General features: G+C 75.0%; 57 protein-coding genes and 2 pseudogenes (2 of these 59 only partly in view). 26 read left to right on the top strand and 33 right to left on the bottom strand.

Annotation, left to right across the window (positions count from 1 at the left end; translation table 11 throughout):
• Together EDD39_RS38650 and EDD39_RS38645 are read right to left on the bottom strand one after the other, a co-directional pair.
• Positions 1 to 1,008: the beginning of a SpoIIE family protein phosphatase gene (locus EDD39_RS38650; RefSeq protein WP_123564285.1), read on the bottom strand. Its footprint begins 1,101 nt before the window's first position; only the first 1,008 of its 2,109 coding nucleotides appear in the window; the start codon lies at positions 1,006 to 1,008; its stop codon lies off the left edge, out of view.
• Positions 1,009 to 1,153: 145 nt separating this feature from the next.
• Entirely contained in the window at positions 1,154 to 1,558 is a 405-nt protein-coding gene (locus EDD39_RS38645; RefSeq protein WP_123564284.1) for an SHOCT domain-containing protein, read from the bottom strand.
• A gap of 111 nt (positions 1,559 to 1,669) precedes the next feature.
• On the opposite strand from EDD39_RS38645, the gene EDD39_RS42480 reads away from it, so the two are divergent.
• A complete protein-coding gene (locus EDD39_RS42480; RefSeq protein ID WP_279638476.1) occupies positions 1,670 to 3,007 on the top strand; it encodes a threonine/serine exporter family protein in 1,338 nt (445 codons plus the stop codon).
• On the opposite strand, the gene EDD39_RS38635 is transcribed toward EDD39_RS42480, so the two are convergent.
• The 6 genes from EDD39_RS38635 to EDD39_RS38610 form a co-directional block, all read right to left on the bottom strand.
• Positions 2,977 to 3,852: a hypothetical protein gene (locus EDD39_RS38635; protein WP_123564283.1), complete on the bottom strand. Its 876-nt coding sequence runs from the start codon at positions 3,850 to 3,852 to the stop codon at positions 2,977 to 2,979. The genes EDD39_RS42480 and EDD39_RS38635 overlap by 31 nt on opposite strands.
• Positions 3,853 to 4,041: 189 nt before the next feature.
• The gene (locus EDD39_RS38630; RefSeq protein WP_123564282.1) at positions 4,042 to 4,410 is read right to left on the bottom strand and encodes a hypothetical protein; all 369 of its coding nucleotides are present in this window, start codon (positions 4,408 to 4,410) and stop codon (positions 4,042 to 4,044) included.
• A 54-nt stretch (positions 4,411 to 4,464) separates the two neighbouring features.
• Positions 4,465 to 5,103 carry a QcrA and Rieske domain-containing protein gene (locus tag EDD39_RS38625; protein ID WP_123564281.1) on the bottom strand — a complete coding sequence of 213 codons (639 nt, stop codon included), beginning with the start codon at positions 5,101 to 5,103 and terminating at the stop codon, positions 4,465 to 4,467.
• On the bottom strand, positions 5,100 to 5,717 hold the full coding sequence (locus tag EDD39_RS38620) for a 4Fe-4S dicluster domain-containing protein (protein WP_123564280.1): 618 nt from the start codon (positions 5,715 to 5,717) through the stop codon (positions 5,100 to 5,102). Before EDD39_RS38620 ends, EDD39_RS38625 begins: the two co-directional genes overlap by 4 nt.
• 6 nt (positions 5,718 to 5,723) lie before the next feature.
• Positions 5,724 to 8,024, bottom strand: coding sequence for a molybdopterin oxidoreductase family protein (locus EDD39_RS38615; RefSeq protein ID WP_123564279.1), 2,301 nt, complete (start codon positions 8,022 to 8,024; stop codon positions 5,724 to 5,726).
• Positions 8,021 to 9,160 carry an MFS transporter gene (locus EDD39_RS38610; RefSeq protein WP_425269819.1) on the bottom strand — a complete coding sequence of 380 codons (1,140 nt, stop codon included), beginning with the start codon at positions 9,158 to 9,160 and terminating at the stop codon, positions 8,021 to 8,023. The genes EDD39_RS38615 and EDD39_RS38610 overlap by 4 nt, the downstream gene beginning before the upstream one ends.
• A gap of 239 nt (positions 9,161 to 9,399) precedes the next feature.
• Here EDD39_RS38610 and EDD39_RS38605 point away from each other — a divergent pair, with 239 nt between their 5' ends.
• Positions 9,400 to 9,960, top strand: a complete 561-nt coding sequence (locus EDD39_RS38605; protein WP_123564277.1) for a MarR family winged helix-turn-helix transcriptional regulator — start codon at positions 9,400 to 9,402, stop codon at positions 9,958 to 9,960.
• Positions 9,961 to 9,969: 9 nt separating this feature from the next.
• Here the strand turns inward: EDD39_RS38605 and EDD39_RS38600 are convergent, their stop codons facing one another.
• From EDD39_RS38600 to mptB, 3 genes are all read right to left on the bottom strand, one after another.
• Entirely contained in the window at positions 9,970 to 11,100 is a 1,131-nt protein-coding gene (locus tag EDD39_RS38600; protein WP_123564276.1) for a DUF4037 domain-containing protein, read from the bottom strand.
• Between the two features lie 71 nt (positions 11,101 to 11,171).
• Positions 11,172 to 12,440 carry a glycosyltransferase 87 family protein gene (locus EDD39_RS38595; RefSeq protein WP_123564275.1) on the bottom strand — a complete coding sequence of 423 codons (1,269 nt, stop codon included), beginning with the start codon at positions 12,438 to 12,440 and terminating at the stop codon, positions 11,172 to 11,174.
• Positions 12,434 to 13,978 (bottom strand): polyprenol phosphomannose-dependent alpha 1,6 mannosyltransferase MptB, encoded by a 1,545-nt coding sequence (gene mptB, locus EDD39_RS40120; protein WP_162870367.1) that lies wholly within the window; start codon positions 13,976 to 13,978, stop codon positions 12,434 to 12,436. Before mptB ends, EDD39_RS38595 begins: the two co-directional genes overlap by 7 nt.
• Positions 13,979 to 14,311: 333 nt before the next feature.
• Between mptB and EDD39_RS38585 the strand changes: the two genes are divergently transcribed.
• The 3 genes from EDD39_RS38585 (at position 14,312) to EDD39_RS38575 (ending at position 16,639) form a co-directional block, all read left to right on the top strand.
• Positions 14,312 to 15,238 carry a GNAT family N-acetyltransferase gene (locus tag EDD39_RS38585; RefSeq protein WP_244257542.1) on the top strand — a complete coding sequence of 309 codons (927 nt, stop codon included), beginning with the start codon at positions 14,312 to 14,314 and terminating at the stop codon, positions 15,236 to 15,238.
• A 67-nt stretch (positions 15,239 to 15,305) separates the two neighbouring features.
• Positions 15,306 to 16,238 carry a lysophospholipid acyltransferase family protein gene (locus EDD39_RS38580; protein WP_244257541.1) on the top strand — a complete coding sequence of 311 codons (933 nt, stop codon included), beginning with the start codon at positions 15,306 to 15,308 and terminating at the stop codon, positions 16,236 to 16,238.
• A gap of 134 nt (positions 16,239 to 16,372) precedes the next feature.
• Entirely contained in the window at positions 16,373 to 16,639 is a 267-nt protein-coding gene (locus EDD39_RS38575; RefSeq protein ID WP_030461630.1) for a metal-sensitive transcriptional regulator, read from the top strand.
• Between the two features lie 182 nt (positions 16,640 to 16,821).
• Here the strand turns inward: EDD39_RS38575 and EDD39_RS38570 are convergent, their stop codons facing one another.
• Entirely contained in the window at positions 16,822 to 17,088 is a 267-nt protein-coding gene (locus tag EDD39_RS38570) for a metal-sensitive transcriptional regulator (RefSeq protein WP_030461631.1), read from the bottom strand.
• Between the two features lie 200 nt (positions 17,089 to 17,288).
• Positions 17,289 to 18,658: pseudogene (locus tag EDD39_RS38565) on the bottom strand (rhodanese-like domain-containing protein).
• 236 nt (positions 18,659 to 18,894) lie between these two features.
• Here EDD39_RS38565 and EDD39_RS38560 point away from each other — a divergent pair.
• The 3 genes from EDD39_RS38560 (at position 18,895) to EDD39_RS38550 (ending at position 21,169) form a co-directional block, all read left to right on the top strand.
• On the top strand, positions 18,895 to 19,368 hold the full coding sequence (locus tag EDD39_RS38560) for a rhodanese-like domain-containing protein (protein ID WP_244257540.1): 474 nt from the start codon (positions 18,895 to 18,897) through the stop codon (positions 19,366 to 19,368).
• A complete protein-coding gene (locus EDD39_RS38555; protein WP_123564273.1) occupies positions 19,365 to 20,450 on the top strand; it encodes a sulfite exporter TauE/SafE family protein in 1,086 nt (361 codons plus the stop codon). Before EDD39_RS38560 ends, EDD39_RS38555 begins: the two co-directional genes overlap by 4 nt.
• Before the next feature lie 143 nt (positions 20,451 to 20,593).
• Positions 20,594 to 21,169, top strand: a complete 576-nt coding sequence (locus EDD39_RS38550; protein WP_123564272.1) for a rhodanese-like domain-containing protein — start codon at positions 20,594 to 20,596, stop codon at positions 21,167 to 21,169.
• Positions 21,170 to 21,365: 196 nt separating this feature from the next.
• On the opposite strand, the gene EDD39_RS38545 is transcribed toward EDD39_RS38550, so the two are convergent.
• Both EDD39_RS38545 and EDD39_RS38540 read right to left on the bottom strand, forming a co-directional pair.
• Entirely contained in the window at positions 21,366 to 21,611 is a 246-nt protein-coding gene (locus EDD39_RS38545; RefSeq protein WP_123820881.1) for a hypothetical protein, read from the bottom strand.
• A gap of 134 nt (positions 21,612 to 21,745) precedes the next feature.
• Positions 21,746 to 22,576 (bottom strand): pentapeptide repeat-containing protein, encoded by an 831-nt coding sequence (locus EDD39_RS38540; protein ID WP_123564332.1) that lies wholly within the window; start codon positions 22,574 to 22,576, stop codon positions 21,746 to 21,748.
• A gap of 378 nt (positions 22,577 to 22,954) precedes the next feature.
• Between EDD39_RS38540 and EDD39_RS38535 the strand changes: the two genes are divergently transcribed.
• Positions 22,955 to 24,694 (top strand): SpoIIE family protein phosphatase, encoded by a 1,740-nt coding sequence (locus EDD39_RS38535; protein ID WP_244257539.1) that lies wholly within the window; start codon positions 22,955 to 22,957, stop codon positions 24,692 to 24,694.
• Between the two features lie 168 nt (positions 24,695 to 24,862).
• Here EDD39_RS38535 and EDD39_RS38530 read toward each other — a convergent pair whose 3' ends face one another.
• Entirely contained in the window at positions 24,863 to 25,681 is an 819-nt protein-coding gene (locus EDD39_RS38530) for an SCO6745 family protein (RefSeq protein WP_123564330.1), read from the bottom strand.
• 278 nt (positions 25,682 to 25,959) lie between these two features.
• Between EDD39_RS38530 and EDD39_RS38525 the strand changes: the two genes are divergently transcribed.
• Positions 25,960 to 26,658, top strand: coding sequence for a GntR family transcriptional regulator (locus tag EDD39_RS38525; protein WP_123564271.1), 699 nt, complete (start codon positions 25,960 to 25,962; stop codon positions 26,656 to 26,658).
• A gap of 106 nt (positions 26,659 to 26,764) precedes the next feature.
• Here the strand turns inward: EDD39_RS38525 and EDD39_RS38520 are convergent, their stop codons facing one another.
• A complete protein-coding gene (locus EDD39_RS38520; RefSeq protein WP_123564270.1) occupies positions 26,765 to 27,496 on the bottom strand; it encodes a nucleotidyltransferase domain-containing protein in 732 nt (243 codons plus the stop codon).
• Positions 27,497 to 27,600: 104 nt separating this feature from the next.
• On the bottom strand, positions 27,601 to 28,560 hold the full coding sequence (locus tag EDD39_RS40510) for a hypothetical protein (RefSeq protein WP_208765788.1): 960 nt from the start codon (positions 28,558 to 28,560) through the stop codon (positions 27,601 to 27,603).
• A gap of 500 nt (positions 28,561 to 29,060) precedes the next feature.
• Between EDD39_RS40510 and EDD39_RS38510 the strand changes: the two genes are divergently transcribed.
• From EDD39_RS38510 to EDD39_RS38500, 3 genes are all read left to right on the top strand, one after another.
• The gene (locus tag EDD39_RS38510) at positions 29,061 to 30,314 is read left to right on the top strand and encodes a glycosyltransferase family 4 protein (RefSeq protein WP_123564269.1); all 1,254 of its coding nucleotides are present in this window, start codon (positions 29,061 to 29,063) and stop codon (positions 30,312 to 30,314) included.
• On the top strand, positions 30,311 to 31,579 hold the full coding sequence (locus tag EDD39_RS38505) for a glycosyltransferase (RefSeq protein WP_244257538.1): 1,269 nt from the start codon (positions 30,311 to 30,313) through the stop codon (positions 31,577 to 31,579). The genes EDD39_RS38510 and EDD39_RS38505 overlap by 4 nt, the downstream gene beginning before the upstream one ends.
• A 64-nt stretch (positions 31,580 to 31,643) precedes the next feature.
• Positions 31,644 to 32,555, top strand: a complete 912-nt coding sequence (locus EDD39_RS38500) for an SGNH/GDSL hydrolase family protein (RefSeq protein WP_123564268.1) — start codon at positions 31,644 to 31,646, stop codon at positions 32,553 to 32,555.
• An 83-nt stretch (positions 32,556 to 32,638) separates the two neighbouring features.
• Here the strand turns inward: EDD39_RS38500 and EDD39_RS38495 are convergent.
• From EDD39_RS38495 to EDD39_RS40115, 3 genes and pseudogenes are all read right to left on the bottom strand, one after another.
• Positions 32,639 to 33,124: pseudogene (locus EDD39_RS38495) on the bottom strand (GNAT family N-acetyltransferase); the annotation flags it as partial.
• A 9-nt stretch (positions 33,125 to 33,133) separates the two neighbouring features.
• The gene (locus tag EDD39_RS39180) at positions 33,134 to 33,313 is read right to left on the bottom strand and encodes a hypothetical protein (RefSeq protein ID WP_148089614.1); all 180 of its coding nucleotides are present in this window, start codon (positions 33,311 to 33,313) and stop codon (positions 33,134 to 33,136) included.
• A complete protein-coding gene (locus tag EDD39_RS40115; RefSeq protein ID WP_162870360.1) occupies positions 33,277 to 33,537 on the bottom strand; it encodes a hypothetical protein in 261 nt (86 codons plus the stop codon). Before EDD39_RS40115 ends, EDD39_RS39180 begins: the two co-directional genes overlap by 37 nt.
• On the opposite strand from EDD39_RS40115, the gene EDD39_RS42475 reads away from it, so the two are divergent.
• Complete coding sequence (locus EDD39_RS42475) at positions 33,520 to 33,621, top strand: alpha/beta hydrolase (protein ID WP_198545025.1); 102 nt, start codon at positions 33,520 to 33,522, stop codon at positions 33,619 to 33,621. The genes EDD39_RS40115 and EDD39_RS42475 overlap by 18 nt on opposite strands.
• A gap of 51 nt (positions 33,622 to 33,672) precedes the next feature.
• On the opposite strand, the gene EDD39_RS38485 is transcribed toward EDD39_RS42475, so the two are convergent.
• Complete coding sequence (locus tag EDD39_RS38485; RefSeq protein WP_123564267.1) at positions 33,673 to 34,209, bottom strand: GNAT family N-acetyltransferase; 537 nt, start codon at positions 34,207 to 34,209, stop codon at positions 33,673 to 33,675.
• Positions 34,210 to 34,380: 171 nt separating this feature from the next.
• On the opposite strand from EDD39_RS38485, the gene EDD39_RS38480 reads away from it, so the two are divergent.
• On the top strand, positions 34,381 to 35,250 hold the full coding sequence (locus EDD39_RS38480) for an NAD(P)-dependent oxidoreductase (protein ID WP_123564266.1): 870 nt from the start codon (positions 34,381 to 34,383) through the stop codon (positions 35,248 to 35,250).
• Positions 35,251 to 35,303: 53 nt separating this feature from the next.
• Here EDD39_RS38480 and EDD39_RS38475 read toward each other — a convergent pair whose 3' ends face one another.
• Entirely contained in the window at positions 35,304 to 36,290 is a 987-nt protein-coding gene (locus EDD39_RS38475; RefSeq protein ID WP_123564265.1) for a serine hydrolase, read from the bottom strand.
• Between the two features lie 33 nt (positions 36,291 to 36,323).
• Positions 36,324 to 37,154 carry an NHL repeat-containing protein gene (locus tag EDD39_RS38470; protein ID WP_148089613.1) on the bottom strand — a complete coding sequence of 277 codons (831 nt, stop codon included), beginning with the start codon at positions 37,152 to 37,154 and terminating at the stop codon, positions 36,324 to 36,326.
• 511 nt (positions 37,155 to 37,665) lie between these two features.
• Here EDD39_RS38470 and EDD39_RS38465 point away from each other — a divergent pair.
• The 3 genes from EDD39_RS38465 (at position 37,666) to EDD39_RS38455 (ending at position 39,972) form a co-directional block, all read left to right on the top strand.
• Positions 37,666 to 38,718: an SPFH domain-containing protein gene (locus tag EDD39_RS38465; protein WP_123564263.1), complete on the top strand. Its 1,053-nt coding sequence runs from the start codon at positions 37,666 to 37,668 to the stop codon at positions 38,716 to 38,718.
• Positions 38,715 to 39,614: an NAD(+)/NADH kinase gene (locus tag EDD39_RS38460; RefSeq protein WP_123564262.1), complete on the top strand. Its 900-nt coding sequence runs from the start codon at positions 38,715 to 38,717 to the stop codon at positions 39,612 to 39,614. Before EDD39_RS38465 ends, EDD39_RS38460 begins: the two co-directional genes overlap by 4 nt.
• Positions 39,615 to 39,741: 127 nt before the next feature.
• Positions 39,742 to 39,972 carry a DUF6296 family protein gene (locus tag EDD39_RS38455; RefSeq protein ID WP_030461602.1) on the top strand — a complete coding sequence of 77 codons (231 nt, stop codon included), beginning with the start codon at positions 39,742 to 39,744 and terminating at the stop codon, positions 39,970 to 39,972.
• Between the two features lie 73 nt (positions 39,973 to 40,045).
• Here EDD39_RS38455 and EDD39_RS38450 read toward each other — a convergent pair whose 3' ends face one another.
• Both EDD39_RS38450 and EDD39_RS38445 read right to left on the bottom strand, forming a co-directional pair.
• Positions 40,046 to 41,041, bottom strand: a complete 996-nt coding sequence (locus EDD39_RS38450) for an aldo/keto reductase (protein WP_123564261.1) — start codon at positions 41,039 to 41,041, stop codon at positions 40,046 to 40,048.
• 133 nt (positions 41,042 to 41,174) lie between these two features.
• Positions 41,175 to 41,750 (bottom strand): TerD family protein, encoded by a 576-nt coding sequence (locus tag EDD39_RS38445; protein WP_123564260.1) that lies wholly within the window; start codon positions 41,748 to 41,750, stop codon positions 41,175 to 41,177.
• A gap of 277 nt (positions 41,751 to 42,027) precedes the next feature.
• Here EDD39_RS38445 and EDD39_RS38440 point away from each other — a divergent pair, with 277 nt between their 5' ends.
• Both EDD39_RS38440 and EDD39_RS38435 read left to right on the top strand, forming a co-directional pair.
• A complete protein-coding gene (locus EDD39_RS38440) occupies positions 42,028 to 42,390 on the top strand; it encodes a UBP-type zinc finger domain-containing protein (protein ID WP_030461599.1) in 363 nt (120 codons plus the stop codon).
• Positions 42,391 to 42,523: 133 nt separating this feature from the next.
• Positions 42,524 to 42,844 (top strand): MazG-like family protein, encoded by a 321-nt coding sequence (locus EDD39_RS38435; RefSeq protein ID WP_123564259.1) that lies wholly within the window; start codon positions 42,524 to 42,526, stop codon positions 42,842 to 42,844.
• A gap of 57 nt (positions 42,845 to 42,901) precedes the next feature.
• Here the strand turns inward: EDD39_RS38435 and EDD39_RS40110 are convergent, their stop codons facing one another.
• Complete coding sequence (locus tag EDD39_RS40110; protein WP_162870366.1) at positions 42,902 to 43,069, bottom strand: DUF6126 family protein; 168 nt, start codon at positions 43,067 to 43,069, stop codon at positions 42,902 to 42,904.
• Positions 43,070 to 43,219: 150 nt separating this feature from the next.
• Between EDD39_RS40110 and EDD39_RS38430 the strand changes: the two genes are divergently transcribed.
• A complete protein-coding gene (locus EDD39_RS38430; protein WP_123564258.1) occupies positions 43,220 to 44,002 on the top strand; it encodes an SGNH/GDSL hydrolase family protein in 783 nt (260 codons plus the stop codon).
• 173 nt (positions 44,003 to 44,175) lie between these two features.
• On the opposite strand, the gene EDD39_RS38425 is transcribed toward EDD39_RS38430, so the two are convergent.
• Positions 44,176 to 44,586, bottom strand: a complete 411-nt coding sequence (locus EDD39_RS38425) for an organic hydroperoxide resistance protein (RefSeq protein WP_123564257.1) — start codon at positions 44,584 to 44,586, stop codon at positions 44,176 to 44,178.
• Positions 44,587 to 44,789: 203 nt separating this feature from the next.
• On the opposite strand from EDD39_RS38425, the gene EDD39_RS38420 reads away from it, so the two are divergent.
• Positions 44,790 to 45,269, top strand: a complete 480-nt coding sequence (locus tag EDD39_RS38420) for a MarR family winged helix-turn-helix transcriptional regulator (protein ID WP_123564256.1) — start codon at positions 44,790 to 44,792, stop codon at positions 45,267 to 45,269.
• Between the two features lie 33 nt (positions 45,270 to 45,302).
• Here the strand turns inward: EDD39_RS38420 and EDD39_RS38415 are convergent, their stop codons facing one another.
• On the bottom strand, positions 45,303 to 45,572 hold the full coding sequence (locus EDD39_RS38415; protein WP_123564255.1) for a DUF2630 family protein: 270 nt from the start codon (positions 45,570 to 45,572) through the stop codon (positions 45,303 to 45,305).
• Positions 45,573 to 45,753: 181 nt separating this feature from the next.
• Between EDD39_RS38415 and EDD39_RS38410 the strand changes: the two genes are divergently transcribed.
• Together EDD39_RS38410 and EDD39_RS38405 are read left to right on the top strand one after the other, a co-directional pair.
• The gene (locus EDD39_RS38410) at positions 45,754 to 46,143 is read left to right on the top strand and encodes an SCO5389 family protein (RefSeq protein WP_123564254.1); all 390 of its coding nucleotides are present in this window, start codon (positions 45,754 to 45,756) and stop codon (positions 46,141 to 46,143) included.
• A 187-nt stretch (positions 46,144 to 46,330) separates the two neighbouring features.
• On the top strand, positions 46,331 to 47,917 hold the full coding sequence (locus EDD39_RS38405; protein ID WP_123564253.1) for a glycoside hydrolase family 53 protein: 1,587 nt from the start codon (positions 46,331 to 46,333) through the stop codon (positions 47,915 to 47,917).
• Between the two features lie 120 nt (positions 47,918 to 48,037).
• Here EDD39_RS38405 and EDD39_RS38400 read toward each other — a convergent pair whose 3' ends face one another.
• Positions 48,038 to 49,489 (bottom strand): MFS transporter, encoded by a 1,452-nt coding sequence (locus EDD39_RS38400; protein ID WP_244257537.1) that lies wholly within the window; start codon positions 49,487 to 49,489, stop codon positions 48,038 to 48,040.
• A 440-nt stretch (positions 49,490 to 49,929) separates the two neighbouring features.
• Here EDD39_RS38400 and EDD39_RS38395 point away from each other — a divergent pair, with 440 nt between their 5' ends.
• The gene (locus tag EDD39_RS38395; protein ID WP_162870365.1) at positions 49,930 to 50,508 is read left to right on the top strand and encodes a TetR/AcrR family transcriptional regulator; all 579 of its coding nucleotides are present in this window, start codon (positions 49,930 to 49,932) and stop codon (positions 50,506 to 50,508) included.
• Positions 50,509 to 50,520: 12 nt separating this feature from the next.
• Here EDD39_RS38395 and EDD39_RS38390 read toward each other — a convergent pair whose 3' ends face one another.
• Both EDD39_RS38390 and EDD39_RS38385 read right to left on the bottom strand, forming a co-directional pair.
• Positions 50,521 to 51,120, bottom strand: coding sequence for a TIGR03086 family metal-binding protein (locus EDD39_RS38390; protein ID WP_123564252.1), 600 nt, complete (start codon positions 51,118 to 51,120; stop codon positions 50,521 to 50,523).
• 53 nt (positions 51,121 to 51,173) lie between these two features.
• Positions 51,174 to 51,740 (bottom strand): DJ-1/PfpI family protein, encoded by a 567-nt coding sequence (locus EDD39_RS38385; RefSeq protein ID WP_123564251.1) that lies wholly within the window; start codon positions 51,738 to 51,740, stop codon positions 51,174 to 51,176.
• 253 nt (positions 51,741 to 51,993) lie between these two features.
• Here EDD39_RS38385 and EDD39_RS38380 point away from each other — a divergent pair, with 253 nt between their 5' ends.
• A complete protein-coding gene (locus EDD39_RS38380) occupies positions 51,994 to 52,794 on the top strand; it encodes a tyrosine-protein phosphatase (RefSeq protein WP_123564250.1) in 801 nt (266 codons plus the stop codon).
• 7 nt (positions 52,795 to 52,801) lie between these two features.
• Here EDD39_RS38380 and EDD39_RS38375 read toward each other — a convergent pair whose 3' ends face one another.
• Positions 52,802 to 53,463: the 3' portion of a VOC family protein gene (locus tag EDD39_RS38375; RefSeq protein WP_162870364.1), read on the bottom strand. The gene runs 13 nt beyond the window's last position; only the last 662 of its 675 coding nucleotides appear in the window; the start codon falls outside the window, past its right edge — the gene reads right to left on this strand; it ends in the stop codon at positions 52,802 to 52,804.

The raw sequence follows: 53,463 nt of genomic DNA, 5'->3' as shown, positions 1-53,463 counted from the left end.
GCCGAGGGTGAAGGTCTGCCGTTCGAGCGGGGGCAGCGGGGGCAGTCCGGGGCGGGCGACGGAGGCGATCCGGGTGGCGGTGATCTCTTCGCCGGCGGCGTCGGGTCCGGGTAGCAGGTAGACGGCGCAGACGTCGGTGAGGTCGGGGACGAGGGTGGCGGCGAGGGCGGCGAAGGCGTCTTCGGCGCGTTCGGCCTCGGTGACGGCGCCGGCCCGGGCGAGCAGGCGTTCGCGCAGGCGGCCGCGCCAGTGGTCCTCGATGTCGCGGGTGGTGCCGATCCATTCGGTGCCGCGGTCCTCGTGCGGGACGGGGACGGCGCGGGAGCGCAGGTGCCGGTAGCCGCCGGTGGCGCTGCGGACCCGGAAGGTGTGGTCGAAGACGGCGGGCAGCTCGCGCAGGGCGGCGGCCCAGCGGGCGGCGGTGTCGGCGCGGTCCTGGGGGTGGACGACGTCGAGCCAGCCGTCGGCGGTGGCGGCTTCGGGGAAGGGCTGGCCGGTGATCTCCTCCCAGCCGGGCATGAGTTCGCCGGCGGTGCCGTCGGCGCGGGCGACCCAGACCATCTGGGCGGCGGCGGCGATCAGGGCCTCGTAGCGCTGGAGGGCTTCGAGGCGTTCGGCGGACTGGCGTTCGGCTTCGAGGGCGGAGTGCAGTTCGGCGGTGGTGTCGATGGCGGCGGCGAGGATGCCGGGGCCCTCGCCGGTGGTGGTGGGCGAGCAGGAGTAGACGAAGTGGCGGTGGGTGGGTTCGCCGGCGGGGCAGCCGAGGGTGCGGTGGGCGGTGACCTGCCGGGCGGTGCCGTCGGCGAGGACGGCGTCGAGGGTGGCGAGGAAGCGTTCGCTGCCGGGTTCGGTGAAGGCTGCGCGGGCGGGTGCGCCGAGCGGGCGGTCGCCGAACAGAGCGCGGAAGGCGTGGTTGTAGTAGACCAGCCGGTGGTCGGTTCCGGCGGTCAGGGCGATCGCCACGACGGCGTGGTCGAACGCCTCGGGTGTCAGCTGGGGTTCCGGCACCCCGGGTCCTCCTCCCGTCCGCCGCCGGGCGGGTGCGTGGGTTCCTGCCCGGCTCTGCTCGGGCGCCGTGCGGCGCTCCGGTACGCGGGCCCGGGCCGGTGCGGGTGGGGTTCCCGCGCCGGCCCGGGCCGTGCTCGGTGCGGTGTCAGGTGAGCAGTTTCTGCTTGGCGGCCCGGAACTCGTCCTCGGAGATCGCGCCGCTGTTCTTCAGGTCCGCGAGCCGGGCGAGTTCGTCGACGTGCCGCGGTCCGGTGTTCCGGTCGTCGGTGCCGGCGGCCTTCCGGATGTAGTCCTGGAACTCGCCCTCGGCCTGGGCGGCGAGGGCCCGGTCGCGTCGGCCCATCTCCTTGCCGCGGACGATCAGGTAGACCAGGACGCCGAGGTAGGGCAGCAGGATCACGAAGATCGTCCAGCCGGCCTTGCCCCAGCCGCCCATGTCGTGGCTGCGGAAGATGTCGGTGAGGACCTTGAACATCAGGAAGAACCACAGGATCCACAGGAACAGCCACAGCATGGTCCAGAACAGGTTGAGCGCCGGGTAGTCGTCCATCGACTGGCTCCCTTCACAGGTCCTTCGAGTGGTATCACCACATTTCGGACATCGCATGTCGACGGCCCGCCTCCGCGCGGGGCGCCGCGGGCCGGGCGAGGATGTGGGCCGGTGTCGGGTTCGGCGGCGCGGGAGGCGCGGATGGTGGACGGCGGGCGGACGGCGGCCGCGGAGCGGGACGGCGACGGGGCGTCCCTGGAACGGGTGACGGCGCTGCTGGCGCGGCTGGCCGGGATGCTGCTGGCGGCGAGCGGCGAGGGCGCCTCGGAGGTCGAGCGGACGGTGGCGCGGGTCGGGGCGAGTTTCGGCGCCCGCACCTCGATGGTGCTGGTCCCGGACGGCGCGGCGCTGACCGTGCTGCTGGGCGGCCGCACGGCGACGGTCGCGGTGCGGGCCTTCCCGGACGTCGCCCGGCTGGACAAGGTGGCCGCGCTCAAGCCCTGGGCGCACCGGGTCGCGCTGGGCGGCACCCCCCTCGCGGAGGCGGAGCGGCGGCTGGCGGCGATCGACGGCGCGCCCGCCCCGTACCCGTGGTGGCTCAGGGGGCTGGGCATCGTGCTGTTCACGGTGGGGTTCGCGCCGCTGATGCAGCCGACCTGGTACGAGATCGGCAGCAGTGCGCTGCTGGGCCTGGTCACGGCGGTGCTGGCGGTGGCGGCGGGGCGGTGGCCGCGGCTGGCGCGGGTGCTGCCGCTGGTGGCGGCGACCGCGGTGTCGGTGCTGGTGCTGGAGGTGTTCGCCCGGACGCCGGCGCACGGCGGGGCGGTGCTGCTGATGCTCCCGGCGCTGTTCTACTTCGTCCCCGGCGACCTGCTGTCGGCGGCGGCCGTCGAGCTGGCCGCGGGCTTCCTCACCACGGGGGCGGTGCGCCTGGTGTACGCGGTGTTCCTGCTGCTGCAGCTGTACCTGGGCGTGATGCTCGGGGTGTACGCGACCGGCGGCGACACCTCGGCGATGTTCGACGTGGCGGCGCACGCCGACCTGCCGCGCTGGGCGGCGTTCCTGTCCTGGGTGGTGTTCACCCTCGGCACGGTGCTGGCGTTCGCGGTGCCGTGGCGGCTGCTGCCGGTGCTGCTGGGGACGGTGTACCTGACGGTGGCGGTGCAGTCGGGGGCGACGAAGCTGGTCGGGGAGGTGGGCGGGACGTTCGCGGCGGCGGTGGCGCTGGGGGTGCTGGCCACGGTGGTGGCGGCCGGGCCGGGGCGGCCGCCGCGGATGCTGCTGGCGCTGCCGGGGTTCTTCACGCTGACGGTGGGCTCGCTGGGCATGCGCGGCCTGACCAGCCTGGCCGGCGGGCATCCGGTGCGGGGGTTCCACGACCTGCTGTCGATGGTGACCACGGTGGTGGCGATCGCCGTCGGCCTGCTGGTCGGCTCGGTGCTCGCCCAGCGCCCGCAGCCGCTGCCGGCCTCCCCCGACTACCCGGCCGCGGCCCCGCCGCCGCCGTAGCAGGGCAGGTCGAGCGCGGTCGGGTCCATCGCCGCGAGCCACTGGCCGGAGCGGCGCAGCACGGGCGTCAGCACGATCTCAGGCCCGCCGTCGTGGCCGGTCCGCACCAGGGCGTCGTAGCGGACGGGGCGGTGGGCGGCGGTCGCGGGGGTGGGCCGGTCGTCGCGGCGGGCCCGGGCCTGGGCGTCGAGGGCGCGGTAGGCGCGGCGCAGGTGGGGCTCCCAGCCGGGCAGGTGGTGCGGGTCGGCGGGGACGAGGTAGCGGGCGCCGCGGTCGGCCAGCAGGGCGGTCAGGCGCTCGACGGCCTCGGTGCGGCCGAGGCCGTCGGGCAGTTGCTCGAGGGCTTCGGCGAGCGGGCGGGTGACGCGCAGCAGGGCCTCGTTGAAGTCGAGGCCGTGTTCGCCCTCGGCCTGCACCAGCAGGGCGCGCTGCTCGCCGGTGAGGTTCAGCCGGCACGGGTAGTGGCCGCCCTCGGTGAGCAGGTCGGGCTGTCCGTGCCAGGCCACGGGGGTGTCGCCGAGGCGGGCCCACTGCGGCCAACTCACCTGCTCACCGGGGCCTTTGACGGCGTGTCCGAGCGGGTGGTCGCCGACGGTGAGGATCTCGATCCGGGCGCCGACCACCTTGGCGGGGGCGGGGTGGACGACCAGGCGCCGCCCGTCCCAGTCGAGGCCGCCGGTGTGCGCGCCGACGGGTTCGGTGGCGGCGAGGGTGAGCGGACCGTGCGGGTGCGCGTCGTGCATGTGGGCCACCGTGACGGGGACCAGGACGGCGGCGCGGAGCACGGCCTGCCGGTCGGGGAACGGCCTGGGCTGGACCGTCTCGGTGGTGGCGTGCTCCGTCATGCGCTGTGCCCTTCCCGCGCCCGCACGGCGCGCGACCCGGCGGGTGCCGGCTCGTCGGCCGCCCACCCCGCGGTGTGTTCCGTCGGCCGCCTCGGCGGCCAGGGGGACAGCGTACGGGCCGCCGCCCGGTTGCGGAACGCGGTGGGGGCGGGTGGTGGCGAATCGTGACCGGGGGCAACGGCCGGGCGGTCAGCGGTCGTTGGGGGAGATCCGCCAGGCGAGCAGGACGACCAGGAAGGACGCGGCGCTGAATCCGGTGCACCACCAGGCGGTGGCCACCTGGCCGCGCATCCAGGCGTTGGTGGCGGTGTTCAGCGCCCACAGCTGGCCGATCACGATGGTGACGGCGAGGGCGACCCGGGCGGACAGGATCGCCGAGCGCTCGGGCTGCTGGTCGGTGCCCGCGCCGGGGCCGGGGCCGGTCGCCGAGATCCGGGGGTCGGCGTAGCCGGAGGTGGCCCGGATCTGCGGGTACCGTTCGCGGACGGGCCGGTTGAGCCGGGGTTCGTCGCTGCCCGGGTGGTAGCCCTGCGGGTAGTGGCCTTCGGGAACGCTCATCACGCACCTCCACAAGCGGGTTGACGCCTCATCGCTTCGTGCCGTGCGCGCCGGTCAGCGGCCGCTGCGGCGGCCGGCGCAGCCGGCGGCCTCGGCGAGGGCCGGGTTGCGGGCGGTCAGGCCGCGGCACAGGCCGGCTTCCTCGGCTTCGCCGGAGCGGGCGGTGCCGATCGCCCAGACCGCGCCCTGGGCGTCCTCGACCACCACCACCTTGGGCAGCGGGCGGGGCGGCGGGCCGCCGGTGACCTCGCCGGTGCGGGAGTCGAACTGCCCTTCGTGGCAGGGGCAGTAGAGGTCGCCGTCGCTGCCGTGGTCGCGCCGCCAGAGCACCCCGCAGGCCAGGTGGGTGCAGACCGTGGAGTAGCCGACCAGGGTGCCGTCGGGCAGCCGGATCGCCATCGCCCGGTCGTCCTCGCCGGGGTAGTCGAAGCTGACCGCCTCGCCGCGCTCGATCCGGTCGGCGACCTTCAGCGGGGCGGCGCTGCCGTCGCCGTGGCGGTGCAGCACGCCGGCCGAGACGACGGTGGAGCCGACCACCAGGCCGCCGGAGACGGTGGCGACGATCCGCAGGTAGTCGCGCCGGGTGGTCAGCGAGTCGGCGCTGATCCGCTCCTTGAGCGCGGCCCGTTCGGCCCGGTGGCCGTCCGGGTCCGCGGAGCCGTACGGCTCGGGGGAGTTGCCGGGGCTGGTCACGCCCTCGCTCCGTTCCCGGGCGTGGGACGCCCGTTGACCTCGATCAGGTTGAGCGTCCCGCCGGGGACGGGGGTCTGCCGTTCGCCCGGCACCACCATGGCGACGCCGGTGGAGACCACGGTGTCGCCGAACGCGAACAGCGTGGAGACGTCCACGCCGGGCCGTTCGGCCTGGAGTTCCTCGACGGTGCCGTAGAAGAGGGCGCCGGTGGGGCAGACGGTGGCGCACATCGGGGCCAGGCCGTAGGAGGTGCGGTCGTAGCAGAGGTTGCACTTCATCTGGAGCTTGGCCTCCAGGTCGATCTTGGGCACGCCGAACGGGCAGGCGTTGACGCAGTTCGCGCAGCCGATGCAGCGGGTCGGGTCGGCCTCCTGCACCACGCCGTCGGCGGTGATCAGGATCGCCTCGGCGGGGCAGACCTCGGCGCACGGCGCGACCGGGTCCTCGCAGTGCATGCAGACGGTGGGCAGCGAGGCGACGGTGTGGCCCTCGTCCGGGTAGTCCAGGTGGATCATCGACTTGCCGCGGTGCGAGTCGCACTCGCGGCAGGCCGACACGCAGGCCTGGCAGCCGATGCAGCGGCCCGGGTCGATGAAGATGGTGCGTCCCAGCATCCTCGGTCAGCCCCTCTCGGCGGTGCCGCGGCCCTGCGGCGAGGTCGGCGGCAGCGGGTCGGTGCGGGAGACCTGGGCCTCCGGGTAGGCCTCGCGGCCCGGCGGCACCGGCGGCGCGGGCACCGGGTCGATCTCCCTGGCCGGCTCGATCCGCACCGCGCACACCTTGTACTCGGGGATCTTCGAGCGCGGGTCGAGCGCGTCGATGGTCAGCGCGTTCGCGGCGACGGGGTACGGCCAGTGGTAGGGCACGAACACGTGGTCGGGGCGGATCGCCTCGGTCACCAGCGCGGGCAGCACCTCGCTGCCGCGCCGGGTCACCACCCGCACCGGTTCCCCGTTGCGGAAGCCGTGCGAGGGGTGCACCTCCACCCAGGGGCGGGGCGTCTGCTCGACCAGGCCGCCCAGGCGGCGGGTCTGGTTGCCGGACAGGAAGTGCGCGACGGTGCGCCCGGTGGTCAGCGTCATCGGGTACTCGTCGCTGTACGGGTCGGCCGGCGGGTGCCACTCGACGACCTGCATGTGCACCTTCTGGTCCGGGTGGGAGGTCTTCCCGCCCTCGAACAGCCGCGGCGTGCCCGGGTGGTCGAGGCTGGGGCAGGGCCAGGCGATGCCGCCGGTCTCCTCCAGGCGCTCGTAGGTGATGCCGTAGTAGTCGATGACGGTGCCGGCCGAGGCGCGGCGCAGTTCGTCGAACACGTCGCGGGAGCCCTCGAAGGCGAACTTGCCGCCCTGGCCGAGGCGGCGGGCGATCTCGCACATCACCCAGGTGTCGGTGCGCACGCCCGGGGGCGGCTCCTGGGCCTTGTTGTGCTTGACCACCCGGGCCTCGGCGTTGGCCATCACGCCCTCGTCCTCGGCCCAGGTGGTGACGGGGAGGACCACGTGCGCGTTGGCGGCGGTCTCGGAGAGGAAGAAGTCGAGCTGGGCGTGGAACTCAAGCTGGTCGTAACCGTCCTTCACCACCGCGTAGTTGGGCAGCGAGACGAACGGGTTGTTGCAGACGCCGATCAGGCCGCGGATCTCGCCGCGCTGCATCTGCCAGACCATCTCCATCATCGAGGTGCCGGCCTGCGGGAGTTCGGACTCCTCGATGCCCCAGATCGCGGCGACCTGCCGGCGGTGCGCCGGGTCGTTGATGGAGCGGCCGCCGGGCAGCAGGTCGGACTTCTGGCCGTGCTCGCGGCCGCCCTGGCCGTTGCCCTGACCGGTGATGGTGCCGTAACCGGCGCCGGGGCGGCCCAGGTTGCCGGTGGCGGTGCACAGGTTGATCACGGTCAGGCAGTTCTCCACGCCCTGGGTGTGGTGTTCGATGCCGCGCGCGTGCCAGGCCATCGCCCGGTCCGCCGTCCCGAACACCCGTGCCACCTGGACGACCTGCTCCGCCGGGATGCCGCAGATCTCGGCGGCCCGGGCGGGCGGGTACGCCTTGACGGTGGCCTTGACCTCCTCCCAGCCGGTGGTGTGCTCGGCCAGGAACGCCTCGTCGGTCAGGCCCTCCTCGACGATGACGTGCAGCACCGCGTTGAAGAACGCCGAGTCCGTACCGGACTTGAGCGCGACGTGGATGTCGGCGGTGCGGGCGACGGCGGTCTCCCGCGGGTCGACCACGATCAGGGTGGCGCCGCGGTCCCGGGCGCCCCACACGTACTGGGTCATCACCGGGAAGCACTCGCCGACGTTCGACCCGGCGATCAGCAGGCACTGGGTCTGCAGGATGTCGGAGAACGGGTTGCCCGCCCGGTCGATGCCGAAGGCCAGCTTGTTGGCGCCGGCGGCGCTCACCATGCACAGCCGGCCGTTGTAGTCGACGTGCCGGGTCTTCAGCGCGACCCTGGCGAACTTGCCGACCAGGTACGTCTTCTCGGAGAACAGGCTGGCCCCGCCGAGCATCCCGAACGCGTCCCGGCCCTGCGCGCCCTGGATCCGCTGGATCTCGGCGACGGTGAAGTCCAGCGCCTCCTCCCAGCTCGCCTCCCGGAACGGCTCGTCGCGGCTGCGGCGCATCAGCGGCACGGTCAGCCGGTCCGGGTGGTTGACCTGCTGGTAGGCGTTGATGCCCTTGGGGCACAGCCGCATCCGGTTGATGTCGTGGTTGCGCGGCTCGACGCCGAACACCTTGCCGCGGCCGTCCACCCGCAGGTACATCCCGCACTGCACGCCGCAGAAGCAGCAGTGCGTGGGGACGAGGGTCTGCTCGGTCTGGTCGGCCCGCCAGGCGGCGGCGGGCAGGCCGCCCGCGTCGCGGAAGTTGCGGGTCCCGAGCGGGGCGACGCTCGGGTCCAACGGGACGTGCTCGTGGCTCACTTGAACCCCCGCTTGACGTTCGACAGGTAGGCGTTGCCGCGCAGCACCCGCTTGCAACGGGGGCAGTACTCGGCCCACCCGTCGAAGCCCAGCTGCAGGTCGCGCATGGTGGCGCGCAGGTTGTCCACCGCCGCGACGGTGTCGATCGGCCGGCCGCAGCGCCTGCACCCCTGCAGCTCCTCGGCGTCCGAACCCCGGCGCCGCGCCGTGTACTTGAACAGCTGCATGCCGACCGCGGCCGGGCGCTGCACGATGTGGAAGAACTTGCCGAACGGCAGGTAGACCAGGGTCAGGACGACCGAGGCCATGTGCAGGATCGCCAGGAACTCGTAGCCGCCGCCGTGCAGGAACATCTCGGAGAAGGTCAGCAGCAGGCCGGTGACCGAGATGGTGACCAGGGCCAGCAGCGGCAGGAAGTCGTAGCCGAAGCGCTGTCCGGTGGTGGCGGCGCGGTCGCGCACCCGCCGCCACAGGAAGTAGCCGGCGCCGCCGATCACCAGCACGGCGGCCAGGTCCAGGCCGTGGTAGAGCGCCCAGCCGAGGAAGCTGCCGGAGTCGAAGCCGAACAGCTTCAGGCCCCACAGCCGCATCTCGTAGCCGGGGCCGGCCGCGCTGGAGGAGGTGAAGGTGAACCAGCCCCAGGTCAGCGGGAAGGTGATCGCGGCGGCCAGCAGGCAGCCCCAGAAGATCAGTTGGTGCGCGGCCCAGCGGGCGTGCGAGCGGGCGCCGAGGAACTTCTGGAAACCCAGGTAGGTGGCGATCATCCTGGGCAGCGCGGCGGGCGAGCGCTTGAGGTTCTCCCAGGACAGCGCGGCCTTCCAGCCCGCCACGAACAGCCGGCGGGCGGCGGGCGCGGACACCCACACCACGTAGCGGTAGACCACGCCGAAGGTGAGGAACACCGACGCCACCGCGTACGGCACCAGTGCCGAGTCGAAGTCCCGCAGGCCCCGGCTGCCCAGCACGATCGCCACCACCAGCAGCGCGCCGGCCGCGGCGGCGACCACCGAGGCGCGCACCACCGTCGCCGAGCCGGGCGACGGCCCGACCGCCTCCGCGCCTCCCCCGCCCGGCCCGTCCCCGACCGGGCCGCCCCCGGTCGGTCTGCCCTCCGTGGGCGGTGCTGTCCCGGCCACGCGCACTCTCCTCAGCGTTCGACGACGCACTCGACCTGACGTTCTCTCAGCCGGACGCTAGCGATCACCCCCGCCCGGAGCCCGCCGTCTGCACCGTCGGCGGCGCGTCGCTGCGCCGGACGGGTGAGCGGGCGGCGCGGCTGCCCCGGCGGGGCGCCCGGCCGCGGTGGGCGGCAGGACCGGCCCGCCCGCTCGGAAGGGCTGGCCTGACGGGACATCAGCCACTAGGGTATGTCTTCATGTTGAAGGACGTACACAATTCCGGGCCGCTCGAGGACGCCGACGGCCACCTCTACGACCCCGGCGTGCGCGCCGCCATGAGCGCGTTCGACCCGGACGGGGACACGCTCGCCCTGGAGGCCGCCGCCGCCGTCCGCTCCGCCTCGCAGGCCGTCGACCGGCTCCGCGCGCACGGCGCGGGCGGACGCGGCCTCAGCTCCGGGGCGCTCGACGTGCTCGCCCGGCTCGCCGGCGCCGACCCGGCGGGCCTGAGCATCGGCGAACTCGCCCGCGCGGGCGGCGTCAGCTCGCGCAACGTGACCGGCCTGGTCGACACCCTGGAGGGCGAGGGCCTGGCCCGCCGCGTCCCCGACCCCGACGACCGGCGCTCGGTGCGCGCCACCATCACCCCCGCGGGCCGCAGCTGGCTCGAGGACTTCCGCGTCCCCACCCGGCGCGCGATGGCCGCGGTCTTCCGCGGCTTCACCCCCGGGGAACTGGCCGCCTTCCGGCACCTGTGCCTGCGCGTGGTCGCCAACCAGCAGCAACTGGAGCAGTACCTGGGCCGCGGCGGACGCTGACCGGCCCCGTCAGCCCTCCCCCGCCAGGGCGTCGACGGCGGCGCGGACCGCGCCCGGGTGCGCCGACAGGTCGGTGCTGTCGGCCCACTGGTCGACGGCGCCGATCAGCGGGCGGTCGCGCAACTGCGGTTCGGTGACGGTGCGTTGCAGGGCGCGGGCGAAGCGGTCGGCGTGCAGGACCGGGTACGGGCGGCTGTGGTAGCGGCGGCGGGCCGGGTCGAGCGGCTCGGTCAGCCCGAGCGCGTTGTGCGCGCGGGCCGCGGCCTCGTACGCGTCGGCCAGGTGGCGGGCTTTTGCGGCCGGGTCGGGGGCGGCGAGGGCGGCGCGCAGGGCCGGGGCGAGGGCGGGGCCGGTGTCGAGGCGGGCGAAGGCGCTGCCGAGCCACTTGCCGTACGGGGCGTAGCGGCGGCCCATCAGGAGGGCGAGCCGCATCAGGTCGCGGGCCAGGCGGGCGGTGGTCACGGCCGCGCCGAGGTCGTCGCCCGCCTCGGCGCAGCGGCCGACGAACGCCTCCTCCCGGGCGATCCGCTGCCACTGGCAGGCCAGCAGGTGGCGCCACACCTGGTCGGGGTACCAGCGCAGGCGGGCGCGGGCGGCGGTGAGCGTGCCGGGGCCGTCGTGGAGGACGGCGCCGCCGGTGAACTCGGCGAGCCGCTGCTGCGGGAGGGCCAGCCAGTCGGTGGCGGACGGTTCGGTGGCGGCCCAGGCGGCGGCGGGCGGGCCGAGGCGCTCGGCGAGCCAGCCGGGCAGGTCGTGGACGGTGACCCGGTGGTCGACCGGGCCGTCGGCGGGGGCCAGGTGGCTGACCGGGTCGTCCGGGTCGCCGCTGCTGCGGTAGTGGGTGGACCAGCCGCGGATCCGGCCGGGGAGGCGTTCGGCGAGCAGCCGGTGCAGGGCGGGGCCGTGCCGGCGGGCGTCGTCCGGGGCGAGGAAGAGCTGCAGGCGCGGGCCCCAGTCGTGGTCGGTGGAGCGCGCGCTGTCGAGGCCGAGCACCTCGGAGCCGGGGCCGATCCGGGCGGCGGCGTACGGCAGGCCCGGGTGGGTGTCCGCCAGGATCGGCCAGACCGCCTCCTCGTACAGGGCCCGGGCGAGGTCCAGCCCGGGGACGAAGGGCGGATCCGGCGGGGCGGGTGCGGTCATGCGGCCCACTGTGGCGGAGCGGGTCGGGCGGGGTCCACCGTTTATCCCCGCGGCGGGGCGGGGCCGCCCGTTCAGCCGACCGGGGCCGGGCGTTCGCGGGCGGGGGCGGTGCGCTGCGGGAGGCGGACGGCGGGGGCGGTGGCCTGCTTCGGGCGTGTCGGCGGGCGCGGCTCCTCGGGGTGGCGGCGGATCGGCAGGGCGAGCAGCAGGCCGAGGGTGGCCAGGACGTACGCGCTGCCGCCGAACAGGGTGCCGAGGTCGCGGCCGTCGGGGCGCCAGAGCCACACCATGCCGCTGGAGAGCACGAGTTGGAGCAGCCAGCAGAGGGTGAGCAGGGTGCGGCGGCGCCGGGTGCGGTCCAGTGCGGCGTCGGCGAGGACGACCAGGGCGGGCAGCATCCACACCAGGTGGTGCACCCAGGTGATCGGGCTGACCAGGCAGCAGGCGATGCCGGTGAGGCTGTACGCGGCGAGGCTGTCGCGGGCCGCTTCGGCCCGGTGCAGGCGGTACGCCCAGAGCGCGAGGACGGCCAGCGAGGCGGCCACCCACAGGGCGCGGCCGGGGAGTTGGGGGCCGAGCCGGGCGATCAGGCCCTGCAGGGACTGGTTGGACATGTTGGCGAAGCCGCCGACCCGGTCGGTGTCCCACAGGGTGACGGTCCAGAACTGGCGGGAGACCTCCGGGCCGGCCAGGAAGCCCGCCCCGGTGGCGCCGAGCGCGGTGGCGGTGGCCGTCGCGGCGGCCCGCCACCGGCGGGTCAGCAGCAGGTGGACGATGAACAGCGCCGGGGTCAGCTTGATCGCGGCGGCCAGGCCGGTGCCCACTCCGGCGAGCAACTGCCATCTTCTGTTGGAGAACTGACGACTCGTCAGCTCGCGGTCGGCGAACACCAGGGCGACCAGCAGCAGGTTGACCTGGCCGAAGCTGAAGGTGTCGCGGACGGGGTTGCTCAGGCCGCACAGGCAGGCCGCGAGGCCGAACGCGTACCAGCGGCACCAGCCCCGGCGGCGGGCGATCGGGTCGACGATCCAGTACAGCAGCAGCGCGGTGGCGACGGCGGACAGCGCGACGCCGACCGCGATCGCCGGGTGCCAGCCGAGCAGCCGCATCGGCAGCATGCAGACCGCCGCGAACGGCGGGTAGGTGAACCCGTACGGGGTACCGGGCCGGACGTAGTCGTAGAGCTGCCCGGTCGCGGCCCAGTGCCGCACCGTGCCGTAGTACACGCCGGCGTCGAACCAGCCCCGGTGGCCCGGGATGAACGCCAGGATCAAGGTGGTGGCCAGGACGGCGACGGCGAGCACCGCGGTCCTGGCGGTGGTGGTGCCGCGGGTCAGCACGCCGGCTGCCTTTCCTGGAAAGTGAGTTGACGCTCCGTCAGCATGACTGCGACCGCCCCGAGGACGAGGCCGCCGGCGGCCAGCACCAACTCGGCGGAGTCCGGCTCGAATCCGTCCGGCATGACGGCGAACGCCAGTGCCGCGCAGGCGAGTTCGACCGCCCTGCGGGCACCGGCGGTCCGGGCCGCGAGCGCGGCCGGGACGGCGCACCACAGCGCGTACCAGGGCCGGAAGGCCGGTCCGAGCGCGACCACCGCCCCGAACGCGAGCGCCAGGGCCGCCACCGGCCCGCTCCCCCGCCGCGCCACCCGCACCGCCAGCAGGACGACCAGCGCCATCGCCACCCCCGCCCCGAGCAGCCGGGCGCCCGCCACCGGCCCCTCCGGCGCGACGCCCGCCAGCGCGGCGGCCAGTCGGCCCAGCCCGCTGCTCGGCGACCAACTGCTCGCGGTGGCCGGGGTCGTCAGCGCGGAGACCCAGCCGTAGCCGGTCCCGGCCACGGCGGTGACGACGGCCGTGGTGCCGGCGGCGACCGCCAGGACCGCGGCGGCGCAGCGGAACCGGTGGCCGCGGGCGGGGGTCGCGTCCGAACGGGGCGGGCCGTCCGGGGACGGGACGGCGGTGGCGAGCCACCAGGCGGCGGGGAGGGCGAGGGCGGCGGGGGCCTTGGTCAGGGCGGCCAGGGTGATCAGGGCGGCGGCCGGCAGGGGCCGGCGGCGGGTGGCGGCGAGCAGGCCCGCGAGCATCAGGGCGAGCGGAGCGGCGTCGTTGTGGGCCCCGGCGACCAGGTGCAGCAGGACCAGCGGGTTGAGCGCGCCCAGCCGCAGCGCGGCCGCCGGGTCGGTGCCCAGGGCGCGGGCGAGGGCCGGGAGCAGGGCGGCCAGGGCGGCGACGGCCAGGACGGCGGCCAGCCGCAGCAGCAGGACCCCGGCGTACGGGTGGTCGGCGAGCGGGGCGGCGGCCCGGGCCAGCAGCAGGAAGGCGGGCCCGTAGGGGGCCGGGGTGTGCTGCCAGACCTGGGGTATCTGCTGGGCGATCGGGCCGCCGAGCGCGGCGGGCCCGTCCGCGTAGACGTCGAACCCGCCTGCCAGCATGGCCCCTTGGGCGAGGTAGCTGTAGGCGTCGCGGCTGAACAGCGGCGGCAGGAGCAGCAGCGGGGCGGCCCACCAGGCCAGGGTGGCCGTCAGCCAGCGGGTGCGGGCGGCGAAACGGCCGGCCGCGGGAAGGCCGTTGCCGGGCGGCGCGCCGACGGACGGGGCTTCGGCGGGCAGCGCGCCGACGGACAGGGCTTCGGCGGGCAGCGCGTCGGCAGGTGGCGCGTCGGCGGAGCGGCCGAGCAGGAGCCAGGCGGCGGTGAGGACGGTCAGGCCCGCGAAGACCAGGACGGTGCCCGCGCCGCCGGAGGCGCGCAGGGTGGGACCGGTCGCGGCGGCGGGCAGGGCGCCGGAGGTGAGTGCGCCGGCCGCGAGGGCGAGCGAGCCCAGCAGTCCGAGCCACCGGTACCGGCTCGGGTAGGCGTTCGCGCCCGTGTTCGGCATGTCGGGAACGCTGGCAGAGCGCCGTGGCCCCCGGGGGAAGAGTCGGCGTCCGACGGGTGGCCGCGGGGCGTCCGGCTCATGCTGTCCGCAGGCCGGGGCGGGTGCGGGGGTCAGGGCGCCCCGGAGGGGCCGTACCTGGCATTCAGCATGTGCACATCTGGTCTCCCTCGGCCGTCCACCTCAGTGCCAGGCGGGTCGGGGAGACATACGGGAGCCGCCCGCGGCCGGTACCGCCCGACCGGTGGTCCGGGTGCGAGCGCTCGTGTCGTTGCGTGTCGTCCCGTGCCGTCCGTCGCCACCCTATCGCGCCCCGAGATCCCGGAGAGTCCCGCCATGACCACCGCCCCCGCCCGTCCCGGACAGCTCCCCGCCACCGCCCCGGCCGCCGCCCGGCTCGCCCCGAGCCGGCTCCCGGAGCCCCGACAGCCCTCGTACCAGCTGGTGTTCGCCCGCACCGCGGAGGACGTGCGGGCCGCCCAGCGGCTGCGCCACCAGGTGTTCGCGGACGAGATGGGCGCGGTGCTCGACTCGCCGCTGCCCGGCCTGGACGCCGACCCGTTCGACGAGTTCTGCGACCACCTGCTGGTGCGCGAGCAGCCCACCGGCGAGGTGGTCGGCACCTACCGGCTGCTGCGGCCCGAACAGGCGCGCCGCGCGGGCCGGTTGTACTCCGACACCGAGTTCGACCTGGCCCGGCTGGGCGGGCTGCGGGACGGCATGGTGGAGGTCGGGCGGTCCTGCATCACCGCGGCGCACCGCGGCAACGGCGCGGTGATCAACCTGATGTGGGGCGGCATCGCCCGCTACATGACCGCCACCGGCAACGCCTGGCTGGCCGGCTGCTGCTCGATCCCGCTGGCCGACGGCGGCGCGACCGCCGCCGGGGTGTGGGACACCGTCTCCGCCAAGCACCTGGCCCCGCAGCAGTACCGGGTCGCCCCGCTGCGCCCGTGGTCCGCCGAGGGCGTGGCCCGGGCGGGCCGCACCCCGGTCCCCGCGCTGCTGCGCGGCTACCTGCGGCTGGGCGCCTGGGTGTGCGGCGAGCCCGCGTACGACCCGGACTTCAACGTGGCCGACCTGTACGTGCTGCTGTCGCTGGAGCGCACCGACCCGCGCTACCTGCGGCACTTCCTGGCCGCGGCGGCGGACCTGCCGCTCTCCGCGATCACCGGCGGGGACACCCGTCCCGCCGCCGACCCGGTTGCCGCCAACTCGCTCGCCGACGAAGGCGCTTCGCGCGGAACGGCGACGGCGGCATGAGCGCCTGGCTGCCGACCGCACCGTGCACGCCCGGCGACTGTGTGACGGTCGCCGGGCCCCGCGCGGGGTGGCGCACCGGGTGCTGCGGCTGGCCGGGTGCCTGACGGTGCTGGTCGCCGGAGTGCTGGTGGCGCCGCTGGTGCGCGCGCTGGCCTGGCTGCCGGCGGAGCGGCTGGTGCGCTGGTGGTCGCGGCTGCTGCTGGCCTCGCTGGGCGTGCGGGTGCGGCCGATCGCCGCGCCGGGCCGGCAGGCCGGCGGGTCGCTGCTGGTGTCCAACCACGTCTCGTGGCTGGACGTCCTGCTGGTCGCGGCCGTCCGACCGGGCCGGATGCTGGCCAAGACCGAGGTCGGCCGCTGGCCGGTGCTCGGCCCGCTGACCTCCTGGGGCGGCACCATCTTCATCGACCGGGACCGGCTGCGGGCGCTGCCCGGCACGGTCGAGGAGATCGCCGCGGCGCTGCGCCGCGGCGAGCGGGTGGTGGTCTTCCCGGAGGGCAGCACCTGGTGCGGGCGCGGCGGCGGCCGGTTCCGCCCGGCGCTGTTCGAGGCGGCGGTGCGGGCCGACGTGCCGGTGCAGCCGCTGACGCTGCGCTACCGCACCGCGGACGGGCGGCCGAGCACCGCGCCGGCGTTCGTCGGCGAGGACGGGCTGCTGGCCTCGATGTGGCGGGTGGTGTCGGTGCGCGGCCTGACCGCGGAGGTCGAGTTCCTGCCGCAGCTGCCGCCCGCGCTGTTCCCGGGCCGCCGACAGCTCGCGGCGGCCGCCCAGCGGGTGGTCGACCGGCGCCGCCTCCCGGACGGCACCCCGTCCGACGCCCCCGGCTGCGCGGCCTGCGCCCACCCCGTCGAACGTCCGGTCCGCGGCCCGGGTGCCTCCGGGCCGGGCCCGGCCGGAGCGGGCCCGGTCGGGACCGGCACGGTCGGGACGGCGGGCGCGGGCGTGGCGGGCGCGGGCTTGGCGGGCGCGGCCGCGGGCGTGGCGGCGGAGGCCGGGCGGTAACCGGGCAGGTCGGGGGCGACTCGGGCGACTCGGGCGGTTCGTGTGCCCGCGGTGCCCGAACGGTGGCCGGGACGGAACGGCGGGGTGTCTCCCGTATGATCGGGCGAGTTCAGAAAAGGGCGAGGAGGTGTTCGATGCAGGTGGACGAGGAGGCCGTCGGCGCTGTGCTGAACCGGCTGCGCCGGGCACAGGGCCAGCTGAACGGCGTGATCGCGATGATCGAGGCCGGTCGCGACTGCAAGGACGTGGTCACACAACTCGCCGCCGTCTCGCGCGCGTTGGACCGCGCCGGGTTCAAGATCCTGGCGAGCGGGATGCGGCAGTGCCTGGCCGAGGCCGAGGAGGGCGCCGCGCCGATGAGCGAGGCGGAACTCGAGAAGATGTTCCTGACCCTGGCCTGACCGGCCTGCCCAGCCGCCCGTCCGCCTGCCTGCGCACGCTGCTGTCGTGCCGCTCTGCGGCCTCTCGTGGCGGCACGTTCCCCTGGGCGGCGCGTTCTTCGCCGTACGCCGCCTCGTCACGCACCGCGCCGGAGCGCGCGGTGCGTCGTCGTTGTCGTTGTCGCTGTCGTACGGTCGTCGGCTCAGGCCAGGGCCAGGAAGAGCTTCTCCAGTTCGGCCTCGCTCATCGGGGCGGTGCCTTCCTCGGCCTCGGCCATGCACTGGCGCATCCCGCTGGCCACGATCTTGAACCCGGCGCGGTCCAGGGCCCGGGACACGGCGGCGAGCTGGGTCACCACGTCCTTGCAGTCGCGGCCGGCCTCGATCATCGCGATCACGCCGGCCAGCTGGCCCTGTGCCCGGCGCAGCCGGTTCAGTACCGCGCCGACGGCCTCGTCGCCCACCTGCATCGGGTCTCCTCCTCGTGCTCGGCGGGCGGCCTCCGCCGCCCGTCCCTGTGTTCCGTGCCGCGCGTCAGCCGGTCCTGGTACACCGTGGCACGCGTCGTGTCGTTCTGCTCATACCCCCGCCCGTATCAACCCGCCCGGCGGACGGCTCATTCCCCCGTCCGCCGGACGTTCCCCGCTCCGCTGCTGCGCGGTCGGCCGGTTCAGGCCGCGGCGGCCCAGGCGCCGTAGCCGCCGAGCAGGTCGGAGGTCTGCGGGTGGCCGTGGTGGCGCAGCAGGCTGGCCGCGATGGAGGAGCGGTGGCCGCCGGCGCAGTGCACCACGACGGCGCGGTCCTGCGGTATCTCGCCGAGGCGGTGCGGGAGTTCGGCCAGCGGGAGATGGACGGAGCCGGGGATGCGGCCCTCGGCGCGCTCGCCCTCGCCGCGGACGTCGACGACCAACGGCGGTTCGGCGCCGGCGAGTTCGGTGCGCAGGTCGGCGACGGTGCGGCGGGGGGCCTGGCGCATCTGCTCGGGGACGGTGCGGAAGGCGGTCTCGGGGTCGGCGAGGTAGCCGGCGACGCGGTCGAAGCCGATCCGGGCGAGCCGAGTGACGGTCTCCTGCTCGCGACCCTCGGGGCGATCACCAGCAGCGGCCAGGCCGGGTCGAGGACGGTGCCGGACTGCTCGGCGAAGCGCCCGTCGGCGGGGACGTTGACGGCTCCGGCGAGGTGTCCGGCGGCGAACTCCAGCGGGTCGCGGGCGTCGACCACGACGACGCCGTCGGCGCGCCGGGCGAGGAAGGCGTCGGCGTCCAGCGGGACGGCGAGGGCGGCGGCGTCGAACAGCTCGCGGTCGCGGCGGTTGAGGTCGGCGTCGTAGCCGAAGTAGCCGGGGGCGGTGGGCTGTCCGGCGGTGACGATGCCCACGAACTCGTCCTCGGTCATCGGCGCGCAGGCGTAGTTGGTGGCGCGCTGCTGCCCGATGGTGGACTGCCGCTCGGTGGACAGGTTCTTGCCGCAGGCCGAGCCGGCGCCGTGCGCGGGGAAGACCCGGACCTCGTCGGGCAGCGCCATCAGCTTGTGCTGGACGCTGTCGTAGAGCATCCGGCCGAGTCGGTCTGCGGTGACGCCCACGGAGGCCAGCAGGTCGGGGCGGCCGACGTCGCCGACGAACAGTGCGTCGCCGGTGAGCACCCCGTACGGGACGGGGTCGGCGGCCCGCTCGCGGACCAGGACGCTGATCGACTCGGGGGTGTGGCCCGGCGTCTCCATGATCTCCAGGACGACCTCGCCGAGGCTGATCCGCTCGCCCTCGGCGAGCTTGCGGATCGGGTACTCGGTCTCGGCGCGCCGCCCGTAGCCGATCCAGGCGCCGGTGCGGGCGGCGAGTTCGAGGTGGCCGGAGAGGAAGTCGGCGTGGAAGTGGGTGTTGATGACGCCCTCGACCGTGAAGCCGCGGGCCTCGGCCTCCGCAAGGTACTCGTCCACGTCCCGGCGCGGGTCGACCACCACGGCGCGGCCGGTGGTCTCGTCCGCGATCAGGTACGAGGCCTGGGAGAGGCAGTCGAGGTAGTACTGGGCGAAGAACACGAGGGTCCTCTTCTCTGCGTCGGGCGGACGCCGGGCACGGCCCGGTCGGTTTCGATACCCCCATGGGTATTGTTGCAGGCAGTTCGCTGCCAGGAGGGCTGGCTGGTTGATACCGGTGGGGGTATATGCTCGAAACCAACGATATACCCCCACCGGTATCTTCCCGGAAAACGGACCCGCCGCCCGGAGAGCCGCCGGAACCCTCACGCACCGCCCCGCCACCCCTGGAGGACATCGTGGCCTGGACCCCCCAGCCGCCCGCGCCCGCACAGATCGACCCCACCGCGGCGCACCGCCTGGCCGCCGCCGGCGAGGCGCTGCTGCTCGACGTCCGCGAGCCGGAAGAGCACGCCGTGGTGCACGCGCCCGGCTCGCTCCTCGTCCCGCTCGGCGCCCTCGGCACCTTCGGCACCCTCGGCGAGGGCGGCGACGGCGACGGCGACGGCGACGGCGACGGCAGTGCCCGCGAGGGCGGCACCGGCGGCGGCGGCCTGGGCGCCGTACGGGCCGCGGCCGGTGGGCGGCTGGTGCTGGCGGTGTGCCGGTCCGGCACCCGCTCGCAGACGGCCACCGAGCTGCTGAACGCGCACGGGGTGCCGACGGTGAACGTGGCCGGCGGGATGCGTGCCTGGCTCCGGGACGGGCTGCCCGCGCACCGGAACGACCCGCCCGCGCACCGGGACGAGTGCCACTGCGGCGGCGCGATATGAGCAGCGTCGTCCTGCTGGCGCTGGTCGCCGGCGCGGTGGTCGGCCTGGCACTGGGCGGGCTCGGTGGCGGCGGCAGCATGCTGGCCGTCCCCGCGCTGATCTACCTGATCGGGCTGACGCCCGGCACCGCGACCACCGCCAGCCTGCTGATCGTCGCCGTGACCTCGCTCACCGGCCTGCTCGCCCACGCCCGGGCCGGACGCGTCCGCTGGCGCGAAGGACTGCTGTTCGGCGCAGCCGGACTCCCGCTCGCCGCCCTCGGCGGCGCCCTCTCCCGCCACCTGCCCGGCCCGGCCCTGACCGCCGCGTTCGCCCTGCTGGCCGGCCTGGCCGCCTGGCGGATGCTGGCGGGCGGACGACGGACGGACGGCGCCCCCAGCGCCCGCAGCGCGGACGGCGGTGCAGGTGGCGGCGCAGACGGCGGCCCGGAGTCGGTGCAGCCACGGCACCCCGCTCACGGATCGGCAGCGGTCGAGAGGCCCGGGCCCGGACCCGCACGCGTCTCCGTTCCCGCTCCCGCTCCTGCTCCTGCTCCTGCTCCTGCTCCTGCTCCCGGCGGCGCGATTGTCGCCACCTCGACGGTGACGGTGACGGCGGAGACGGCAACCGCGTCCGTCTCCGCGGAGATGGTCCCTGCAGGGATGAACCCCGAACTGTGCCCCCTCCCGGAGCCTCCCGGCCCGGCGGCCCCGTTCCCGGCCACCGCCCGGGTTCCGGCTTCGGCCCGGCGGTCTGCGCTGGCGGGGGCTGGGCTGGGTGCGGCGACCGGGGTGCTGGGCGTCGGCGGCGGGTTCCTCGCGGTGCCCGCGCTGGTGTCCTTCCTGGCGTTCCCGATGGCCGAGGCGATCGGGACCAGCCTGCTGGTGATCACCCTCAACTCGCTGGCGGCGCTGCTGCCCCGGCTCGGCGGGGCCGCCGAGATCCCGTGGTCGACGGTCGGCCCGTTCGCGGCCGCCGCGGTCCTCGGCGCCTGGGACGGCAAGCGGCTCGCCGCCAAGCTGTCCGGCCGCACGCTGCAGCGACTGTTCGCCGGTGCGTTGCTCGCCGTCGCCGTCCTGATGCTGGTGGACGCCGCGCTCTGACGCCCCGTCCCGTGCGCACCCCTCCGCTCCCCCGGCAACGCCCGCCGCACGGACGCCTCCCCGGTCTCCCTTTCCCCCTTCCCCCTCCCCCTCCCCCGGCCGCCCGTACGCGCCGGGTCCCCCCGAAAGGTTCATCCGCTCCGATGACCACTCCCCTGACCGTCGACCAGCTCCAGCCCCGCCTGCACCAGCTGATCGTCATCGACGTCCGTTCGCCCGGCGAGTTCGCCGGCGGCCACATCCCCGGCGCCCACAACGTGCCGCTCGACCAGCTGTCGCAGGCCCTGCCCGCGCTGCGGGCCGCCGCCGGGCGCGGCGAGCTGGCCGTCACCTGCGCGTCCGGCGCCCGTGCGCTGAACGCCTGCGAGCGGTTGGCCGCGGCCGGTGTGCAGGCGCTGCTCGTCGACGGCGGCACCGCCGCCTGGGCGGCCAACGGCAGGGCGCTGAACCGGGTGCCGGGCCAGAAGGTCCGCTGGGCGATGGACCGGCAGGTCCGGCTGGTGGCGGGTTCGCTGGTGCTGGTGGGTGTCGTCGTCGACCTCGCCGTCCCGGGCGTGCGCTGGGTGTCGGCCGCGGTCGGCGGCGGCCTGCTGTTCTCGGCCGTCAGCAACACCTGCACGATGGGCTCGCTGCTGGGCAAGCTCCCGTACAACCGCCCGCGCAACTCCGGCGCCGCGCTCGACGCGACGCTCACCGCGCTGCGCGACGGCGGCAAGTGACGCGCACGAACTGACGCCTCGTCGGCCGGGTTTCCGCCTCGGCCGGTTCGGCCCCCGGCGCCCTCTCCCCTGGTCGGGAGGGTGCCGGGGGCCTTCTTCATGACCGCGTACATCTCCGCGCACGTCCCCACGCACGCCCCGCGCATGCCCGGCCACCGCCCCTGCGGGCTCCGACTCGGCGTTGCCGAACGGGTGTTCAGCGCCCGGCGGCCTCGCCCTGGGGGGCGGGTGCGGACGTGGCCGTGGTGGCGGTCGGGGTGCAGGAAGCGGCGGGGGCGGCGGTGTTGTAGTGGCTGGCCAGCCAGAAGCCGACCAGCAGGCCCGCCACGCCGAGTGTCTTGTGGCGGTTGCGCTTCCACCACGAGGGCGTGCCGGCTGCCATGAAACGCAGTTGGGTGAAGTCCGGATGCTCGCTGGGCGGTGCGTCCTTGAACATTCCCATCGCGGATGATCCTCCTCTCGCGTCGGGGAGTTCATGACCATACGCCCGGTTCCGCCCTGACCGCAGGCAATTAATCCCGATTCACGGGTCTGCGCGCGCCCCCGCGCGCCCCCCTTCCGCGCCCCCGCGTGCTCTCACCAGTGCGCGGGGCGTGCCAGCACGGCGCCGAGGAGGGTGGTGGAATCGCCCTTGGCGGCGTTGAGTTGGGACTGGGTGAGGAACAGCGCCCCGGTCAGGTCGGCGCCCCGCAGGTCGGCATCGCGCAGGTCCGCGCCGATCAGGTCGGCGTCACGCAGGTCGGCGCCGGACAGGTCGGCCGCGATCAGGTAGGCGCCGCGCAGGTTGGCCCCGCGCAGGTCCGCACCGCGCAGGCGGGCCCCGATCAGGTCGGCGCCCCGGTGGTTGCGCTTCTTCCCGGGCAGCGCGTTCCTGGTCAACTCACTGGCCTTGAGGAGGAGTTCGCTGGTCTCGGCGCGGATCGCGGGCACGTCGGCGGCGAGCAGCGCAGCGGCGTCCCGGCGGGTCAGCTGTTCGATCCCGTCCAGCGCCCGGCGGAGTTCGGCGTGCACCGGCTTGGCCTTCGGCAGCTCCAGCGCTTCGGCCAAGTACCAGAGCAGTTCGTGGAGTTGGCGCATCACCGGGAAGGTCTCGAACATCTGCCGGGCGGTCTCCCGGTCCTCGCGCCAGCTGCGCCCCTCGAAGGTGTGCTGGGAGACCTTCTGCCCGGCACCGAAGCAGTCGAACACCGTGCAGCCCTGGTAGCCGCGTTCGCGCAGCGCGGGGTGGATCCCGCAGCGGTAGTCGGCCTGGAGGTTGCGGCAGGGCGTGCCCGCGCTCTTGTTCGCCGCGAAGTCCGCGGACTTGGCGAAGGGCAGGGCGACGCAGCACAGCCCGAAGCAGGCGGAGCAGTCGGCGAGCAGGTCGAGTCGACGGCCGGTCGGGACGGGGCGCTGCTGGTCGGTCACGGTACGGGTTCTCCTGCGGCGGGGACGGGTCGGATCAGTCCATTCTCCCCCGGCCACCCCTGCCCCCTGCCTCCTGCCCCGTCCCCCGGCCGCCTGCCAGCCCGCCCACCTGTCCGTCCGTCCGCTCGTCCGTCCATCCGCCCACCCGTCGTCCGTGTCGTCCGGCACCGGTTCGGTCGACAGCGCGGCAAAGCTTGGCAAAACCTCGCTCCGACCGGTGTACGCACCGTGTCGGGTTCGGGTCCGGGAGGGTTGGCCGAGTATGGTGCGGTCCCCGGGTGCGGATCATCCGGGAGACGGACACCGAGCTGCGCGGTACGGCGACGCGCCGGGCCCGTCGACGGCTCCACGGGGGACGCGGTGAGGGAGGAGTCACGGGTGCGGCCCGAATCGGCGGGCGACAGCTCGACGGATTCGCTGCTCACCGCTGCCTCCGCGGCCCTGCGGGTGGACCGCGACGCACTGGCCGACGCCCTGCTCGGCCAGTTGCCCGTCGCGGTCGCGGTGCTCGACGCCGACCTGCGCTGGCGCTACCTGAACCCGCCGTTCCAGCAGGTCACCGGCGTGTCGCCGACGGCCGTGCTGGGGCGGGCCGCCGCGGATCCGGACCCGGCCGTCCCGCGTGTCCTGGCCGACGGGCGACCGCGCTCCGGGACGTTCGCCGGACGGGCCGCCGACTTCCGCCGGCTGGAGGTCGCCGACGCGCCGACCGGGGTGCTGGTCGTGCTGCCCGGCGGCGCCGACACCCACCGGGCCGAACTCGAACGCACCCGGGCCCGGTTCGCCCTGCTGGAGGCCGGTTCGGAGCGGATCGGCACCACCCTCGACCCGGACACCACCTGCGCGGAACTCGCCGCGTTCGCCGTCCCCGACTTCGCCGCCCTCGCCCTCGTCGACGTCCTGCCGCTCGACACCCCCGACGCCGCCGCCGGATCCGCCACGACCCGCCCGGACCCCGGCGCGGACCGAGACCGGGACCGGGACCGGGACCGGCCGCGGCTGCGCTGGCGGCGGGCCGCCGTGGCCCGCGAGCAGGCCTCGCCCGGCACCGCGCCGTCGTCCGCCGGGCCAGCGTCCGCGCCTGCCGCCGGGACCGTGCGCCACCGCCCCGGCTCGGTGACCGCCCGGGCGCTCGCCGAGGGCCGCCCGGTGGTCGCCAACCTGGTGTCCGCCGACGAGCTGGCGGCGCTGCTCCCGGACGAGGCCGCGCTGTCCGCGGGCCGCGGCGCCGGGGTGGACTGCCTGCTCGCCGTCCCGCTGACCGCCCGCGGCCGTCCGATCGGCGTGCTCACCCTGGCGCGGGCGCACGGCAGTTCGCTCGGGTTCACCGCCGAGGACACCGAGCTGCTCGCCGCGATCGCCGGGCGCGCCGCGCTCACCCTCGACCACGCCCGGCGCTACGCCCGCTCGCAGAACACCGCCCTGGAACTCCAGCGGGCCCTGCTCGCCGAACCCGGCAGCCCGCACCCCAACCTCGAACTCGCCTCCCGCTACCTGCCGTCCGGGATCACCTCGGTGGTCGGCGGCGACTGGTACGAGACGGTGCGGCTGCCGTTCGGCCGAACGCTGCTCGCCATGGGCGACGTGATGGGGCACGGCGTCGAGGCCGCCGTCGACATGAGCAACTACCGCTCCACGCTGCGCTACGTCGCCGCCATGGACCTGCCGCCGCACCGGATCCTGCGCCAGCTGGACGCGCTGATCGCCGAGCAGGAGAACGCCCGCCCCGCGACCTGCGTCCTGGCCCTCGCCGACCCGGCCCGGGCCCGCTGGACCCTCGCCAGTGCCGGGCACCTGCCGCCCGCGCTGCTCACCTCGCACACCACCGAACTGGTCGAGGTCCCGACCGGCCCCCCGCTGGGCACCGGCGTCGGCGGCTACGAACAGACCGTGACAGAGCTGCGCGCCGACCACGCCCTGCTGCTGTACACCGACGGTCTGGTCGAACGGCGCGGCGAGGACATCGACGTCTCGCTCGCCCGTCTCTCCGCGCTCCGGCTCCCCGCCGACGGCCCGCTCGACTCCCTGCTGGACGGCACCCTCGCCGCGCTGGCCCCGGAGGACGCCGAGGACGACATCGCCCTGCTGGCGGCCCGGGTCCGCCACCGGCCGTCCTGACCCGCGATCGACTCCGACCCGAGCTGACGCACCGTCAACCACCCTTTCCTCTAACCGACTTGGACCCAATGCCAGCGGCTTTGCGGACCGTTCGCCGCCAGGTTCCGGCCCAGGCGGGCCTTTCCTCCGGCACACCCGCCAGGGCACTCACCCGCACCCTGGCTGGAATCACCGAACGCCTGCGGCTCCGAACGCGTCGGCGATCGGCGCGATGAGCGAGGCGAAGCGTTGGGCGCCTGCGTTGCCGATCGGCGCCCACAGTGCGGCGCAGTGCTCGTCGGTTTCCGTTTCGATGCGCTCGCGTGCCGCGCTGCCGGCGCCCGTGAGGACGCTGCGGGAGTCGAGCCAGCCGCGCGCGACGAGGCGTGCTGTCGCCGCGTCCCACTCTTCGTCGTCCCACTGGCGGGTCGCGCGCGCGAGGGCTGTCGGGAGGCGGCCGGTTGCGGCGTGCAGGACGAGGCAGTCGCAGGGCCCGAGGCCGTTGCCGGCGAGTACGGCGAGATGGGCGTCGCCGCGCCACTCGCGGGCCACCGTGAATTGCTGCCAGAGCGCGGCGAGAGGATCGGGGGGAAGCGCGACCGAGGCGTTCGCGGCGGCCAGGACCTTGCCCGCGTAGTCGGCACCGGCGACGACCGGGTCGATGAGCGAGCGCGCCTCGGCGAAATGGTCCTCCGTGAGACGGACGTCGACGCGCCGCATCGCCCGGCTGACGGTCCGCAAGCGGGCGGCCTGCCACCGCGCGGGCGGCGCGGCGTCCCATACGCCCGCCATGGCCCGCACCGCGCGCGGGCTGAAGTTGTAGAAGGCCGCGAGCGTGACCTGCCAGGGGACCGCGCCCATCGCGGCCGACCGGAATGCGAGGTACGCCCGGCCGCGGTCGGTCACGCCGAGCTCGGCCGCCTCCTCGGCGGCCTCGGGGACGAGGTAGACGAACAGGTGGGCGGCGCTGACGGCGCGGCTGACGTCACGGACGACGTCGAGGTCCATCGGGCCGCCGCCGGTGCGAGCCGCGCCCTTCTCGCCGGGCAGGCCGGAGGAGCGCTGCTCGGGCGGCCACTCGGCGCCGTCGGCGACGGTGACGGTGGTGGCGTTAGTGGCGGCGGTGGCGCTGGTGGCGGTGAGCGAGGCCGCCCCGGGGAGGTGGGCGAAGGGGCCGTTGGCAGGCACGGCGGTGGTTCCTTCCGGAGGAGGACGTCCTCGGCGGACGATGAATCGACAGTAGCACCAATAATCGATTATCTAGCGGATCGGTCTAGGATGGGTCCATGACTCAGACAGCGCACCCCTCGACCCCGCCGGGGAAGCAGATGCTCTCCGAGCAGGTCTACGCACACCTGCGGGACGCGATCATGCGCGGTGACCACTCCCCCGGCTCCCCCCTCAAGCCGCAGGATCTCGCCAGGGAGCAGGGTGTGAGCCTGGCTGTGGTGCGTGAGGCACTCGTGCGGGTGGTCGGCGAGGGCCTCGCCGACCGGCTCCCCAACCGGGGTTTCGCGGTCCCCGCCTTCTCCGACCACCGCTGGCAGGAGATCGCGGAAGCCCGCCGGACGGTCGAACCGGTCGTCCTGCGCATGTCCATCGAGCGCGGCGACATCGACTGGGAAGCCCGCGTGCGGGCCGCCCACCACCGGCTGGCGCGCACCCCGGCGTACGCACCGGAGGAGGGCGAGTACTACACCGGCGCCTGGGCCGAGGCGCACCGGGTCTTTCACCGCACGCTGCTGGAGGGGTGCGGCAACCGCGCGCTGCTGGAGACCTTCGACCGGCTGTGGACCGCGAGCGAACTGGCCCGCCGCTGGTCGGCACACCGCAACCCCGACCGGGACGGCGCCGAGGAGCACCGGAGGCTGGAGGAGGCGACACTGGCCCGCGACACCGACGCCGCAGCCGCGATCCTGGTCCAGCACCTCACCTTGACCGCTGCGGCTCTGACCGACGATTCAGGCCGGGCCACCCGGGCTTAGCCGAGTCACCGGCATCGGGCTCAGACCTCCGGTCCCGCCATGACCCGGCTCACCACTTCGTCGCGCTCATCGGCGCGGCGCACCGCCGCACCCGGCGCGCCACTCCTCACCGTTTGCCGTCGGCGGCCGGGGGCCAGTCGCGGCGGTAGCCCGCCGAGAGCGGGCCGCCGGCCAGGGCGAGGGCGGCGCCGGCGGCCGCCAGCAGCGCGGCGGGGTCGCCGGTCTCGCCCAGGGTGCGGTGGGCCGCCAGGAGGCGGGCGCCGAGGTCGGGGTCGGCGGCGAGCAGGCGGCGCGGGAACCACTTGCCCGTTCCGGTCCAGGCCCGGTGGTGGTCGCTGAGCAGGTCGGCGGCGGTACGGAGGACCTCGGCGCCGACGGCCAGCGCCTCCAGTCGGTCCGGCGCGTCGGCCAGGTCGTCCAGCAGGTCGGTCAGCGCGTAGCGCAGGTTCTCGCGCTGCTCGGCCGGGAGCGGGGGCGGTCCGACCAACAGTTCGGCCCGGCACTCCTCGGCGATCCGGGCGGCGTGGCCGTCGCGGTCCAGCAGGACCAGCCCGGTCGCGTACAGCTGCTGGACCACCCCTCGGCGGGAGGCGGCGTCGAAGGCCCGCAGCTCGTCGAGCCCGGCCCGGGTGTGCGCGAACACCTCGGCCACCCGGCCCTCGTGGCGCAGCGTCTCTCGGTGGGTGCTCCGGCCGTCGGGCAGCAGGACGGCCAGGTCGAGGTCGCTGCCCGCCCGGGCCCGCCCCGCCGCCACGGATCCGGCCAGCACCACCGCCGACGCGTCGGGGTGGAGTTCGGCGACGAGCCTCCTGGCCTGGTCGATCAGCGCCTCTCGCATGCGTACAGCCTGTCACAGGGCCGGTCCCGCACCTCGCCCGCCCGGGGTGGGAACGGGAGCGTCCACGCCCGCCCCGCCGATTCGGGAGCCGCCCTGACGAATCGTCAGCCCGCGGTTCCCCCACGCCCGCCACCCGAGGCCCGGGGGCCGCGCGAACTGCGTGCACCGCGCGGACCGCGTGCACCGCGGGCGCGGCGGGCCCGGTCGGCGGCGTAGGCCGCACCGGCGGCGAGGGCGATCAGGAGCGCGGTGGTGAGGTGTCCGCCGGCCAGGTCGAGGCCGAGGAAGAGCACGAACAGGAAGGCCGCGACCGGGAGCAGCAGGGCGATCAGGGTCTGGCCGAGGACGGCGATGGTCGCGGTGCGGGCGTACGCCTCCTCGCCCTGCGCACCGGCACCCGCACCGGCGCCGGTGGCGTTGGCGGCCCCGGCGGCGCGCGCCTCCTCGGGCCAGTAGAAGGCGGTGGCGCGCCGGGCGAGGGCGGTGGTGGCGCGGACGTTGGCGCGCCCCATGACGGGGATCCACACCACGGGGAAGGCGAGTCCGACGACCACCAGGAGGCCGGTGCCGACCCAGCCCGCGATCCGGCGGACCGGGCCGCGGTGGTCCTCGCCGATGGCGACCAGGCCGAGCAGGTAGACCATCCGCCGGATCATGTCCAGCCGGGACGGACGGGTCGGCGTCCCGCCCTCGGGCCCGCTCTCGGACTCGGCCTCGGCCTCGGTCGCGGCGTCCGCCTCGGCGGTGGCGGCCAGCGCGGCGCGGGCGTCCGGGACGGTGGGGTACACGCCTTGCAGGACGAGGAGTTCGGCGCTGCGCTCGGTGCGGTCGCCGTCCGCTCCGGCGAGGGCGGCGAGTTCGAGGACCATCCGGGCCTGGGCGAGCATCCCGGCACAGAACGCCACCGGCACGAGGAGGATGAGCGGCCCGCCGACCACGCAGCCCTCGACCAGGGTCAGCCGGATGCCGTGGGTGATGACGGCCGTACGCCGCTCGACGACCGACCCAGCCCCGGCCCCAGCCTCCGGCCTCGCCCCGACCGCCGCTCCCGCTTCCGCTCCCACCTCGGCCCCCGCTCCCGCCCCCGCTCCCGTCCCCGCCCCGGCCCCCACTCCTGCTTCCGCTCCCGCCCCGGACAGTCCGGCCACCGCTCTCGCGGCCGGCCCCGCCTCCTGCTGCACCGCCAGTACGGCCAAGTGCTCGGGCAGCCGCGCGGAGTCGTGCCGGACGGCTCGCCACAGTTCACCGGCCGCCCCACCGCCCCGCCCGTCCACCACAGCGGCGGCAGCGGCGGCAGCGGCTCCGTCCGCGGCCTTCGAACCACCGGACGCGGCCGGATCGCCGTCGGGTGGTGCCGCTCCCCCTCCCGTGTGTTCCATTCCGCCAGCCTACTCGGACAAATCACCGCAAACCGCTCACCGGTCGGCACTTCGCCCGGCGCCACGGCTCCCGCTCCCCCGCCGGCTCCGCGATTCACACACCCGTGCGGAAATGGCGGCAGACGTTCGTCTGCGCGAAAGATCCCTTTGGCTGGCCGCACGCCCGGGTTGGCCACAACGTTGGCATGCGAGTCGCCATCGTCACCGAGTCCTTCCCGCCCGAGGTCAACGGCGTGGCCCACAGCGTGCTGAGGGCTGCCGAGCACCTCGTCCGGCGGGGCCACCAGCCCCTGGTGATCACCCCCGCCCCGGCCCGGGGCGCGCACTGCCCGCCGCAGTCCTTCGGCCCGGACCTGGAGCCGCTGCCGGTGGTGCGCGTCCCGTCCGTCCCGTTGCCCCGCTACCCGCAGGTGCGCATCGCCCTGCCCAGCCGCAAGCTGGCCGCCGCGCTGACGGCCCATCAGCCGGACGTGGTGCACCTGGCCAGCCCGTTCGTCCTCGGTGCGCGGGCCGCCCGGCTCACCGAGCGGCTGGACCTGCCGACCGTGGCGGTGTACCAGACCGACCTGGCCGGGTACGCGCAGGCGTACCGGATGGGTCGGAGCGCCGGTTCGGCGATCGCCTGGGCGCGGATCCGCTCGGTGCACCGCGCCGCCGCGCGGACACTGGCGCCGTCGACCCCGGCCGCGCAGGACCTGACCGCGCACGGGGTGCGGCAGGTCCGGATCTGGGCGCGCGGCGTCGACTCGGTGCGCTTCCACCCGGAGCACCGCGACGAGGCGCTGCACCGTTCGCTGGCGCCCGGCGGCGAGGTGCTGGTGGGGTACGTCGGACGGCTCGCCCCGGAGAAGCGGGTCGACCTGCTGGCGGAGGCGTCCCGGCTGCCCGGCGTGCGGGTGGTGGTGATCGGGGACGGTCCGAGCGCGCCCGCGCTGAAGGCCGCGATGCCCGGCGCGGTGTTCCTGGGACGCCGCACGGGGGCCGAACTCGCCCGCTGCTTCGCCTCGTTGGACTTGTTCGTGCACACCGGTCCGCTGGAGACCTTCTGCCAGACCATCCAGGAGGCGATGGCCAGCGGCGTACCGGTGGTCGCCCCTGCGGTCGGCGGCCCGCTCGACCTGGTCGGCCACCGGCGCACCGGGCTGCTGGTCGCCCCGCGGGACGCGGGCGCCGCGGCCCGCGCCGTGGCCGACCTCGCCGCCTCCGCCGAACTGCGCGCCCAGTACGGCGCGGCGGGCCGGGCCGAGGTCACCGGCCGCACCTGGGAGGCGGTCGGCGACCAGCTGATCCGGCACTACGAGGAGGTGCTCGCCGAGCACCGCCAACGCACCCGGGACACCACCACCGCCACCGTCGTCCCCGCCGTTCCCGCCCCTGCTCCCGCTGCTCCCGTCGCCGCCGCTGTCCTCCCGCTCTCGGTCGAGGAGCAGCCCGCGTGAACCGTGAAACGGCCCGCACGGACGGCGGGTTGAGCATCGTCCGGGTGGCGAACTTCGTCACTCCCGTCTCGGGCGGCCTGCGGACCGCGCTGCGGCACCTCGGGGCCGGGTACCTGGCGGCGGGGCACCGGCCCGTGCTGGTGGTGCCGGGGCCGACCCGCACCGACGAGTGGACCGAGCAGGGGCGGGTGATCACGCTGCCGGGGCCGCGCGTCCCGGGCACCGGCGGCTACCGGCTGCTCCGCGACCGGAAGCAACTGGCCTCGCTGCTGGATGAGTTGGCCCCGGACCGGTTGGAGGTATCGGACCGCACCACGCTGCGCTGGACGGGCGCCTGGGCACGGGCGCACGGAGTGCGGTCGATGATGGTCTCGCACGAGAGCGCCACCGGGGTGCTCGGCGCGTGGGGCGTGCCGCCCGGCACCGCGCGGCAGGTCGCGGACCGGCTCAACTCCCGTACCGCGCAGAGCTACGACACGGTGCTGTGCACGACGGCGTGGGCGGCCGAGGAGTTCGAGCGGATCGGCGCCGGCAACGTCGAACGGGCGCCGCTGGGGGTGGACCTGGAGGTGATGCGGCCGGAGTGCCACGATCCTTCGCTGCGCGCCGAGTTGGCCGATCCGCAGCAGGTGCTGCTGGTGATGTGCTCGCGACTGTCGGGGGAGAAGAAGCCCGAACGGGCCCTGGAGGCACTGGCCGAGCTGCGCCGCCGCCACCGCGTCCCGGCCGTGCTCGCGGTCGCGGGGACGGGTCCGCTGCGCGGCCGGCTGGAGCGCCGGGCGGCCGAACTCCGGCTCCCGGTAAGGTTCCTGGGCCATCTGGCGGAGCGTTCCGCAGTGGCGGCCCTGCTGGCCACGGCGGACGCGGTGATCGCGCCGGGCCCGGTGGAGACCTTCGGTCTGGCCGCCCTGGAGACGCTGGCCTGCGGCACCCCCGTCGCGGTCAGCCGCTCCTCCGCGCTCCCCCAGGTGGTCGGCCGGGCCGGCCTCGCGGCCGCCGACACCGGAGCCGGATTCGCCGTCGCCGTACGGGAGTTGCTGGACCGCCCGGAGGCGGAACGGCGGGCCGCCGCCCGCGCCAGGGCGGAGGAGTTCAGCTGGACGGCCGCCACCACGGCCTTCCTCACCGCCCACCGCGCACCCGCACCCGCACCCGCACCCGCACCCGCACCCGCACCCGCACCCGCACCTACACACGCATCCGCACCCGCGCCCGCACCCGCCCTCGCCCTCGCTCCTTCCCTTCCCCCGGCCACGACCGGGTGAGACCCCGACACCCATCCCCCGCACCGAAGTTCCACCACCTTCCCAGCCCCACCGGAGGGACGTGATGACGGTTCGATTCGCTGCGCTCGGCGACTCCCTCACCGAGGGTGTCGGCGATCCGGTACCAGGGGGGTGGCGGGGTTGGGCGGCCCTGCTCGCGCCCGCCCTCTCACCGGATCCCGTCGAGTTCCGCAACCTGGCCAGCAGCGGCGCGCTCAGCCGCGACCTGCTGGTCTCCCAACTGCCCACCGCGCTCGCGCTGCGCCCCCGGTACGCGGCGGTCATGGTCGGCGGCAACGACACCCTGCGGGCGTCCTTCGACCTGGAGTCGACGGCCCACCGCTTCGACTCCGTGCTCTCCTCGCTGACGGCGGTCGGGGCGCTCCCGCTGACCGCGTGCCTGCCCGATCCGGGACGGCTGCTCGGGTTGCCCGCGCCGCTGGCCCGGCCGCTGGCCCGACGGATGCGCGGCGTCAACGCGGTGGTGCACGCCCTGTCGGCGCACTACGGGGCGGTGCACCTGCACCTCGCGGACCTGCCCTGGACGGAGCACCGGGACCTGCTGAGCGTGGACCGGCTGCACCCGAGCGCCGCCGGCCACCAACTGATCGCCCGGGAGTTCCACGCCCTGCTCGCCACCGCCGGCCATCCCGTCGGGGCGGCGCCCGCGCGCTTGGCGGTGGCGCCGCCCCGGCGCGGAGCGGACCTGTGGTGGATGGCCACCCAGGGCACCCGCTGGGTCGCGGCCCGCTCGACCGACCTGCTGCCCGGCCTGATCGCCCTCGCCGCCCTGGAAGCCCGCCACCTGCTGCGCGGCTCCGCCCGCCGCCTCGACCTGGCGGAGGACCGCGCCACCGCCGCGGTCATCGCCCGCCTGACCGCCACCGTCCCCGCCCCGCTCTCTCCCCCGGCACCGTCACCGACGCACTCGCCTGCACCCGACCCCGCACCGGCCACCACGCCGACCACCGGCTGACCGCCCGAGCGCCCGAGCGCCCCCGACGGGATGGGACCAGGCCGCTCACCCCATCCCCGCCCCGCCCCGCCCCCCGGCTCCCCCAGGTCGCGCCGGTACCAGCTCCCCGGCTTGCCGCCGAGGTCGGCCGGACCGGCGGGGCCGACCTCGGCGAACCCGGCCTTGGCCAGCACCCGGCAGGACGCGACGTTCCTGGTGGCGGCCGCCGCCAGCAGGGTGCTCAACCCGTGCCGCGTCCGCGCCAGCCGGCACAGCTGCTCGACGGCCGCGGTGGCCAGGCCCCGGCCGGTGGCGTGCTCGGCGACCCGGTAGCCGAGTTTCGCGGTGCGGTCCGCGATGTCGATCAGGTTGAACCTGCCGAGCACCGAGCCGTCCGCGTCGACCAGCAGGTAGCAAGCGCAGTCGCCCGCCTCCTGCTCGGTCAGCAGGGCGCGGTACCGGTCGGGGTACTCCGCGAAGAAGGCGTCGCCGCGGTCGAAGACGGTGGCCGCGAAGAAGGCGCGGTTCGCCGTCTCGAAGGCCAGGACCGCGGGGGCGTGGTCGGCGCGCAACTGCTCCAGTTCGGGCATCGTCCGACCCTAGCGGGGCCGCGCGCCGCGGTCATTCGACTTTCCGCCGCCCCGCAGGGCCGCAGCCGGGACCGGGGCCGGGAACAGCCGTCCGAGACGGTAGCGCAGGACGGTGGTGGCGTCGTCGGCGCTGCGCTGGCCGAGCAGGACGCTCAGGCCGAGGCCCGCCGAGAGTGCCAGCAGGACCACGGTCTCCTGCGGGCGTCCAGGCCCGGGGCGGTGTCGCCGGCCTGCTGGGCGGCGGTCAACTGGCCCGCCAGGAAGGCTCCCGTCTCGTTCGGGGCGGCGAGGAACGGCTGCCCGGCGAGGGCCGGGTCGGTGACGGACAGGACGGCGTACTCGGTGTAGACGAGGTGGAACGTCCGGCCCTCCTCCCTGGCGTCCGGGTCGAGATCGTGCCGGGCGCCGGGCACGGCCTCAACCTGGAACGCCCCGAGCTGGTGAACGGACGCCTGCTGGAGTTCGTCGCCTCCTGCCGCCAGGACGCGCCCCGCTGACCGGACCGGCCACCGCCCGCACGGCCGGGTGCCACCGCGGGCAGCCGGGCGTCACCACGGATCGCCCTCGCGCCAGTCGCAGACCAGGTCGGCGCCGAGGTCCAACTCCCGTTCGCCGCCCAGGAGGTAGATCCCGCCGTCCTCCTCGGCGGTGCGCTGCCGCCCGTGCGGGCCGAGCGCCCAGGTGGGGCCGGGCCAGGGGCGCCAGCCCCGGGCGAGGTAGAATGGGACGCCGGCCTCGCTGGCGCCGAGCGCGCCGATCTCGTGGCCGGCCCGGACGATGCGCTCCGCCTCGTCCATCAACTGCCCTCCGATGCCGCGCCGTTGGCGGTCCTGCCGGACGACCACGCCCTCCAGGTAGCCGGTCCGCAGGATCCGGTCGCCGTTCATCAGGCGGCGCTGCACCACGGCGGCGTGTCCGACCAACTCCCCTTCCTCCCGGGCGAGTACGTGCATACCGCCGAGGCAGTGCGCCCAGTCCTCCTCGGTCATGTCGCCCACCCCGAACACCTCGAACAGCAGCTCCCGGGCCGCCCTCCGGGTCGCCGGGTCGAGGTCCGCCGTGTGCACCGCCACCACCGTCACCATGCCCGCATCCTGACAGACCGACCGGGCCGAACGGGCCAACCGGTACCGAACAGGGCCGACCGCCCCGACCGGTCCGGGCGGTACGCCCCGCCGCGCCGTAGCATCACCCTCGGAACATCGGGAGTACCCGAAGTACCCGAAGTACCGGTAGTCAACTGGGAGGCACTGCGCATGGACGTCGGTTTCATCGGTCTGGGAGGCATGGGCCGGGCGATGGCCCGTCGGCTGCTGGCGGCCGGACACACGGTGCGGGTGTGGAACCGCTCGCCGGAGCCGGTGGCCGAGCTGGTCGCGGAGGGGGCCTCGGCCGCCGGGACGCCGACCGAGGCGTTCGAGGCGCAGGTGGTGGTGTCCATGCTCGCGGACGACCGGGTGGTCGAAAGCCTGCTGCTGGACGAGGAGTTGCTGTCGGGGGCGCGGGCCGTCGCGCACGCCAACATGGCCACCGTCTCGCCCGCGCTGGCCCGCCGGGCCGCCGAACTGCACGCCCGGCACGGCATCGGGTACGTCGCGGCGCCGGTGCTGGGCCGGACGGATGTCGCGGCGGCCGGGAACCTGAACATCCTCGCGGCCGGGCCGTCCGCCGAACTCGACCGGCTGGCACCGCTGTTCGAGGCGATGGGCCGCCGCACCTGGCCGCTCGGCGAGGATCCGGCCGCGGCCAACGTCGCCAAGATCAGCGCCAACTTCCTGCTGGTGTCGGCGATCGAGGCGTTCTCCGAGGCCGCCGCGCTGGCCGAGGCCAACGGGCTGGCCCCGGCGGCGCTGCTCGAGGTGCTCACCGACTCGCTGTTCCCCGGCCCGGTGTACGCCGGTTACGGCGCGATGATCACCCGGCAGACCTTCGAGCCGGCCGGGTTCCGCCTGGCGCTCGGCCTGAAGGACGTGAACCTCGCCCTGGAGGCCGGCGCCGACACCCAAGTCCCGCTCCCGCTGGCCTCGTTGCTGCGCGACTCGCTGCTCCAGGCGATCGCCCACGGCCACGGCGAGCAGGACCTGGCGGCGATCTCCACCACCTCCCGTACCCGCGCCGGAATCTGACGGATCGTCAATTCACCTCCCGGCCGGGCCGCGCCAAGGCTCCCCCGGGCCCCTCACCGCTCCCGGACAGCGGGGACGGAGCCGTCGCCGATCTCCGGCGCGGTGACGTCGGGGGCGCCGGGGGCAACCCTGGCGCGACCCCCCTCGGCGCGGTCGGCGCTGTCGGCGCAGTCGGCGAGGTCCCGGTGGATCTGCTGGGAGATGCGCTGGATGGTGCCGATGCCGTAGGACTCGGTGGGGTCGTCGTCGGTGAGGACGGCGATCTGGTAGAGCCGGTCGGGGCCGGTGAAGATGCCGAGGCTGTGCACGCGCCAGCCGTGGGTGGCGCGTTGCAGCCAGCCGTTCTTGACGTGCGTCGTGACGTCGGGAGGGGCGCCGAAGGGCGTGCCCCAGCGCTGGTCCGGCTCGACCTCGGCCATCAACTGAATGCCGTAGGAACGGTGTTCGGGGGTGAGGACGTCGGGGTTGACGGTGTAGACGTCCAGTTGTTTCAGCTCGTCGCCGGCGGTGACCCGGGTGAGCCCGAAGCCGTCCGCCGACAGGACCGTGTCGTGCATGCCCGCGAGGTCGAGGAAGGTCTGCATGCGGGCCATGCCGACGTACTTCCACAGCCGGACGGCGGCGTCGTTGTCGGACCGGGTGATCATCGGCCGCAGGTTCTCCTCCTCGAACGGGGTCAGCGGCCGGTTCTCGTCCTGGGCGATCCTCAGCACCGCGCCCATGATGGTGACCTTGACGATGCTCGCCGAGTCGAAGTGCCGTGCGGGATCGAGGAAGCAGGACAGGCCGGTGCCGGAGTCGCGCACGGCGAGGGCCAGTGTGGACTGCCGCCCGCGGACGGCGTCGGCGATGTCCCGGGACAGCCGGTCGGCCAGCTCGGGGTGGGTCGCGGAGGAGCAGTACGCCGGCCGGTCGACGCTCGGGGCGGCGGCGGCCAGTGCGGGAGCCGGGACGAGGGCGAGGGCGGTGGCGAGGGCGGTGGCGGCGAGCGCCCCGGCGAACCTCGCGGGGCGCGGGTCGGTGCGGTGGTGAACTGCCATGGCGCGAAGGGCTCCTGAGTCTTCGGGGGCGGGCTACGACGAGCGCCGGACGGCGACAGCACCGCCGTCTCGATCAGCAGCCGCCGCAAACGGGGGCACCGGCGGCACGGCCACCGAGTACGGGTGGCTGAGGTGGTCGCCGACCGTGGTCTGCGGCCCGCCACCGGCCGGCACCCTGACCACCCGGCTGTTGTTGAAGTCGGCGATGTACACGTTGCCCTGCGCGTCCGCGGCCACGCCGGTGGGGAAGTCCAGCCCTTCCCCGACCGTCGTCTGCGGCCCGCCGTCGTGCGGCAGTTCCACCACCCGGTTGTTGTAGGGGTCCGCGACGAACATGTCGCCGGCGCCGTTGAACGCCATGTTGGTGGGGTCCGCGACCTGCACCGGCACGTCGCTCTGCGGGCCGCCGTCGGCCGGGACCTCGACCACCCGGTTGTTGTAGGGGTCGGCGATGTACACGTTGCCCGCCGCGTCCAGCGCTACCCCCGTCGGGTTGCCCAACCCGCTGCCGACGGTCGTCGGGGCGCCGCCGTCGGCGGGGATCCTCAGCACCCGCCGGTTGTCCGTATCGGCGATGTAGAGGGTCCCCGCGCCGTCGACCGCGACGCCGTAGGGGGAGTTCAGCTCCACGTCCGGGCGCACGACGGTGCGCCACCCGGTGACGGCGGACACCTTCAGGACCCGGTCGTGGCGGCTGTCGGCGATGTACACGTCGCCCGTGGCGCCGACCGCCACCCCGTTCGGCAGGTCCAAGTCCCGGGCGACGACCTCCTGTTCGCGGCCTCCCGGCCCGTCCACCCTGACGACCCGGTCGTTGTAGGTGTCCGCGACGTACACCGCGCCGCCCGCGTCGAGTCCCGGCATTGCGCCCCACGTGGCGGTGGCCGAGGCGGCGGGGGCCGTCACGGCCAGCGCGGAGGCCGCCAGGAGCCCCGCGGCCGGCGCGGCCAACAGCCTTGACCGCCAAGGAACTTGCCACAGGGCCCTCCCGTCCCGGTCCGGGGCGGCGGTGGCGGCGGCGGCGAGGCGGCGGGAGGTGCAGGACGGTTTCACGATCAGCCCTTTCGGGAGGCGGTCGAGCCACGGGGCCGGAGGCCGGGGCGGCGAGGCCCGGCCCGCCCGATCAGCACCATAGGCCGCCGACCGCACCCGATCGGCGACCCGGGCCGCCGGGTCCCGCGAGGCCGCCCGGACGGGCGAACAACCGGCCGAGGGTGGACGAACCACCGCCGACGGACCACGGCCGGCGAACCACCGCCGGCAGGCCCCGGCCGGCAAAGCGCGCAAGCAACCCCACACCCCTTTTCGTCGTATTGACGACAACCAAACCCACCAGTTATCGTCAATGCGACGAAAAGAAAGGGCATCGATCCCCATGGCCGACATCACCCGCCGCTTCGGCTTCCGCCACCTGCGCTCCACCCCCACCAGCCACATCCGCCACCTGCGCGACGGCCGGCTCGCCCACGAGGGCACCGGACTGGCCTTCTGGTTCCGGCCGCTCACCGCCGCGATCTCCGAAGTCCCGGCCGATGACCGCGAGTTGGCGATGATGTTCCACGCCCGCACCTCGGACTTCCAGGACCTCGCGGTGCAGGCCACCGTGACCTACCGGATCAGCGACCCGGCCACCGCCGCCACCCGCCTCGACTTCGGCATCGACCCGGACACCGGTAGCTGGCGCGCCGAGCCGCTCGCCCAGCTCGGCACCCTGCTGACCGAGACCGCCCAGCAGCACGCGCTCCAGCTGATCGCCCGGACCCCGCTGGCCGACACCCTGGTCGACGGCGTCACGGCCGTCCGCGAGCGGATCTCGGCGGGCCTGGCCGCCGAACCCCGGCTGTCCGAGATCGGGTTGGCGGTGCTCGCGGTGCGCGTCACCGCCGTCCGGCCGGAGGCCGAGATGGAACGGGCGCTGCGCACCCCGGCCCGCGAGCAGGTCCAGCAGGAGGCCGACCGGGCGACGTACGAGCGGCGCGCCGTCGCGGTCGAGCGGGAGCGCACCATCGCCGAGAACGAGCTCGCCAGCCGGATCGAACTGGCCCGCCGCGAGGAGGAGTTGGTCGAGCAACAGGGAACCAACGCACGCCGCGAGGCCGAGCAGAAGGCCGCCGCGGACGCGGTCCGCACGGACGCGGAGGCGGTCCGCCGGACCAGGCTGGCGGTCGCGGAGGCCGAGGCCGCGGGCACGCTGGCGGCCCAACAGGCCGAGGCGGCGCGCGTGTTGGGCGAGGCCAAGGCCGCCGCGGAGGCCGCCTGGCTGGCCGCGCACCAGCAGGCCGGGCCCGAGGTGCTGCAGGCCCTCGCCCTGATCCGGCTGGCCGAGCACCTGCCGCGGATCGACAGCATCACCCTCACCCCGGACGTCCTGACCGGCCTGCTCACCCGCCTGGCCGCGCCCAACTCCCCCGAGGAGAACGGACGGTGAGCCTCGCCCCGCGCGTGGTGCTGGTCCACCGGCGCACCGAGTACGAGGAGCTGATCGCCCGGCACGGCACCCGCGGCCAGGCCGAGTTCTTCCTGGCCCGGCGCGGCCGCTCGCCGGTCGAGGCCGAGCGGCGCCACCACCTGGCCCGCAACGCGCTCGCCGAGGTGTCGGCCGCGGTGCCGCTGGACTGGCGGCAGACCCGGGTGGAGCGCTCCGACCTGGACCGGTTCCTGTTCGGCCCGGAGGACGTGGTCGTGGTGGTCGGCCAGGACGGCCTGGTGGCGAACGCCGCCAAGTACCTGTCCGGCCAGCCGGTGATCGGCATCGACGCCGAGCCGGGCCGCAACGCGGGCGTCCTGGTCCGGCACCGCGCCGACCAGGCCGGGGCGCTGCTGCGGGCGGCCGTCCTGCCGGGCGTGGAGCGGCGGCTGGAGCTGCGCACGATGGTGGAGGCGGTCGCGGACGACACCCAGCGGCTGCTCGCCCTGAACGAGGTCTACCTCGGCCAGCCGGGCCACCAGACCGCCCGCTACCGGCTGGCCGCGCCGGGCGGCGACCCCGAGGCCCAGGCGTCCTCGGGCGTCCTGGTCGGCACCGGCACCGGCGCCACCGGCTGGTGCCGCTCGGCCTGGCTGGAGCGCTCCAGCCGCCTGGACCTGCCCGGCCCGACCGCGCCCCGGCTGTCCTGGTTCGTCCGCGAGGCCTGGCCCTCCCCGGTGACCGGCACCTCCCGCGTCGAGGGCCTGCTGGACGCCGGCCAGCAGCTCGCCCTGACCGTCGAATCGGAGCTCCTGGTGGCCTTCGGCGACGGAATCGAAGCCGACGCCCTGCACCTCACCTGGGGCCAGACCGTCCGGATCGGCCCGGCCGCCCAACGCCTCCACCTGCTGGCCTGACCGCCCCGGCACCACCCCGGCGCCGCCCGGACACCGCCCCGGCACCACCCCGCCGCGCCGCCTGCCCGTGACCGTCCGCCCGGCGCCTGCCTACGATGGAACGACGCCAACGGGAAGAAGGCCGGTCATGACTCGACGATTCGCACTCACGTTCCCAGGGGAGACCGGCGGCCACGCCGAGCAGGACGTGGTGGTGGTCGAGGCGACGGGCACCCGCGGCCCGGGCGGCCACCCGGTGTACGCGGACCCGTCCGGCATCGTGCAGGCCGAGATCAGCGACCAGGGCGAGGTCCGGATGCTGGCCACCGGCGGCCACCAGGACCCGCGCACCCCGCTGCAAGCCGAACCGCTGCCCTGAACCGGAGCCCCCGCTCCGGCCCCCGGATCCCCCGGACAGGCGCAGAGCACCCGTCCGGGTCCCGGGCCCCGGGTCACCAGCGCGAGTGGATCTTCGCCCGCAGCCGCCGGTCGTACAGGTCCCGGACGGCCTGCAGGGTCTGCGGCGACAGCGGCGGCAGCGCCATCGTCTCGGCGTTGCCGAGGGCCTGCTCGGGGGTGCGGGCGCCGGGGATGACGGTGGTGACGCCGGGCTGCTGGACGATCCAGCGCAGCGCGGTCTGCGCCGGGCTGGCTCCGGGCGGGGCGAGCCGGGCGAACTCGTCGGCGGCCTCCACGCCGGTCTCGAAGTCGATGCCGGAGAAGGTCTCGCCCTGGTCGAACGCCGAGCCGTCCCGGTTGTAGGTGCGGTGGTCGTCCGCGCTGAACAGGGTGTCCTTGGTGTACTTGCCGGACAGCAGGCCGGAGGCCAGCGGCACCCGGGCGATGACGCCGACGCCGGCCTTCTCGGCGGCGGGCAGCACCTGGTCGAGCGGCTTGAGCCGGAACGGGTTGAGGATGATCTGCACGCTGGCGACGCCGGGCCGGGCGATCGCGGTCAGCGCCTCCTCGCAGGTCTCCACGCTGACGCCGTACGCGGCGGTGCGGCCCTCCTCGACCAGGGTGTCGAGCCCGTCGAACACCTCGTCGCTGGAGTAGACGGAGGTCGGCGGGCAGTGCAGCTGCACCAGGTCGAGCCGCTCGACGCCCAGGTTGCGGCGCGAACGGTCGGTCCACTCGCGGAAGTTGGCGAGGGTGTAGTTCTCCGGCAGCTGCGGCATCCGGCGGCCGAGCTTGGTGGCGACCACCAGGCCGTCACCGTCGCCGCCGCTCTGGCGGCTCTTCAGGAAACGTCCGATCAACTGCTCGCTGCGGCCGTCGCCGTAGACGTCCGCGGTGTCGAAGAACGTCACCCCGGCGTCCGCCGCGGCGTTCAGCACCGCGAGCGCGTCGTCCTCCAGCACCACGCCCCAGTCCGCGCCGAGCTGCCACGTTCCGAGACCGATCACCGAGACCGGACGTCCGGTCCTGCCAAGTACACGCTGTTCCATGCGCCGAGCCTGCCACACCCCGGCACGCCGTTCGAACGCCGACACTCCCTCCGCCCCGCACGCGCAGCGGGACGGCACGGGCCGCCCCGCTGCCCGGAGGCGGCGGAGCGGCCCGTGCGGGGACGCGGCGCGGTCAGACGTTGACGCCGTAGTCGAGCGCGATGCCGCGCAGGCCGGAGGCGTAACCCTGGCCGATCGCACGGAACTTCCACTCGCTGCCGTAGCGGTACAGCTCGCCGAAGACCATCGCGGTCTCGGTCGAGGCGTCCTCGGACAGGTCGTAGCGGGCGACCTCGCTGCCGTCGGCCTCGTTGAGGACCCGGATGAACGCGTTGCGGACCTGGCCGAAGCTCTGGTGCCGGTTCTCCGCGTCGTAGATGGAGACCGGGAAGACCACCTTGGCGACCTGCGGCGGAACGGCCGTCAGGTCGACCTTGATCTGCTCGTCGTCGCCGTCACCGCCGCCGGTGAGGTTGTCGCCGCTGTGCTCGACCGAGCCCTCGGGGCTGCGCAGGTTGTTGTAGAAGACGAAGTGCTGGTCGCTGAGCACCCGGCCGGCCTCGCTGCACAGCAGCGCGCTGGCGTCCAGGTCGAAGTCGGCGCCCGTGGTGGCCCGGACGTCCCAGCCCAGGCCGACGATGACGTTGGTGAGCCCCGGGGCCTCCTTCGTCAGCGAGACGTTTCCGCCCTTGGCGAGCGAGACTCCCATGTGTGCCCTCCTGTGGTTTCCCCGTACCGGGCCCGGCAGTTCGGCCGGTTCGGCGCGGCGGCCGTCGCCCGGCCCCTCGATCGGGCCCGGGCCCCAGCTGAATCTACAGCACTGTAGATCAGTACGGAATCCGCCTCCGCACCACGATCCCACCCGTCCCCTTTCCCCCGGAGGCGCCGCGTCATCCCACCGCGCCACCGCGTCACCGCGCCGCGCCGGGTCCGCTTCCGCCGCAGGCCCGGCGCCCCGGGCATACCCTGGCCGAGGAGGTGCCACGATGAGCGACGACACGACGATCCCCGGTATCGACCCCAGCGTCCCGCCGAGCGGCGACGGCTGCGTGGAGTGCCTGGCCGGCGAGGGCCAGGGCTGGTGGTTCCACCTGCGCAGGTGCACCGCCTGCGGGCACATCGGCTGCTGCGACTCCTCCCCGTCCCAGCACGCCACCGCGCACGCCCGCTCGGCCGGCCACCCGTTCCTCACCAGCTTCGAGCCCGGCGAGGACTGGTTCTGGAACACCGAGACCGAGCAGTTCTACGAGGGCCCGCCACTGGCCGGCCCGACCGCCCACCCGGTCACCCAGCCCGCCCCCGGCCCGGCCGGCCACGTCCCGATCGACTGGCAGCAGCGCCTGCGCTGACGCCCTGTCAGCCCCTGCCGGTACGGTCGTTGCCGATGCGCCGCGCGGTCGGCCCGCCCGGGCCCGGCCGCGCGGTCCGCGCCAGAGCGGCACATCGGCGCATCGGTGCAAGCGGAGCGATCGGCGGGGTGCCATGGACGAGCGGCAGTGGGAGACGGTGCGGCGGCTGGCCGACTGGCTGGCCGAGGGCAGCAGCCAACCCCCGGAGATGCAGCGGGTGTTGCAGTGCCTCAAGCTCGGCGAGGAGGCCGGCGAGGTGGCCGAGGCGGTGATCGGCGCGCTCGGCCAGAACCCGCGCAAGGGCTTCTCGCACAGCTGGGACGACGTCGCGGACGAACTGTGCGACGTGGTGATCACCGCCCTGGTCGCCCTGATCCGGGTCCACCCGGACCCGCCCGCCGCGTTCGACGCCCACCTCGCCAAGGTCGCCCGCCGGGTCCTCCCCGAGCAGTAGCCCCTCGCCGACACCGAGCCTGAGCCCGGCTCGAATCCGGCTGGGCGGGCGGTCGGGTCAGTGGCGGCCGCCGACCGCGAACAGCAGGATCACGAACCCGGCGAACAGGTGGGTGCCGGCGATGTAGATCAGCGCCCGGATCAGCATCTGCTTGCGGCGCGAGGTCTCCTCGCGCACCGCGTCGCTGCTCACAGCCGTCTTCCCGTCCACCGCGCTGCCGCTCACGGCCGTCCTCCTGTCCGCCTTGCACCACCGGGCCGCCCACCGCCCGGAACCCTTGCAGGGTACCGGCCCGGGGCCCGTGGCGGAGATCACGGTCCGCCACCGGGCACCTACGGTGGCGTAGGTCACTTCACAAGGTGAACCATCTGCTGCATGGCCGACTACCAGGAGACCCTCGACCTCAGTTCCTACGCGGCCCTCGGTGACAGCTTCACCGAGGGCCTCAACGATCCCGGCCCCGACGGCCAGTACGCCGGCTGGGCCGACCGCCTGGCCGGGATGCTGGCCGCGGGCAGATCCGAGCACGACTTCCGGTACGCCAACCTGGCCGTCCGCGGCCGCCTGCTGGACCAGATCGTCGCCGAGCAGGTCCCGAAGGTCCGTCAGCTCCAGCCCGACCTGGTCACCCTGTGCGCGGGCGGCAACGACATCCTGCGCCCGGGCAGCGACCCGGACCTGATCGCCGGACGCTTCGAGGCGGCCGTCCTGGAACTGCGCGAGAACGCCGGGACGGTGCTGATCTGCACCGGCTTCGACACCCGCAACGTCCCGGTGCTGCGCCACCTGCGCGGCAAGATCGCCACCTACAACGCGCACCTGCGGGCGATCGCCGACCGCAACGGCCTCGCGGTCGCCGACCTGTGGTCGCTGCGGTCGGTGCACGACCGGCGGGCCTGGTCCGAGGACCGGCTGCACCTCTCGCCGGAGGGCCACCAGCGGGTGGCGCTGCTGGCGGCGCGCTCGCTCGGCCTGCCCGTGGAGAGCGACCCGGAGGCCGCCTGGCCGCCCGCGCCCGTCCTCACCCCGGCCGACCAGCGCCGGGAGAACCTGCAGTGGGCCCGCACCTTCCTGCTGCCGTGGGTGGGCCGCCGCCTGCGCGGCGAGTCCTCCGGCGACCACGTGGAGGCCAAGCGCCCGGAGCTGCTCCCGCTCTGAACCAGGAGCCCGGGAGCCCGGGAGCCCGAAAGCCCAGGAGTCCGGCCCCGAACCGGGAACCCGGCCCACCCTCCCGTCCCAGCCGCCCCGGCCGTCCGCGGACAGCGCTGCTGGCCGCTCCACCCCCACGTGGACGCGGCCCGCAGACCCCGGACGAGACCCCTGCCTCTTCCTTATTCGACGACCAGCTCCACCGGAATGTTCCCGGCGGTGGCCTTGGAGTACGGGCAGACCTGGTGGGCCTGCTTGACCAGCAGCTCACCGGTCTCGCCGGCCAGCGACTCGGGCAGTTCGACCCGCAGGACGACGGAGAGGCCGAAGCCGCTGTCGTCCTTGCTGATGGTGACCTCGGCGGTCACCGACACCTCCGAGACGTCGACCTTCTGCTGCCGCGAGACCACGCCGAGCGCGCTGGCGAAGCAGGCCGCGTAGCCCGCGGCGAACAGCTGCTCGGGGTTGGTGCCCTCGCCGTCGCCGCCGAGCGCGGGCGGCGGGGAGAGCTTGAGGTCGAGCCGGCCGTCCGAGGTGACGGCGCGGCCCTCGCGGCCGTTCGCGGTGGCTGCTGCGGTGTAGAGCGCGGTCATGAGGGTGTTCTCCTTCTCGTCTGCTTCTTCGTCCTGCGTGCTTCTTCGTCCTGCGTGCCCGCCCGTCGGCCCGCCGGTCCGGTTCCCGTCGGCGGTGCGCCTCCGTACGGTTCCGGGCTTCGCGGTCCGCCCTGTCCTGCCAATAACTACAGCACACAATTCAATTGCGCACAACTGAATCGGCCGCTTGCTACCCTGGGGTCATGACCTGGCACGGCGAGAACTCCCCCTCCCCCCGCGGCGAGGACGCGGACCTGCTGCTGCTCGACCAGCAGATCTGCTTCTCGCTGAACGCCGCCTCCCGGGCGTTCGGCGGCGTCTACCGCACCGCGCTCAAGGACCTCGGGCTGACCTACCCGCAGTACCTGGTGATGCTGGTGCTCTGGGAGCACGGGTCGCTGCCGGTCAAGCAGCTCGGCGAGCGCCTGCGGCTGGACTCCGGCACCCTCTCCCCGCTGCTCAAGCGCCTGGAGGCGGCCGGCCTGGTGGCGCGCGAGCGCAGCCCCGAGGACGAGCGCTCGGTGATCGCCACCCCCACCCCGGCCGGGCGCGCCCTGCGCGAGGGCGCCACGGCCGTCCCCCGCCGGATCCTGGCCGCCGCCGGCCTCCCGCTCGAGGAGCTGCGCACCCTGCGCGAACTGCTCACCCGGGTCACCGCCAACCTGGACGCCGCCCAGGACTGACCCCGCCCGCGGCGGCCGCCCCTGCCCCCGCCGCTACGACTCGTAGCGCTCCACCTCGTCGATGCTGCGCACGCTCGCCCCGTCCGGGTCCTCGCCCGCCCGGACCCGGGCGCGGCGCTGGCGGAGCAGGTCCCAGCACTGGTCGAGCTGCTCCTCGATGTCCTTGAGTTCGCGGTGCTCGGTTGGCTGGTCGATCCGGCCCTCGGCGAGGGCGGCGCGCAGGTCGCGCTCGGCCTCGACCATCTCGCTGATCCGCTCCAGGATGCGGCGGTCGGTGCCGCCCTCGGCGCGCTGCTCGTCCATCGGGGCCTCCTCGCAGTGGTGTGCCCTCCACTCTAGGAAGGGCCCGGGGCGGCCGCGAGCGGGACGGCACGGGGGCGGCGCCCCGAACGGGGGAGCGCAATTGACAGGGCGTCAGGCGGGCGACAGGATCACTTACTGAAAACGACTTCCACTACCACTAACCCGGAAGGCCCGATCCGCCATGTCGCTGGACGTCTCCCCCTCCCTGCTCGCCCTGGCCGAGCGCGACGAGGTCGCCGACGCCGACTTCCTCGCCACCGTCCGCACCTCGCTGCCTTACGCCTACCGCCTGGTCAATGACCTGACGGCCGAACTCGCGTTCAGCGACGCCGAGTTCGCCGACAACACGGCGGCCCCGAGCGAGGCGGAGCGGGCCCAGCTGCTGCGCGCGCTGGCCAGCGACTCGATCCGCGGCGCCCTGGAGCGGCACTTCTCGGTGAAGCTGGCCTTCCAGAACTGCCACCGCCTCGCGGCCTTCCACCCGCACGCCGAACACACCGACGCCTACCGGGAGTTCACCTCGCCCCGGGCCCAGCTGCTGAACCAGTCGCCCGAGCTGCGCGACTGCTGAGCCCGTCGGCCGGCGGCCGCGGACCGACCCGCGGCCGCCCGCCCGGCGAGTTGTGAACGTTCACAAGAAAATGGCGCCGACTGCTTGCAGCCTCACCGAACCTTGGGGTTATCTATGGCGAAACACGGCAGATAACTGCTGTGTACGTTCACACCACCACTCCCCCACTCTCCTGCCAAGGACGACGATGCCCCAGGCATTCACCCCGGCGTTCAAGCGCGCGCTCGTCACCGCCGCGGCGGCGCTCCCGCTCGCCACCTCCGTGGTCGCCGGCCTCCCCACCGCGGCCCGGGCGGCCAGTACCCTCACCAACGCCGGCTTCGAGACCGGCGGCACCGGGACGGCCACCCCCGCCGGCTGGTCCGTCTACTCGGCCGCCGGACAGAACGGCGCCTCGTACACCGAGGCCGGCGGCCACAGCGGCTCCTACCGGCTCACCCACTACGCGGCCGCCGCGTACAAGGTCGAGACCTACCAGTACCTGTCCGGGCTGGCCAACGGCAGCTACACGCTGACCGCCTGGGTCCGCTCCAGCGGCGGGCAGAACTCGGCCTACCTGGCGCTGCGCAACTGCGGCTCCGCCGAGCAGCGCACCGACCTGCCGCCGACCCCGAACGGCGCCTGGATCCGGCTGGTCACCTCGGTCAAGGTGACCGGCGGCCAGTGCACGATCAGCATCGACTCCGACGCCAACGCCGGGAACTGGATCAACGTCGACGACCTGTCCTTCGCCCCCGGCAGCACCGGCGTGGCGGCCCGCGGCGTGGACGTCTCCACGCTGAAGAAGAGCGAGGACAAGGGCGGCGTCTACCGGTGGGCGGACGGCAGCACCGGTGACGCGCTGGACATCCTGCACTCCAGCGGCGCGAACTACGTGCGCCTGAAGGTCTGGGTGAACCCGGCCGACGGCTACAACGACAAGGCCAAGGTCCTGGCGATGGCCAAGCGCGCCAAGGCGCTCGGTATGGGCCTGCTGATCGACTTCCACTACTCCGACAGCTGGGCCGACCCCGGCAAGCAGACCAAGCCCGCCGCCTGGTCCGGCTACTCGCTGGCGCAGCTGAAGTCGGCGGTCTACAACCACACCTACGACGTGCTGAACGCGCTGAAGGCGCAGGGCACCACCGCCGACATGGTGCAGATCGGCAACGAGATCAACGCGGGCATCCTGTGGAGCGAGGGTTCCACCGCCCACTGGTCCGACCTGGCGGCACTGCTCGCCCAGGGCGCGAACGCGGCGAAGGCGGTGAGCTCCTCGACCAGGGTCGCGCTGCACCTGGCGAAGGGCGGCGACGACGCCGGGGCCCGGGCGTTCTTCGACAACGCGGTCTCGTACGGGGTGCCGTTCGACCTGATCGGGCTCTCGTACTACGGCTACTGGCACGGCCCGCTGAGCGACCTGCAGACCACCCTGGACGACGTGGCGGCCCGCTACGGCAAGCAGGTGTTCGTCGCGGAGACCGCGTACGCCTTCACGCTGGCGAACGGCGACGCGCTGGAGAACAACATCGCCACCTCCTCCCAGCTGGTGGCCGGCTACCCCGCCACCCAGGCCGGGCAGGCCGCCAACCTGCGGGACGTGATGAACGTGGTGGAGGCGGTGCCGAACGGCCGGGGCCTGGGTGTCTTCTACTGGGAGCCCACCTGGACGGCCGTGGCGGGCAACGGCTGGGACCCGACCGATCCCGCATCCGGGGACGCGTGGGAGAACCAGGCGCTGTTCGACTACAGCGGGCGGCCGACCAGCGCCATGAGCTGGCTGAAGCACCGGTGAGCCCAACGGAGTGACGCGGCGCGGGACGACGCGGCGCGGCCGGGCGGCCGGAGGGGTGACGAGGTGTCACCTCCGGCCGCCCGGCCCGCGGTTCGGGTCCCCTTCGCCACCCGCCCGCGCTCAGCCGCCGACCGTCTCGCCCCGGACCGCGGCGAGCTCGGTGCGCTCCGCGGCGGCGGCCTCCACCGGGACGGCCCGGGCGGCGGCCCGGCGGGCCGGGACGAGCACCGCGGCCAGCGCGGCGGCCAGGCAGAACGCCGCGAGCAGGGCGAAGCCCTGGGTGTAGCCGCTCTCGGCGGGGCGGCCGTCGGCCTGCAGGTGGCCGGTGACCAGGCCGGTCATCAGGGCGGCGCCCATCGAGCCGCCGATGGTGCGGATGTTGGCGTTCATGCCGGTGGCGGCGCCGGTCTGGGCGGCGGGGACGGCCTGCACGATGAGGTTGCTCATCGAGGCGAAGGCGAGTCCGATGCCGAGGCCGAAGACGCCCGCGGCGAGCGCGACGTCGGCGGGGCTGCCGTGCCGGGCGGCGAGCAGCGCGCAGGCGGCCGAGCCGAGCAGTGCACCGGTGACCAGCTGGGCCTTGGCGGGGAAGCGGCCGGCCAGCCGGCCGCCGAGCACGCCGGCCACGAACATGGCGGCGACCATCGGCAGCATCAGCAGTCCGGCGCCGGTGACGCTGGAACCGAAGCCGTAGCCCGCGCTGGAGGGCATTTGCACGAAACCGGGGAGGAAGGCCCACACGGCGTACATGCCGCCGCCGAACAGCAGGGCCGCGGTGTTGGTGGTCCACACGGCGGGCAGCCGCATCACCCGCAGGTCGATCAGCGGGTTGCGGGAGCGGGACTCGTTGACCATCCAGGCGGCGAACAGCAGGACGGCGAGGGCGAGCAGGCCGAGCACCTTGGCCGAGCCCCAGCCCCACTGGGAGGCCTGGCTGACCGGCAGCAGCAGGGCGACCAGCCAGCCGGAGAGCAGCACGGAGGAGAACCAGTCGACGCTGCCCTCGCTGCGGTGCGGCGACTCGGGGACGTAGCGGTGCGCGAGCGCGATGGTGCCGACCAGCACGATGACGGGCAGCCAGAACAGCCAGCGGTAGTCGAGGGCGCCGACGATCGGCCCGGCCAGGACCATGCCGAGGCCGCTGCCGACGGCGATCACCGCGGACATGTTGCTGATGCCGCCGGAGACCCGTCCGGGCGGGAACTCGTCGCGGATGATGCCGAAGGAGAGCGGGAACAGCGCGCCGGCGATGCCCTGGATCACCCGGGCGACGATCAGCACGGTGATGTTGGGCGCGAGGGCGGCGACCAGGCAGCCGACCAGCAGCGCGACCAGGGCGGCGACCAGGGTGCGCTTCTTGCCGACCAGGTCGCCGACCCGGCCGAGGATCGGGGTGAAGACGGAGGCGGAGAGCAGGTAGGCCGTCATGATCCAGGTGACGGTGGACTGCGTGGTGTGCATCTCCTCCTGGACGATCGGGAGGGCGGGCGTGATCAGCGACTGGAGCAGGGCGTACACGCCGGCGCCGACGGCGAGCACGCCGAAGGTCAGGCGGGGGGATTGGCGGTTCATCGAACCCTCTCGGGACTCGGGGCGGGCACGCGGGGGGCGGGGTGCGTGCCACGGCAGGAGAGCAGGCAGCGGTCGAACGCGGCTCGAACGGCGCGTCGGCGCCGCCGGGCCGGGCGGCCGGGCGTGGACGGGGCGGGCAGGGGACGGGCGTGGTGCGCGTGCGATGCCGGACGGTCGCCCTGCGTCGTGGCGCGGGCGGTGGGTACGGCGAAGCGGCCGGTCCGCCGGTGTGCGGCGGGTCGAAGTCGGGGCCCCGGTGCTAAAGTCGAGGCATGCCTCCAGATTAGCGGAGGCATGCCTCCGGTTCAATCCGGTTCCGCGATTCCCTCCGAACAACCCCCGGGCGCCACCCGAACACCACCCGAACGACCCCCGTTCGCCCGGCCGCCCGCATCCCCCACCGCCCCGCCCGTCCGGATGCGTCGAGAACGAGGTCCCCCGTGCCGGATCAGATCGTGGTGAGCGAGTTCCTCGCCGCCCAGCGCCCGCGCCGCGCGGACGCCGCCCGCAACTTCGACGCGCTGCTCGCCGCCGCCCGCGACGCCTTCGCCGAGCACGGCGCCGAGGCCTCCCTGGAGGACATCGCCCGGCGGGCCGGCGTCGGCATCGGCACCCTCTACCGCAACTTCCCCACCCGCCGGCACCTGTTCGAGGCGGTGTACGCCGCCGAGGTCGACGACCTCGTCCGGGTCGCCGGACAGGTCTCCGACCTGCCGCCGTGGGAGGCGCTGACCACCTGGCTGCGCCGCTTCGTCGACTACGCGACCACCAAGCGCGCGATCCGCGAGGCCATGGCGGGCGAGGAGTCGGACATCTTCCTGGCCTGCCTGCAGTCCATGTACTCCGGCGGCACCCCGCTGCTCGAACGCGCCCAGCGGGCCGGGGAGGCCCGCCCCGACATGAGCATCGAGGACCTGCTGCGGATGGTCTCCGGCATCACCTCGGTGGCCTTCCCGGAGGAGGGCCAGCGCGACCGGGTCCTCGCCATCGCCCTGGACGGGGTGCGCGCCCGCCGCTGACCCGGCCCCGGCTCAGCCCAGCGGCCGCGCCGGGTCGCGGCCGACCAGGCCCAGCAGCCGGGTCGCGGCGTCCGCGCCCTCCGGTACCGGCACCGGGTCGGCGAACAGCCCGGAGGCGGCCAACGAGTCGGCCTGCGGGGCGAGTTCGGCCAGCGCGAACTCGGCGGCGGCCGGGTCGATCCGGTCGTCGGCGCCGATCCCCCGGGCCAGGTCCCAGCCGTGCACGATCGCGTCCACCGTCATCTCCCGGGCGTACCCGGCGGCCCGCCGCGCGCCGTACGAGAGCTGCACGGTGCGCTCCAGCGCGCCCGGCTCGGCGAACGCGACCCGGGCCGCCCCGGCGGCGGCCGTCCAGGCGGCGAACGGGTCGTCGCCGAGCACGTCGCCGTCGTGGCGGTCGCCGATCTCGGCGACGGTGGCACCGGCCAGCAGGTCGGGCACCCACAGCTGTTCGGCCGTCAGGTGGCCGACCAGCTGCCGCACCGTCCAGTCGGTGCACGGGGTGGGCCCCCGCCAGCCGTCGGCGGGGACGGCGCGGACCAGTGCGCCGAAGTGGTCCAGGGCCCGGCCGTGCAGCGCGAGCAGGTCCGGTCCGTCGAGGTGAGCTGCCATGGGGTCCACGCTTGCCCGCCCCGGGCCGCCGGGCAAGCCGACACCCCGGGCGGCTACTCGACCGGGGCCTTCTCGCGCAGCAGCTCGACGAACGCCCGCATCCAGGTCGGGTGGTCCGGCCAGGCCCGGGCGGAGACCACCGTGCCGTCGACCACCGCGCCGCCGTCCACGAAGTCCGCGCCGCCCGCCGCCACGTCCGGCTCCAGCGCCGGGTACGCGGCGGTGCGACGCCCGGCCAGCGCGCCGGTCCGCAGCGGGATCAGCGGGCCGTGGCAGATCTGCGCCAGCGGCTTGTCCGCCTCGAAGAACGCGGCGACGATCCGCTGCACCTCCGGGTCGTTGCGCAGGTACTCGGGCGCCCGGCCGCCGGGCAGCACCAGCGCCGCGTACTGCGCCGGGTCGACGTCCGCGAACGCCAGGTCGGCGGGCCAGGTGTAGCCGGGCTTCTCGGTGTACGTGTCGTAGCCCGGGACGAAGTCGTGCACCACGAACTGCAGGGTCTTCTTGGTCGGCGCGGCGATGTCGACCTGGTAGCCCTCCTCCAGCAGCCGCTGGTACGGGTAGAACACCTCCAGCGACTCCGCCGCGTCACCGGTGATGATCAGGATCCTCGCTGCCATCCGGGGGTTCCGTCCCTTCCTCGCGCCTGCCGCCGTCCGGCCCCGGCGGGGCCGGGCGCTGCCCACACCCTGCCCGCTGACGGCGCGTCAATCAACGGGGCGCGCGCGGCACGGCGCGCCGGTCGTGCGCTCCCCCGGGCGCCGCAGCCGTCCGCCCGGGCGGGGGTACTCCGGGGGCGACCCGCCCGGGGCGCGCCTAGCGTGCTGGCAAGGTCCGCCCGTTTCCCCCGGGACCGTCGGCAGGGAGGCCGTCATGCAGCACTCGCACCTCGTGGACTCCGCCACCGTCGCCAACCTGCGCGACCTCGGCGGCATCGATCTGCCCGGCGGCGCCCGGGTCCGGCCCGGACTGGCGCTGCGCTCGGGCCAGTTGGACCGGCTCGACCCGGCCGCCGACCCGATGTTCGACGCGCTGGGCGTGCGCACCGTCATCGACCTGCGCACCGCCGCCGAACGCGCCGCCTTCCCCGACCGCGTCCCCGGCGGCGCGCACCTGCTGGTCGCGGACGTGCTCGCCGACGGGGCGGGCAGCGGCGCGGCGGCGGCCCTGGCGGCGGCGCTGGCCGACCCGTCCGGCGCGAACCGGATGCTCGGCGGCGGCCGGGCGGCGGAAGCGCTGCGCGAGGACTACCGGGCGTTCGTCACCTCGGCCTCCGCCCGGCAGGCGTACAAGCAGCTGATCACCGCGCTGGCCCACCGGGGCGGCGGCCCGGTGCTGTTCCACTGCACGGCGGGCAAGGACCGCACCGGCTGGGGCGCCACCCTGGTCCTGCTGCTGCTCGGCGCGGACGAGGAGACCGTCCGCACCGAGTACCTGTCCGTCGACCCGGCGGTGCGGGCGCACTACGCCCCGCTGGTGGAGCGCTTCCTGGCGGCGGGCGGCGACCCGGAGGTCGCGGACGCCGTGTTCTCCGTCCGGGCCGAGTACCTGGCGGCCGCGCTGGACGCCCTGGCCGAGTACTGGGGCGACGCCGAGAGCTACGCCCGGGCCGGCCTCGGCCTGAAGGACGACACCCTGGCCGGGCTGCGCGAGCGCCTGGTCGAGGCCGCCTGAGCGCCCGTCAGCCGGCCGCGCCCGCGGCCCCGACGCACGCCTCGTTGCCCTCCGGGTCGGCCAGCACCCAGTGGTTCGGCGCGTGCTCGTCGGTCACCAGGCGGCCGCCGGCCGCGATCGCGGCGGCGATCCGGGCCTCGGCGAGGTCGTGCGGCACCCAGACGTCCACGTGCACCCGGTTGCGCTGAGGGCGGGGCCCGTCCATCTGCTGGAAGTAGAACGGCGCGCCGCGGCGGGCCGGGTCGAGCAGGTCCTCCGGGCTGCCGGAGCGGTCCCGGTAGCCGAGCAGCGCCCGCCAGAACGCGACCACGGCGGGCAGCTCCAGCGCGTCGACCGTGACCTGGACGGTCTGCACGCCCGCCGGCTCGGCGACCGCACCGAGCTCCCGGGCGACGCCGGACACCAGGCGGGCCAGCTCGACGTGGCGTTCCGTCAGGCCGTAGTACTCCTCGCCCGCCTCGATCAGCCGGACCGTCACACCCTCCGGCCGCAGGTCGACGTCCGCCTCGCCGACGCCCGCGAGGGCCGCCCCGATCGCGCCGACCAGCTGCGCGCCGGCCCCGAACGACCCGGTCCGGAAGAACGCGCACGCCCCCTCCCCCAGCACCCGCCAGTCCCCCGTCCCGTCCGCCGCGTGGAACGCCGCCGGCCTGATCCTCGCCACACCCT

This window comes from Kitasatospora cineracea (assembly GCF_003751605.1).
GTDB lineage: Bacteria > Actinomycetota > Actinomycetes > Streptomycetales > Streptomycetaceae > Kitasatospora > Kitasatospora cineracea.
This window is presented reverse-complemented; position numbering and strand designations above follow the sequence as displayed.

Excerpts from the sequence above, each read along its gene's own strand:
- EDD39_RS38570 (WP_030461631.1), bottom strand. The coding sequence starts at position 17,088 with ATGCAGGTGGGCGACGAGGCCGTCGGCGCGGTACTGAACCGGCTGCGC.
- EDD39_RS38620 (WP_123564280.1), bottom strand. The coding sequence starts at position 5,717 with ATGCTGGGACGCACCATCTTCATCGACCCGGGCCGCTGCATCGGCTGC.
- EDD39_RS38380 (WP_123564250.1), top strand. The coding sequence starts at position 51,994 with ATGCAGCACTCGCACCTCGTGGACTCCGCCACCGTCGCCAACCTGCGC.
- EDD39_RS38630 (WP_123564282.1), bottom strand. The coding sequence starts at position 4,410 with ATGAGCGTTCCCGAAGGCCACTACCCGCAGGGCTACCACCCGGGCAGC.
- EDD39_RS38440 (WP_030461599.1), top strand. The coding sequence starts at position 42,028 with ATGAGCGACGACACGACGATCCCCGGTATCGACCCCAGCGTCCCGCCG.
- EDD39_RS38500 (WP_123564268.1), top strand. The coding sequence starts at position 31,644 with ATGACGGTTCGATTCGCTGCGCTCGGCGACTCCCTCACCGAGGGTGTC.
- EDD39_RS38465 (WP_123564263.1), top strand. The coding sequence starts at position 37,666 with ATGGCCGACATCACCCGCCGCTTCGGCTTCCGCCACCTGCGCTCCACC.
- mptB (WP_162870367.1), bottom strand. The coding sequence starts at position 13,978 with ATGCCGAACACGGGCGCGAACGCCTACCCGAGCCGGTACCGGTGGCTC.
- EDD39_RS38425 (WP_123564257.1), bottom strand. The coding sequence starts at position 44,586 with ATGACCGCGCTCTACACCGCAGCAGCCACCGCGAACGGCCGCGAGGGC.
- EDD39_RS38485 (WP_123564267.1), bottom strand. The coding sequence starts at position 34,209 with ATGGTGACGGTGGTGGCGGTGCACACGGCGGACCTCGACCCGGCGACC.
- EDD39_RS38550 (WP_123564272.1), top strand. The coding sequence starts at position 20,594 with ATGACCACTCCCCTGACCGTCGACCAGCTCCAGCCCCGCCTGCACCAG.
- EDD39_RS38520 (WP_123564270.1), bottom strand. The coding sequence starts at position 27,496 with ATGCGAGAGGCGCTGATCGACCAGGCCAGGAGGCTCGTCGCCGAACTC.
- EDD39_RS38645 (WP_123564284.1), bottom strand. The coding sequence starts at position 1,558 with ATGGACGACTACCCGGCGCTCAACCTGTTCTGGACCATGCTGTGGCTG.
- EDD39_RS38480 (WP_123564266.1), top strand. The coding sequence starts at position 34,381 with ATGGACGTCGGTTTCATCGGTCTGGGAGGCATGGGCCGGGCGATGGCC.
- EDD39_RS38635 (WP_123564283.1), bottom strand. The coding sequence starts at position 3,852 with ATGACGGAGCACGCCACCACCGAGACGGTCCAGCCCAGGCCGTTCCCC.
- EDD39_RS38555 (WP_123564273.1), top strand. The coding sequence starts at position 19,365 with ATGAGCAGCGTCGTCCTGCTGGCGCTGGTCGCCGGCGCGGTGGTCGGC.
- EDD39_RS38410 (WP_123564254.1), top strand. The coding sequence starts at position 45,754 with ATGTCGCTGGACGTCTCCCCCTCCCTGCTCGCCCTGGCCGAGCGCGAC.
- EDD39_RS38400 (WP_244257537.1), bottom strand. The coding sequence starts at position 49,489 with ATGAACCGCCAATCCCCCCGCCTGACCTTCGGCGTGCTCGCCGTCGGC.
- EDD39_RS38450 (WP_123564261.1), bottom strand. The coding sequence starts at position 41,041 with ATGGAACAGCGTGTACTTGGCAGGACCGGACGTCCGGTCTCGGTGATC.
- EDD39_RS38585 (WP_244257542.1), top strand. The coding sequence starts at position 14,312 with ATGACCACCGCCCCCGCCCGTCCCGGACAGCTCCCCGCCACCGCCCCG.
- EDD39_RS38475 (WP_123564265.1), bottom strand. The coding sequence starts at position 36,290 with ATGGCAGTTCACCACCGCACCGACCCGCGCCCCGCGAGGTTCGCCGGG.
- EDD39_RS38415 (WP_123564255.1), bottom strand. The coding sequence starts at position 45,572 with ATGGACGAGCAGCGCGCCGAGGGCGGCACCGACCGCCGCATCCTGGAG.
- EDD39_RS38510 (WP_123564269.1), top strand. The coding sequence starts at position 29,061 with ATGCGAGTCGCCATCGTCACCGAGTCCTTCCCGCCCGAGGTCAACGGC.
- EDD39_RS38600 (WP_123564276.1), bottom strand. The coding sequence starts at position 11,100 with ATGACCGCACCCGCCCCGCCGGATCCGCCCTTCGTCCCCGGGCTGGAC.
- EDD39_RS38420 (WP_123564256.1), top strand. The coding sequence starts at position 44,790 with ATGACCTGGCACGGCGAGAACTCCCCCTCCCCCCGCGGCGAGGACGCG.
- EDD39_RS38470 (WP_148089613.1), bottom strand. The coding sequence starts at position 37,154 with ATGCCGGGACTCGACGCGGGCGGCGCGGTGTACGTCGCGGACACCTAC.
- EDD39_RS38530 (WP_123564330.1), bottom strand. The coding sequence starts at position 25,681 with ATGGACCTCGACGTCGTCCGTGACGTCAGCCGCGCCGTCAGCGCCGCC.
- EDD39_RS38435 (WP_123564259.1), top strand. The coding sequence starts at position 42,524 with ATGGACGAGCGGCAGTGGGAGACGGTGCGGCGGCTGGCCGACTGGCTG.
- EDD39_RS38525 (WP_123564271.1), top strand. The coding sequence starts at position 25,960 with ATGACTCAGACAGCGCACCCCTCGACCCCGCCGGGGAAGCAGATGCTC.
- EDD39_RS38605 (WP_123564277.1), top strand. The coding sequence starts at position 9,400 with ATGTTGAAGGACGTACACAATTCCGGGCCGCTCGAGGACGCCGACGGC.
- EDD39_RS38390 (WP_123564252.1), bottom strand. The coding sequence starts at position 51,120 with ATGGCAGCTCACCTCGACGGACCGGACCTGCTCGCGCTGCACGGCCGG.
- EDD39_RS38575 (WP_030461630.1), top strand. The coding sequence starts at position 16,373 with ATGCAGGTGGACGAGGAGGCCGTCGGCGCTGTGCTGAACCGGCTGCGC.
- EDD39_RS38455 (WP_030461602.1), top strand. The coding sequence starts at position 39,742 with ATGACTCGACGATTCGCACTCACGTTCCCAGGGGAGACCGGCGGCCAC.
- EDD39_RS38430 (WP_123564258.1), top strand. The coding sequence starts at position 43,220 with ATGGCCGACTACCAGGAGACCCTCGACCTCAGTTCCTACGCGGCCCTC.
- EDD39_RS38545 (WP_123820881.1), bottom strand. The coding sequence starts at position 21,611 with ATGGGAATGTTCAAGGACGCACCGCCCAGCGAGCATCCGGACTTCACC.
- EDD39_RS38385 (WP_123564251.1), bottom strand. The coding sequence starts at position 51,740 with ATGGCAGCGAGGATCCTGATCATCACCGGTGACGCGGCGGAGTCGCTG.
- EDD39_RS38405 (WP_123564253.1), top strand. The coding sequence starts at position 46,331 with ATGCCCCAGGCATTCACCCCGGCGTTCAAGCGCGCGCTCGTCACCGCC.
- EDD39_RS38445 (WP_123564260.1), bottom strand. The coding sequence starts at position 41,750 with ATGGGAGTCTCGCTCGCCAAGGGCGGAAACGTCTCGCTGACGAAGGAG.